Source organism: Adhaeribacter aerolatus, assembly GCF_007991635.1.
GTDB classification, from domain to species: domain Bacteria; phylum Bacteroidota; class Bacteroidia; order Cytophagales; family Hymenobacteraceae; genus Adhaeribacter; species Adhaeribacter aerolatus.
In genome coordinates, this window is the sequence record NZ_BJYS01000005.1 from 115343 (window position 1) to 173013 (window position 57671).

The 57671-nt window shown below is 43.8% G+C and carries 45 protein-coding genes and 2 tRNA genes (1 of these 47 cut by a window edge); 19 read left to right on the forward strand and 28 right to left on the reverse strand.

Going from position 1 to position 57671, the window contains the following annotated elements:
* Window positions 1–136 precede the first annotated feature (136 nt).
* The 8 genes from AAE02nite_RS05260 to AAE02nite_RS05295 all read left to right on the forward strand — a co-directional run bounded on the left by AAE02nite_RS05260 (window position 137) and on the right by AAE02nite_RS05295 (window position 14263).
* Window positions 137–811: an RNA polymerase sigma-70 factor gene (locus AAE02nite_RS05260; protein WP_146895630.1), complete on the forward strand. Its 675-nt coding sequence runs from the start codon at window positions 137–139 to the stop codon at window positions 809–811.
* Window positions 812–1453: 642 nt separating this feature from the next.
* Window positions 1454–4822: a SusC/RagA family TonB-linked outer membrane protein gene (locus AAE02nite_RS05265; protein ID WP_170252518.1), complete on the forward strand. Its 3369-nt coding sequence runs from the start codon at window positions 1454–1456 to the stop codon at window positions 4820–4822.
* A gap of 12 nt (window positions 4823–4834) precedes the next feature.
* A complete protein-coding gene (locus AAE02nite_RS05270) occupies window positions 4835–6484 on the forward strand; it encodes a RagB/SusD family nutrient uptake outer membrane protein (protein WP_146895635.1) in 1650 nt (549 codons plus the stop codon).
* A gap of 191 nt (window positions 6485–6675) precedes the next feature.
* Window positions 6676–7989: a neutral/alkaline non-lysosomal ceramidase N-terminal domain-containing protein gene (locus AAE02nite_RS05275; protein ID WP_246150809.1), complete on the forward strand. Its 1314-nt coding sequence runs from the start codon at window positions 6676–6678 to the stop codon at window positions 7987–7989.
* Between the two features lie 47 nt (window positions 7990–8036).
* Entirely contained in the window at window positions 8037–11078 is a 3042-nt protein-coding gene (locus tag AAE02nite_RS05280; protein WP_170252519.1) for a PVC-type heme-binding CxxCH protein, read from the forward strand.
* A gap of 49 nt (window positions 11079–11127) precedes the next feature.
* Window positions 11128–11823 (forward strand): carbohydrate-binding protein, encoded by a 696-nt coding sequence (locus tag AAE02nite_RS05285; RefSeq protein ID WP_146895642.1) that lies wholly within the window; start codon window positions 11128–11130, stop codon window positions 11821–11823.
* A 124-nt stretch (window positions 11824–11947) separates the two neighbouring features.
* The gene (locus AAE02nite_RS05290) at window positions 11948–13276 is read left to right on the forward strand and encodes a neutral/alkaline non-lysosomal ceramidase N-terminal domain-containing protein (protein WP_246150810.1); all 1329 of its coding nucleotides are present in this window, start codon (window positions 11948–11950) and stop codon (window positions 13274–13276) included.
* Window positions 13277–13390: 114 nt separating this feature from the next.
* Entirely contained in the window at window positions 13391–14263 is an 873-nt protein-coding gene (locus tag AAE02nite_RS05295) for a polysaccharide deacetylase family protein (protein WP_146895646.1), read from the forward strand.
* Between the two features lie 152 nt (window positions 14264–14415).
* Here the strand turns inward: AAE02nite_RS05295 and AAE02nite_RS05300 are convergent, their stop codons facing one another.
* From AAE02nite_RS05300 to AAE02nite_RS05315, 4 genes are all read right to left on the reverse strand, one after another.
* Window positions 14416–14940: a GAF domain-containing protein gene (locus AAE02nite_RS05300; protein ID WP_146895648.1), complete on the reverse strand. Its 525-nt coding sequence runs from the start codon at window positions 14938–14940 to the stop codon at window positions 14416–14418.
* 51 nt (window positions 14941–14991) lie between these two features.
* Window positions 14992–15375 (reverse strand): response regulator, encoded by a 384-nt coding sequence (locus AAE02nite_RS05305; protein ID WP_146895650.1) that lies wholly within the window; start codon window positions 15373–15375, stop codon window positions 14992–14994.
* A complete protein-coding gene (locus tag AAE02nite_RS05310; RefSeq protein ID WP_146895653.1) occupies window positions 15356–17920 on the reverse strand; it encodes a PAS domain-containing sensor histidine kinase in 2565 nt (854 codons plus the stop codon). The genes AAE02nite_RS05305 and AAE02nite_RS05310 overlap by 20 nt, the downstream gene beginning before the upstream one ends.
* Before the next feature lie 912 nt (window positions 17921–18832).
* Entirely contained in the window at window positions 18833–19459 is a 627-nt protein-coding gene (locus tag AAE02nite_RS05315; RefSeq protein ID WP_146895655.1) for a PepSY-like domain-containing protein, read from the reverse strand.
* A gap of 425 nt (window positions 19460–19884) precedes the next feature.
* Here AAE02nite_RS05315 and AAE02nite_RS05320 point away from each other — a divergent pair, with 425 nt between their 5' ends.
* Window positions 19885–20484, forward strand: a complete 600-nt coding sequence (locus AAE02nite_RS05320; RefSeq protein ID WP_146895657.1) for an RNA polymerase sigma factor — start codon at window positions 19885–19887, stop codon at window positions 20482–20484.
* Window positions 20465–21856, forward strand: a complete 1392-nt coding sequence (locus AAE02nite_RS05325; RefSeq protein ID WP_146895659.1) for a hypothetical protein — start codon at window positions 20465–20467, stop codon at window positions 21854–21856. The genes AAE02nite_RS05320 and AAE02nite_RS05325 overlap by 20 nt, the downstream gene beginning before the upstream one ends.
* Before the next feature lie 54 nt (window positions 21857–21910).
* Here the strand turns inward: AAE02nite_RS05325 and coaE are convergent, their stop codons facing one another.
* The 7 genes from coaE to nusB all read right to left on the reverse strand — a co-directional run bounded on the left by coaE (window position 21911) and on the right by nusB (window position 27274).
* The gene (coaE, locus tag AAE02nite_RS05330) at window positions 21911–22528 is read right to left on the reverse strand and encodes a dephospho-CoA kinase (protein WP_146895662.1); all 618 of its coding nucleotides are present in this window, start codon (window positions 22526–22528) and stop codon (window positions 21911–21913) included.
* A gap of 1 nt (window position 22529) precedes the next feature.
* Complete coding sequence (locus AAE02nite_RS05335) at window positions 22530–23483, reverse strand: YbbR-like domain-containing protein (protein WP_146895664.1); 954 nt, start codon at window positions 23481–23483, stop codon at window positions 22530–22532.
* A gap of 47 nt (window positions 23484–23530) precedes the next feature.
* Entirely contained in the window at window positions 23531–23854 is a 324-nt protein-coding gene (yajC, locus tag AAE02nite_RS05340; protein ID WP_146895666.1) for a preprotein translocase subunit YajC, read from the reverse strand.
* Window positions 23855–23866: 12 nt separating this feature from the next.
* Complete coding sequence (locus AAE02nite_RS05345; protein ID WP_146895668.1) at window positions 23867–24397, reverse strand: DUF1573 domain-containing protein; 531 nt, start codon at window positions 24395–24397, stop codon at window positions 23867–23869.
* Between the two features lie 102 nt (window positions 24398–24499).
* A complete protein-coding gene (locus AAE02nite_RS05350) occupies window positions 24500–25534 on the reverse strand; it encodes an isocitrate/isopropylmalate dehydrogenase family protein (RefSeq protein WP_146895670.1) in 1035 nt (344 codons plus the stop codon).
* A gap of 141 nt (window positions 25535–25675) precedes the next feature.
* Window positions 25676–25984: a YtxH domain-containing protein gene (locus AAE02nite_RS05355; RefSeq protein ID WP_146895672.1), complete on the reverse strand. Its 309-nt coding sequence runs from the start codon at window positions 25982–25984 to the stop codon at window positions 25676–25678.
* A gap of 114 nt (window positions 25985–26098) precedes the next feature.
* Window positions 26099–27274 carry a transcription antitermination factor NusB gene (gene nusB / locus AAE02nite_RS05360; protein WP_146895674.1) on the reverse strand — a complete coding sequence of 392 codons (1176 nt, stop codon included), beginning with the start codon at window positions 27272–27274 and terminating at the stop codon, window positions 26099–26101.
* A gap of 280 nt (window positions 27275–27554) precedes the next feature.
* On the opposite strand from nusB, the gene AAE02nite_RS05365 reads away from it, so the two are divergent.
* From AAE02nite_RS05365 to AAE02nite_RS05385, 6 genes are all read left to right on the forward strand, one after another.
* Window positions 27555–29339, forward strand: a complete 1785-nt coding sequence (locus AAE02nite_RS05365; protein WP_146895677.1) for an ABC transporter ATP-binding protein — start codon at window positions 27555–27557, stop codon at window positions 29337–29339.
* 96 nt (window positions 29340–29435) lie between these two features.
* Window positions 29436–29509, forward strand: a tRNA-Pro gene (locus AAE02nite_RS05370).
* 426 nt (window positions 29510–29935) lie between these two features.
* Window positions 29936–30193 (forward strand): hypothetical protein, encoded by a 258-nt coding sequence (locus AAE02nite_RS05375; protein ID WP_146895679.1) that lies wholly within the window; start codon window positions 29936–29938, stop codon window positions 30191–30193.
* 795 nt (window positions 30194–30988) lie between these two features.
* Complete coding sequence (locus tag AAE02nite_RS05380) at window positions 30989–31180, forward strand: hypothetical protein (RefSeq protein ID WP_146895681.1); 192 nt, start codon at window positions 30989–30991, stop codon at window positions 31178–31180.
* 736 nt (window positions 31181–31916) lie between these two features.
* Entirely contained in the window at window positions 31917–32087 is a 171-nt protein-coding gene (locus AAE02nite_RS26205) for a hypothetical protein (RefSeq protein WP_170252520.1), read from the forward strand.
* A 267-nt stretch (window positions 32088–32354) separates the two neighbouring features.
* Entirely contained in the window at window positions 32355–32756 is a 402-nt protein-coding gene (locus tag AAE02nite_RS05385; protein ID WP_146895683.1) for a hypothetical protein, read from the forward strand.
* Between the two features lie 315 nt (window positions 32757–33071).
* Here AAE02nite_RS05385 and AAE02nite_RS26210 read toward each other — a convergent pair whose 3' ends face one another.
* From AAE02nite_RS26210 to AAE02nite_RS05410, 6 genes are all read right to left on the reverse strand, one after another.
* On the reverse strand, window positions 33072–33227 hold the full coding sequence (locus tag AAE02nite_RS26210) for a hypothetical protein (RefSeq protein WP_170252521.1): 156 nt from the start codon (window positions 33225–33227) through the stop codon (window positions 33072–33074).
* 179 nt (window positions 33228–33406) lie between these two features.
* Window positions 33407–34042, reverse strand: a complete 636-nt coding sequence (locus tag AAE02nite_RS05390; RefSeq protein ID WP_146895685.1) for a response regulator transcription factor — start codon at window positions 34040–34042, stop codon at window positions 33407–33409.
* 238 nt (window positions 34043–34280) lie between these two features.
* Window positions 34281–34799 (reverse strand): GyrI-like domain-containing protein, encoded by a 519-nt coding sequence (locus tag AAE02nite_RS05395; protein WP_146895687.1) that lies wholly within the window; start codon window positions 34797–34799, stop codon window positions 34281–34283.
* A 65-nt stretch (window positions 34800–34864) separates the two neighbouring features.
* Entirely contained in the window at window positions 34865–36634 is a 1770-nt protein-coding gene (locus AAE02nite_RS05400) for an ABC transporter ATP-binding protein (protein ID WP_146895689.1), read from the reverse strand.
* Between the two features lie 115 nt (window positions 36635–36749).
* Entirely contained in the window at window positions 36750–37541 is a 792-nt protein-coding gene (gene truA, locus AAE02nite_RS05405; protein WP_146895691.1) for a tRNA pseudouridine(38-40) synthase TruA, read from the reverse strand.
* 139 nt (window positions 37542–37680) lie between these two features.
* Window positions 37681–38883, reverse strand: a complete 1203-nt coding sequence (locus AAE02nite_RS05410; protein ID WP_146895693.1) for an acetyl-CoA C-acyltransferase — start codon at window positions 38881–38883, stop codon at window positions 37681–37683.
* Window positions 38884–38946: 63 nt separating this feature from the next.
* Here AAE02nite_RS05410 and AAE02nite_RS05415 point away from each other — a divergent pair, with 63 nt between their 5' ends.
* Window positions 38947–39444 carry a DUF4293 domain-containing protein gene (locus AAE02nite_RS05415; protein ID WP_146895695.1) on the forward strand — a complete coding sequence of 166 codons (498 nt, stop codon included), beginning with the start codon at window positions 38947–38949 and terminating at the stop codon, window positions 39442–39444.
* 111 nt (window positions 39445–39555) lie between these two features.
* Here AAE02nite_RS05415 and AAE02nite_RS05420 read toward each other — a convergent pair whose 3' ends face one another.
* The 4 genes from AAE02nite_RS05420 to AAE02nite_RS05435 all read right to left on the reverse strand — a co-directional run bounded on the left by AAE02nite_RS05420 (window position 39556) and on the right by AAE02nite_RS05435 (window position 44541).
* Window positions 39556–40290, reverse strand: coding sequence for a proline and serine-rich protein 1 family protein (locus tag AAE02nite_RS05420; protein ID WP_146895697.1), 735 nt, complete (start codon window positions 40288–40290; stop codon window positions 39556–39558).
* Window positions 40291–40716: 426 nt separating this feature from the next.
* Window positions 40717–41880 carry an AIR synthase related protein gene (locus AAE02nite_RS05425; protein WP_146895699.1) on the reverse strand — a complete coding sequence of 388 codons (1164 nt, stop codon included), beginning with the start codon at window positions 41878–41880 and terminating at the stop codon, window positions 40717–40719.
* Window positions 41881–42047: 167 nt separating this feature from the next.
* Entirely contained in the window at window positions 42048–43973 is a 1926-nt protein-coding gene (locus AAE02nite_RS05430) for a CHU_0125 family OmpA-like outer membrane integrity protein (protein WP_146895701.1), read from the reverse strand.
* A gap of 85 nt (window positions 43974–44058) precedes the next feature.
* A complete protein-coding gene (locus AAE02nite_RS05435) occupies window positions 44059–44541 on the reverse strand; it encodes a hypothetical protein (RefSeq protein WP_146895703.1) in 483 nt (160 codons plus the stop codon).
* A gap of 680 nt (window positions 44542–45221) precedes the next feature.
* On the opposite strand from AAE02nite_RS05435, the gene AAE02nite_RS05440 reads away from it, so the two are divergent.
* Entirely contained in the window at window positions 45222–45584 is a 363-nt protein-coding gene (locus tag AAE02nite_RS05440; RefSeq protein WP_146895705.1) for a hypothetical protein, read from the forward strand.
* Window positions 45585–45736: 152 nt separating this feature from the next.
* Here AAE02nite_RS05440 and AAE02nite_RS05445 read toward each other — a convergent pair whose 3' ends face one another.
* From AAE02nite_RS05445 to AAE02nite_RS05475, 7 genes are all read right to left on the reverse strand, one after another.
* A complete protein-coding gene (locus AAE02nite_RS05445) occupies window positions 45737–47143 on the reverse strand; it encodes an alkaline phosphatase PhoX (RefSeq protein ID WP_146895707.1) in 1407 nt (468 codons plus the stop codon).
* A 268-nt stretch (window positions 47144–47411) separates the two neighbouring features.
* A complete protein-coding gene (locus tag AAE02nite_RS05450; protein ID WP_146895709.1) occupies window positions 47412–48488 on the reverse strand; it encodes a phytase in 1077 nt (358 codons plus the stop codon).
* A gap of 111 nt (window positions 48489–48599) precedes the next feature.
* The gene (locus AAE02nite_RS05455; protein ID WP_146895712.1) at window positions 48600–50249 is read right to left on the reverse strand and encodes a RagB/SusD family nutrient uptake outer membrane protein; all 1650 of its coding nucleotides are present in this window, start codon (window positions 50247–50249) and stop codon (window positions 48600–48602) included.
* A gap of 44 nt (window positions 50250–50293) precedes the next feature.
* A complete protein-coding gene (locus tag AAE02nite_RS05460) occupies window positions 50294–53584 on the reverse strand; it encodes a SusC/RagA family TonB-linked outer membrane protein (protein ID WP_146895714.1) in 3291 nt (1096 codons plus the stop codon).
* 224 nt (window positions 53585–53808) lie between these two features.
* Window positions 53809–54816 carry a FecR family protein gene (locus tag AAE02nite_RS05465; RefSeq protein WP_146895716.1) on the reverse strand — a complete coding sequence of 336 codons (1008 nt, stop codon included), beginning with the start codon at window positions 54814–54816 and terminating at the stop codon, window positions 53809–53811.
* Between the two features lie 444 nt (window positions 54817–55260).
* Complete coding sequence (locus AAE02nite_RS05470) at window positions 55261–55905, reverse strand: RNA polymerase sigma-70 factor (protein ID WP_146895718.1); 645 nt, start codon at window positions 55903–55905, stop codon at window positions 55261–55263.
* A gap of 770 nt (window positions 55906–56675) precedes the next feature.
* A tRNA-Phe gene (locus AAE02nite_RS05475) sits at window positions 56676–56751 on the reverse strand.
* A gap of 143 nt (window positions 56752–56894) precedes the next feature.
* Between AAE02nite_RS05475 and AAE02nite_RS05480 the strand changes: the two genes are divergently transcribed.
* A protein-coding gene (locus tag AAE02nite_RS05480; RefSeq protein ID WP_146895720.1) for a 4Fe-4S dicluster domain-containing protein crosses the window boundary here: on the forward strand, window positions 56895–57671 show its 5' portion. The gene runs 582 nt beyond the window's last position; the window shows 777 of its 1359 coding nt (coding positions 1–777); the start codon lies at window positions 56895–56897; its stop codon lies beyond the right edge, outside the window.

Here is a 57671-nt window from a genome sequence, read left to right on the forward strand (position 1 = left end):
TCTAAATCACTTGTTTCTAATATATTCTTTCATTAAATTTAGTAAATAATAAAAAGCTTTTTCTTTCCTGACAGTTCGATCTCTACGCTGTGAATCAGTAAATTATATAATGTATATAATAGTTTAAAATAACCTAATGGAACGCAAGCCCAGACTGTTCTCTGCTAATTCGGTTAACCAGGAAAGCCCGGCGATTCATTCTGAAGACAGTAAACCAAAAGCAAGCGGTGGGGAGGCTACTGTTCTTGATAAGGAATTATTTATCCGGCATGCTTTTGCCAATGATCCGCAGTTAGGAGTTGAATTACTATATCGCCACTATTATCGGCCCCTTTGCAGTCATGCGGTTCGACTGCTTTATTCCCAAGCCATTGCGGAAGATTTAGTCTCAGAAATTTTTTATCAACTATATGCCAGTGGTTCTTACCAAAATATTAAAACTTCTTACCGGGCTTATTTATATAAGGTAGTTAGAAACCGGGCATTAAATTATATACGCGATGAAGGCAAATGCTCCCACGATATAGATCAATGTGGTAAACTCCCAGACACTTACCATCAAAGACCTGATGCTATAGCCGAATACGGTGAACTTTACAATTGTCTTGAAGAAGGTATCAATTCACTCCCTTCCCAGTGCCGCCGAATCTTTTTAATGAACCGCATTGAAAACAAAAAATATTCCGAGATAGCGGAAGAACTTCAACTTTCGCCCCGGACAATAGAAGTGCAAATTAGAAAGGCTAGCCATTTTTTGCGCAGCATATTATCTAAATATAAGCTCTTGATAATGCTCCTTTTACCTTTTTAAGCTTTTAAAAGCAAGCGTTTACCTCAACATTTCTTTTAAAAAAATTACCAGCTACAATTTATTTTAGCTACTACTCAGCAGATTATTCTTTCATTTCATTATCAAACTCTTTCCTTTAAAATATTATTAAGGTTTATTCTACAATCCTTCACAGGTTTTATTCAGGCAGCAATTAGTTGCCATTTAGCCAATGGCTTACTAAATAATTTGAAAATAATTCAGAGAAAAAAAACCTAAAAAAGTTAAGGAAAAATAAAATCAGAGTAAGGGTTTCTGATGACGTTATGTGTCTTCATATTATAAGCCTCAATAATTAACCGGGCTCCATTTAAAATATTTCATTCCAATTTATATACCTAAAATTTTAAATTATGGAATACGAACCACCTATAGTTAAAGGTCTTTAATTAACATGGCAGCTTTTCCTAACAGGTAACTGCTGTTTAACAACCTTCCATAAAATTCCAATCAGATTTATCACTTTTAAAAGCCATCTGTATATGGCCTGGGATCGCTCTGCCTGAATTTATTGCCTGTTATCGCCGCCTTCTTGCATCTTTAAAGGCCTCTTATTTGATTATTATAATCTATTAATTCCACCGTCAAATGAAAAAAATAGTTTACAAATTTAGCTCATGCGGAATGCTGATAGCATTACTATCGACCTGGCAACTCCAAGCCCAGGTGGTAGCCTATAAGCCCCAGCCCCAATATAACCAGGAGAAGCCATCTTCCTACCAAAGTGTTAGTGTTAAAGATGTTTTAACCAGACTTAGAAACTACTATAAGGTAGATATTTTATTTTCTGACAAATTGGTGAAAGATTATAAAGTGCCTGATGATGCGGTGAATTTAAAAAACTCCCTGGAAGCAAATCTAAAATCGGTAGTGCAACCAGTTGGGCTTGATTATAAAAAAGCAAAGGATGGTTCTTATATAATCTTGCGGAATGCATCGAAAGACAAAACTACTAGTAATACGGAGGCTTTTACCCCGGTGTTAAATACAGTTGTAAAAGAAGCTAAAACCTTGGTGGTTAAAAATATTACCGGGAAAGTAACTTCAGAAGCGGGTGAACCCTTAATTGGGGTGACAGTAGTGTTAAAAGGTACCACTTCCGGCACCAGCACGGATGCAGTCGGAAATTATGCCCTGGAAGTACCGGATAATGGCGGCACCTTGGTTTTCTCCTATATTGGTTATTTAGCCAAGGAAGTAGTAATAGGTAATGCTACCACGCTTAACGTGACGATGGCCGCAGATGCCAAAGCGCTGGAAGAAGTAGTAGTGGTGGGTTATGGTACTCAAAAGAAAACCTCGGTAACAGCAGCCGTTTCTACTTTAAAAGGGAAAGAAATAGCTTCTACGCCTGTTTCTAATTTAAGCAATAGTTTAGGCGGTAGGGTTGCGGGCGTAATTGTTAGGCAAAACAATGGTGAACCAGGCAATGATGTATCTAATATTTATGTAAGAGGAATTTCCTCAACGGGTGGAAATCAACCTTTATTAATAGTAGATGGAATTCCACGGGATTTTAAACAGCTTGACCCCAATACCATTGAAACGTTTACTGTTTTGAAAGATGCGGCGGCGGTAGCGCCTTATGGCGTTGCCGGAGCTAATGGCGTAATTCTAGTAACAACTAAGAGTGGTAAAACAGGAGACCCTTCCGTTACCTATAACGGCTATGTGGGCTTCCAAAATCCAACGGTATTCCCGCAGTATGTCAGTGGCTATCAATTTGGCTTATTACAAAATGCTGCCGCCAAGAATGCTAATCTACCCCTACCATATTCCGATGAGGCCCTCCAAAAGTTAAGAGACGGTTCCGATCCGGACGCTTATCCGGACCCGAATGTAGAACGGGATTTAATTACGAAGAATGCCATCCTGACCAATCATAATGTTGAGGTTTCCGGCGGAACTGAAAAAGTAAAATACTATGGCAGTTTAGGATATCAGTATCAGGAAGGCATGTGGCCGTCTACCAATGACAAAAGATACAATCTGGCGCTTAACATGAGTGCGCAGGTAACCAAAACCACCAATTTTTCCTTGGGAGTAAATGGAAGATCTCAATATTCATCTTATCCATCCATAACCACCGGACGTCTTTTTGAATTAATTGGATACACCCATACCCAGAACGGCCCGCTATATTTTAGTAATGGTATACCCGGCTCCTATATAACGGCCAGCCTCGATAATGATGGATACAATAAGATAAATACAACTGCTTTGTATACCCAGTTATCCATTGATCAGGAGTTACCTTTTATCAAAGGGTTAAAGGCGAAGTTCACAGTTGCTTATGATCCAACCATCATCATGAATAAACTCTGGCGGGTTCCTACGCACAAAGGCACTATCAATACCAAAGTAACCCCTTATGTAATTACCGATGGAATATTTGAACAAACGAAATCCTCTTTAAATGAAAGTTTCAGCCAGGCCTACCAGCTTACTTATCAAGGGTCGTTGAGTTATGTTAAAGAGTTTGGCAAAAACCATTTGGGTGCTTTAGCGCTCTTCGAGGCAAAAGACAATAATTTCATGAGTCTGGCAGCTTCCAGAAGAAATTACAACCTGAATATTGATGAAATTAGCCTGGGAAGCTCCAGCAATGCGGATATGACTACCAGTGGCACATCTAACGATGCCAGACAAGTTGGCTTGGTATATCGGGTAACCTACGACTTTGCGGACAAATATTTATTGGAGGCTAGCGGCAGATACGATGGCAGCTATTATTTTGCTCCTGGTCATCGGTTTGGTTTTTTTCCGGCTTTCTCCATGGGCTGGCGTTTGTCTGAGGAAAATTTCATGAAAGGAATAGGATGGCTTGATAATCTGAAGATCAGAGGGTCTTACGGGGAAGTCGGTGCCCTGGCCGGAGCACCCTTCCAATATTTAAGCACCTTTAATGCCTTCGGGCCAGCTTATGTGCTGGGCGGACAGGCGGTACAGGCAGTAAGTGAACGCAACGAAAACAATCCCAATATTACCTGGGAAAGAGCTAAGAAAAGTGACTTAGGCTTCGAGGCAACTTTTTTGAAAGGATTGTTCAACATCGAAGCCGATTATTTCTACGAAAAGCGTTCCAACATGCTAATGAATCCAGATGTAATTACGCCGCTGGAGTACGGCATAGGATTGAGCCAGGTAAATGCAGGTATTATGGAGAATAAGGGAATTGATATTGCGCTTGGTTCCTCTTATAATATCAATAATGATTTACAGGTATCTCTTAGTGGGAATATTACTTACGCCAAAAATACCTTGCTAAAGGTTTTTGAAACTTCAACCACCTTTAATAATCCAAACAGAAGAGTAACCGGAAAACCGCTGGGAACACAATTCGGCTTCCAGGACCTGGGTTTTTTCCAAATAGCCGATTTTAACGCTGATGGTAAATTAAAAGAAGGAATAGCTGTCCAGCCGTGGGGCAAGGTACAACCAGGCGATATTAGGTATGCGGATTTAAACGGCGATGGCAAGATTAACGATGACGATCAAACTACCATTGGCCACCCGGTAATACCTCAGATCATCTACGGTCTATCTCCTTCTGTTCGTTTTAAAGGATTAATATTGGAGCTGTTCTTTCAGGGGGCAGCGCAAGCCGACCTTTATTTAGACAGGCAAAATGCATGGGCTTTTCATAATGGCATGTCCGCACTCGTAGAAAATATGAACTACTGGACACCTGAAAATCCGAATGCCAAAAATCCGCGGATTACTTCCGGGCCAACCACGAACAATACCCAAAGATCCTCTTTTTGGATGAAAGATGGCGGTTATTTAAGATTGAAAACGGCTACGCTCGGCTATACCATTCCTACTTTCCTTTCGAATAAGGTTAAGATGCAAAATGCCAGAGTCTTTATTTCCGGGCAAAATGTTATTACCTGGTCTAAGTTAAACAATTTTGATCCGGAAAGTACTGCTCCTTATTCGAACCTTTATCCGCAGCAGCGGGTCATTTCAACAGGCGTTAATATCACTTTTTAAGAAATTTACAATATGAAAGCCACTATAAACCTAAATAATAATCTGGTTAAAAAGATTCTGTTGCTACTGTTGGTTACCGGGTTAATTTCTTGTGAGAAATTTTTAGAAGTAGAACCCAAAGACCAGGTTACCGCTGACGCGATATATGAAAGTACCGGAACCGCCGATCTGTTTTTAAACAATATTTATGCGGGAATACCGGGCCCATTCAACACTTTCGACCCTACCGAAAACTTTACCGATAATGCCATGAATGGCGTGAATGGGCAAGTGAGCCGGGTGCTCTATGCCAACTCGGTATATACCGCCAGCAATGCGCCCAGTTTGTGGAATCTATATAATAATATTAGAGCCGCAAATTTATTTATTCAAAAAGTAACCGCTTCTTCGCTCGACGAATCCTGGAAAAAACAAAGATTGGGCGAAGCCCGGTTTTTAAGAGCCTATTATTATCAATTACTCTGGACTCGTTATGGCGGTGTTCCGATTATTACAGATGTTTTAAGCCAGGACCAGGGAGAGGAGATGTTTCGGCCCCGAAATACGGATGCAGAAACCTTCAAATTTATTACGGATGAATGTGCGGCTATAGCGGCCGATTTACCCATTAAGGCAGAAGCCGGAAGAGCTACCCGGGGAGCTGCCCTCACTTTAAAAGGCTGGTGTGAATTGTTTAATGCCAGTCCATTAAAAAATCCTGCAAATGACAAAAGCAAATGGGCCTTAGCTGCTGCCACCAATAAGCAAGTGATGGACTTAAAGGCCTACGACTTATTCCCGGATTATGGCACTCAGTTTTTGGAGGATAACAATGATAATATAGAAACCATATTTGCTAAAAAATATTTAGGTGGCACCAGTCTGGGTAGTAGCAGGGAAGGCTTACAGGGTACCTGGATTGTTGGCGGGGTGCAACGTGCGTATGGTGGCGTGGATCCTACGCAGGAGCTGGTGGATGAATATGCCATGTCTAACGGGCTCCCCATTACCGATCCCGCCTCCGGTTATGATCCGCAAAATCCTTATGTAAATAGGGAAAAGCGGTTTTATCAATCCATTGTATATGATGGAGCTACGTGGGCAGGCGCTGAAATAGTCATCAGGCATGGCGTAGGCAGCAGAAATGAAACAGATTTAAGTAACCTGAACGAAGCTACCAATACCGGCTATTATTTGCTTAAGGGTTTAAATCCAAAATTTGCTATTAATGGCAATCACCTGCAGAGTAGCGCTAATTTTATCATTTTCCGGTACGCGGAAGTATTGCTTAGCTATGCCGAAGCCCAGAATGAGGCAGTTGGTCCGGATCCTTCTGTTTACGCGGCAGTTAACGAAGTAAGGGAACGGTCTGAATTGCCTCCTCTAAAGGAAGGGTTAAGCCAGGAGCAAATGCGGGTAGCGATACACCGGGAACGCCGGGTGGAACTTGCTTTTGAAGAAAAACGCTTGTCAGATTTAATGCGGTTAAAGCTGGCGGAAAAAAATCTGAACGGCACTTTACATGCCATGCTGATTGAGATGCAGAATGGTAAATTGGTATATAAAGTGATACCAGCGGCAGAGGGAGCCAGAACATTTTATGCCAACAAGAATTATCTTTTCCCAATTCCCCAGGCAGCCCTAGACCGGAATAAAAATCTAACCCAGAACCCGAATTATTAACCGACCTAATGTCTATAGTAACCGGTGATACTTTACTATTTTTTTATATTATTAAAAGTATCATCGGAAAAGAATGTAGATAGCTGGATGTACCGGAACAGAAGAGGTGTTACTGCCAAAATAGAAAAATTATGAACCTTCAAAAGAAGAAAAAAGGAAACTGCAGGTATAATATTTTATATAAACCAAGTGTGTTTCTTTTTATTACGTTCCTTATATCTTTTGCCCTGCCCAAAGATTTAGCAGGGCAAGGCTTTCGGGCGGCAGTAGTTAAGGTGGATATAACCCCGGAAAACCCGCAAATGTTGCTGGGCTACCAGGCCCGCCAGTCCAATGGGGTGAACGATAAAATTTACCACCGGATTGTGGCAATGGATGATGGTAAAACCCAGTTCTTTATTATATCCACGGATATATGCCTGGTCTCACCTTCCCAGTATGATAAGCTGGCCGCCAGGTTAAAAAGCCAATATAAAATCGACCCTATGAACCTGTGGTGGACAGCCACTCATACCCATTCCGCCCCTGAGGTGGGGCCGGCCGGGTTACCCGCTGTTTTTCTGGGAGATCGTTATAGACATGACTTTGATGCAAAGTATACCGATCTGGTTGAACAAAAATTAATCGATGGGATTGTGACCGCCCGGAAAAATCTGGCTCCAGCCCGCCTGGGAGTAGGTTGGGGCCATGCAAATGCCAACATTAATCGGCGTGCGCGGGACGAGAACGGCAAAACTACGCTCGGCATGAACCCGGACGGCCCGGTGGACCGCCGGATTGGGATGCTTCGTTTAGAGAAAGAAAACGGCAGCCTGCTGGCTTTGATTGCCAACTATGCCATCCATGGTACGGTAATGAGTGGCGAAAATTTGAAGATTAGTGGCGATGCGCCCGGCGTTGTTTCGGAATACGTCGAACAAAAAACCGGAGTTCCGCTGCTTTTTATTAACGGGGCGGCCGGAGATATTGCCCCGATTTATAGTGTGTATCCAAGTCCCAGGGCCGGACATTTGGACCATTTCAAGGTTTTATTAGGCGATAAAATTCTGGACGCTAATAAAAGCATAACAGCCACTACCAATGAAGTTACCCTCAAAACGGGCGGCACGATTGTAGAAACACCCCGAAAAGACGGATTAAAATGGCCGGAAGATTTAGGTAACTACACCCGCACAACTAAAACTGGTGTGAACCTGGTACGGCTCCCGATCCGCTTTTTAAAGATTAATCAGGATGTTGCCATCTGGAGTGCGCCGCTGGAATTATTCTGCGAAATCTCCAATGAAATACGCGACCATTCTCCTTTTCCTTATACCTTCTATTTTGGGTATACCAATGGCTGGTTGGGTTATCTGCTGACAGAAGAAGAATTAAAATATGGTGGCTATGAACCTACGGTTTCGCCTTATGCCCCTGGCGCGGCCAAAACCCTTACGGAGGCAGTTGTTAATTATATTCAGGGAGAAATGCGCAGTAATTACAATAATGCTAGGAAAGTTGAATAGCCATATTTTCGACTACCTCCTTATATCCGATGTTAAAAAAAATGAAAATGAAATACTATTATTTACGTCAATTTCACTGGTTTCATTTGTTGGTGTTTTCTTTATTAGCCATCACATTCAGTTGCCAAAAAAATGCCGGAACCCATTCCAGCGAATCGGCAGAAAATGCCCTCTCTACTTTTGAAATAGAACCTGGATTTAAGATTGAGCTAGTAGCGGCTGAGCCCTTAGTGGCAGACCCGGTAGCCATGGAGATAGATGAAAACGGCAACATGTACGTGGTGGAAATGCACGGCTATCCGCTTGATAAAAGTGGTACTGGTAAAGTAAAGCTTCTGCGGGATACCAACGGCGATGGGCGAATGGACCAAAGCACTACTTTCGCGGAAGGCCTGATGCTGCCAACCGGCATCATGCGGTGGAAAAAAGGAATATTAGTAACCGACCCGCCGAATGTACTTTATCTGGAAGATAACAATGGTGATGGACAAGCTGATGTTAAAAATATTGTGCTTACCGGCTTTGCCGTCTCGAACCCCCAACATAACCTCAATAATCCGCTGCTGGGGCTTGATAATTGGATTTATATTGGCCATGAATCGGCGGTGACCACTAAAATGTATCAAAAAGAGTTCGGTGACCCCGGAAAGGATATTATTTATCCCGATTTACCGGATGGTCCACGACTCCCCAATAATGCCAGTGGACGCAGTGTCCGCTTTCAACCCGACCACCAAACACTCGAAATTGTATCGAGTAAGACCCAGTTTGGACATACCTTCGATGCCTGGGGTAATTACTTCCTGGTTTCCAATGCTAATCATATTTTTCAGGAGGTAATAGCGGCACCTTATTTAAACCGTAACCCGGATTTGCTGGTAGCTAATGCCACCCAATCGCTGTCGGACCACGAGAATGCGGCGGAGGTATTCCCAATTACGACTAATCCGGAAAGCCAACTGTTAACAGATCCAGGTGTCATAACTTCTGCCTGTGGCATCACTGCTTATTCCGGGGGCGCCTTTCCCCAAGAGTTTAACAGCGGGGTTACTTTTGTGGCCGAGCCGGTGAGTAATCTGATTCATGTGGACCGGCTACAGGACAAAGGCGCCAGCTTTACGGCCAGCCGACTACGACCAAATAAAGAATTTTTAGCTTCTACCGATGCGTGGTTCCGCCCGGTCAACATGTATATTGGCCCGGATGGGGCCTTGTATGTAGTCGATTATTACCGCCAGATTATTGAGCACCCGGAGTGGATGGCAGAAGACGTAGTAAAGTCCGGGGCTCTCTACAACGGCACCGATAAGGGACGCATCTACCGCATAAGTGCTACAAATGCCGCACCAGCTACCTGGATGAAGGGGTTGACATTAGGAAAAGCAACGGATAAGCAACTGATTGAAAAGTTAGCCGATAATAATAGCTGGTGGCGGCGCAACGCCCAAAGATTATTGATTGACCGGCAGGCTACCGCTGCCGTACCAGCCTTGGTCCAAATGGCGCAAAATCAAACATCATCCCTCGGGCGCCTGCATGCGCTCTGGACCCTGGAAGGCCTGAATAAATTAAACCCCTCCTTGATCGCCCAGGTTTTACGTGACCCGGAGGCGGGTATTCGGACCAACGCTATTAAACTGGCCGAACGACATTTAAAAACTTCTCCTGAGTTGGCTGAAACTTTACTCTCCTTGGCACAGGATTCTGACCCTAAGGTAAGATATCAATTACTTTGCACCTTGGGTTTTATCGATACACCTCAAGCCGCGCAGGTTCGGCAGCAACTCTTGTTTAAAGATGTAACCGATGAGTGGGTGCAGGTGGCAGCCCTATCTGCACCTTCCGCTCAGAAAGGCACCTTATTAACGGCAGTACTGGCCCAGTATAAGTCAGACGTGCCGGCCTATGCTTCCCTGGTGAAGCGTTTAAGCGCCATGATCGGCAACAGTTCGGATGAGCAGGTTATTCACCAACTGCTGCAAAAAGCGGTAAAGCCGGTTCCGGGAAAGACGGGGGCCTGGCAAGCACCGGTACTGGAAGGCTTAGCCCAGGGCCTAAAAAATAAAAAATTAGTACCGGGAGAACTGGCGGCTACGCAAAGTTTATTGGTCCGCACTTGTTTTACGCATCCGGAGGTTCCGGTACGCGAAAGTGCGCTGCATATTTTGCAGGTAATTGGCTTACCGGAGGATGCAAAAACCCAGGCCGCTATGAAGCAGGCTCGCCAAATGGCCGGCAATACCAGTTTACAAGAATCCCAAAGAGCCGCAGCCATTGATTTCCTCGGCCTGCAGAATCCAAAACCTTATGCGGAATTCCTACAGAGTTTAATGACACCACGGGAGCCCTTACCAGTTCAGTTGGCAGCATTAAGAACACTTAGTGCCATACCCGACCAAACAGTGAGTATCTATATATTGGAGCAATGGTCCGCTCTTACCCCGGAAATCAGGGATGCGGCTATCAGCACCTTTATGTCGCGTCCGGAACGGATTGCCTTACTGCTCGATGCCCTGGAAAAAGGAAATATTCAGCCGGCTAGTATAAGCTGGCCGCGACAGGTACGGCTCATGGCTCAGAGCGATGATAAACTCCGGAACCGGGCCCGGGCCTTACTGGCCAACAAAGAGCAGAAGCCGAATGAGGTTATCCAGGAGTATCAAACCGTTCTTGATATGAAAGGGAATAAGGTAAATGGGAAAACGGTGTACCAAAAGAATTGCGCAGTTTGTCATCAGATAAGAGGCACCATGGGGGTAGAATTTGGCCCTGACCTGGGAACAGTTCATAACTGGCTTCCCGAAGGTATTATGACCAATGTTTTGGATCCGAACCAATCGATTTCGGATGGATATGATTTATGGGATGTGACGCTTAACAATGGAGAGTCAGTGCAGGGAATAATAGCAACCGAAACTCCAACGGCGCTGACCCTGCGGAATGCCAACGGTCAAGTCACTACCATTGCCCGTCAGGATATTAAATCTTTGAAAGCTTTGGGATTATCCGCAATGCCTTCCGGTCTGGAAAAGCAGATGGATAAGCAGCAAATGGCGGATCTCCTGGCTTTCCTGCGGCAGGGAGAGTAGGCTATAATATCAAATTCTAGTACCAAAGCACCTTAGTTATAATAATAGTATGACCATAATCTTCAGTAAAGACAGTCAGAAGGATAAGAAATGGGCTGCCAGCTTCTTTTTATACAAAAGGCAGCTAGCTTTTTTTGTACTTACCTTTTTATTAAGCCAGCTTTTTCCCTCCCGGGTTTTTAGTTACCCCCAAGATAAACAAACTTCAACATTAGCTACCGAGCAGTCAACTACCTGGGAAGCGGTTATTGGCAATGTGTTAATATACCGGCCTGGGTATGGAATAAAGAAAATAGAACTTAAAACAACAGATTCGCCGGAACCTGAATTAGTGGTGCCAGAAAAGGATGGGACGCTCCGCCTACTGGCGGAGAAGGGTCGGGGCCTTGGACCAAAAATTAAATACATGCCGGAATGGAAAGCATACGGCTGGTTCACCGCCGATGATCAGGTAGAATGGGAAGTGCAGGTAAAGAAAGGTAGCTACGACGTGTACTTGGAGTGGTCGGTGTCCGATCAGGAGGCCGGTAAGCCCTTTGTTTTTAAGGTCGGCGATCAGACTTTAACCGGAACAGTAGAACCTTCCGGTTCCTGGGAGGATTTTAAAACGGTAAAAATTGGCCATCTGAAACTGCGCTCCGGACGACAGAAAATGGTTTTTAAACCAAATTCTAAGTTCGATACAGGAGCTATTCTGGATTTAAGGGAAATAAAGCTGGTGCCGGCTAAGCCTACTAATCCTTAATCTATCCTACTGCAATTTAAATTATTGAATGCTCACCACTCACCCTAAAGCCTTGAACCTGATGTTTAATCCCAAACCAACCACACTCCGCCGCTTTTGGCAAATAATGCCAGTACCTTCATTAATGTTATGGCTTTTATTTGTGCTTTGCTCTTTAAGTTCAAATAGTGTGAGTGGGGCTGAATTCCGGGCGGCAGTGGTGAAGATCGATATTACGCCGGATGATTTCCAAAATTTACTGGGTTACGGCGCCCGAAAATCAACGGGTGTGCACGATCGGATTTTTCACAAGATTGTGGCCCTGGATGATGGCTCTACCCAATTTTTTTTAATCTCTTCCGACATTTGTCTTTTCTCACCATCCGAGTATGACCGCGTGGTGGCCCAACTTAAAAAGCAGATGGGCATTAAACCGGTAAATGTTTGGTGGACGGTAACCCATACCCACTCGGCACCGGAAATTGGCCCTCCCGGTATGTATGGTATTTACTTAGGCGATCGCGTGCAGCATGTAGTGGATGCGAAATATACGGCCATGGCAGAACAGAAATTAATTGATGGCGTCAGGGAAGCCCGTCAGAAACTAGCGCCCGCCCGCCTTGGGGTAGGTTGGGGATTCTCTCAAGCCAATATCAACCGCCGGGCCATTGACGTGGAAGGAAAAGCCTCTTTGGGCTTAAACCCGGATGGTCCTGTTGATCGCCGCATTGGGCTTTTGCGCCTGGAAAAAGCGGATGGCAGCCCGCTGGCCCTGATTGCCAACTATCCCATTCATGGGACGGTGTTAGGGGGCACTAGCTTAGTAATCAGCGGCGATGCGCCCGGCATTGTATCGGAGTATGTGGAACAAAAGGTTGGCGCACCTGTGCTCTTTATTAATGGGGCGGCGGGTAATCTGGCTCCCATTTACAGCGTGTACCCTAGTCCGCAAGCGGGCCATTTATCCCAATTCAAAGTATTACTGGGAAACCGTATTCTGGAGGCTAATCAAAAGATTACCAACATGAATGACGAAGTTAAACTTCGGGCGGGAGCCTTAACCGTAGAAACGCCCAGAAAACCGGGCCTTGGTTGGCCCTCGGACTTAGGTAGCTATACCAACACCAACAAAGAAGGGACCAACATGGTGCTGCTTCCTATCCGTTTTCTGAAGATTAATGAAGAAGTGGCAATATGGAGTGCGCCGCTGGAATTATTCTGCGAGGTATCGAATGAGGTGCGTGATCGTTCTTCTTTCCCTTATACCTTCTATTTTGGCTACAGTAATGGCTGGCTAGGGTACCTGCCTACGGAGGCAGAGTGGGAATATGGTGGGTACGAGGTAGAAAGGGTTTCTCCTTTTACCCCTCAGGCTGCCAAGCAACTGACAGAATCAGTGGTCAATTACATGCAAGGCGAAATGCGCGACCAGAAATCAAACCGCTTTCGAATTCTGAAAAGAAAGAAAAATTAAATTAGCTCCTTATACGCTACACAAAATATTGGTCATTAAAGCTTTTTGGGAAATAAGTAGCCCAGGAGGTTAATGTTTTAATACTAAGCTCAATATCTTAACGCTGATTTAATTATGATGGAAACGAAACAATCAATATTTCTCTATTTACCTTCTTTTATAAAGATTCATTCTATTCCCCTCCGAATCTTTCTACTTACCCTGTTCATACAGGCGGGATCGTTTACTTTCGCTCAGACTAATGCGCCTACTTTTTCCTGGCCAAAAGGAAAGCAAGTGGCAGTTAGCCTCAGTTTTGATGATGCCCGCCCGAGCCAGGTAGATAAAGGTACCGCAGTATTGGATGAATATAATGTAAAGGCTACCTTTTATCTGGTACCTTCTACGGTGGAACAGCGCCTACCCGGATGGAAGAAGGCTGTTGCCAGCGGTCATGAAATGGGAAATCATTCTCTTAACCATCCTTGTACAGGTAACTTTCCTTGGTCAAGACAAAAAGCCCTGGAGGATTATACGTTAGAAAAGATGGATTCGGAGTTAACAGAAGCCAATAAACGACTTCAACAATTGCTGGGTGTAAAACCGGAAGTCTTTGCTTATCCTTGTGGTCAAACCTTTGTAGGGCGGGGCGTGAATACCAAAAGCTATATTCCGGTAGTGGCCAAATTGTTCTCTTCTGGTCGCGGCTGGCTGGATGAGGGGCCAAACGATCCGACCTTTTGTGATATGGCTCAATTAACCGGCATCGAAATGGATGGCAAAGACTTTGAGCAGATATTGCCATTGCTGGAAGAGGCAAAAAAAACCGGTAAATGGGTGGTGCTGGCCGGCCATGAAATGGGAGAATCCGGCTCACAAACCACACGCCTGTCCATGCTCCGTAAACTAATGGTTTATGCTCAGAATCCAGCAAATGGTATATGGCTTGCCCCTGTTGGAACCGTTGGCAAATATGTGCAGCAACAAAAAAGTAAAGCTTCCAATTAGGATGTTCGCAACCCAAATGGGTTAATTAATCAGGTTAGATAAGGGCTACTTTACCACCATTGTAGGAGCAAATATTTTTTTGCGACCGGATAGTTACAATAGTTAAGGTGCGGTTGAAAAAGCCTGTTTGCTGGTGTTACACGAGGTACGGTTCAACAACTGGCCAGAAGGGCCTGTCTTTCCTCCAGTTCATCTATAATACAGGCAGCTAAACCGGCCAGTAATTGTTCTTCATCCTTCGAAAATTCCCGCGGCTTCTTATCCGCAATGGCAATTACTCCAATGTTAAATCCATCGGTTGTTTTGAGCGGAGCACCGGCATAAAATTCTAACCCAAACTCGCCATGTACCAGCGGGTTAGTTAAAAAACGGGGTTCCCGTTTGGCGTTCTCGAATACAGTTACTTCATCTTTTAGAATAGCCAGCGAGCATAAACCTACTTCGCGCTTAACTTCACTTACCTCGTTAAAACCAACGCTTGCTTTTATCAGGATGTTTTGTTCATCCACAAAATTTACGAATGCCATGGGTACTTCAAATATACGGGCGGCCATGATGGCCACATGTTGGAAAGTTCCGGATTGTTCGTAAGCATCAAGAACGTAGTAGCTTTTCAGCTTTGCGAGCCTTTCTTCCTCGTTGTCCGGAATATGCGGTCTACCCAAATAATTTTTCATTTTTTATTTTATTCTATTTTTATACGGTATAATTACTTTCATTCAACCATTTTACATCTGCGGAGAAATAACCATCTGGATATCCTCCTGTTTAATAGGTTTATGAATAAAGCCGGATACCAAAGGATAATCTTTTATTTTAAGGATATCGGAATAATCGAGAGAAGAAGTTAAAATAAAGATCCGGCAATTTTGAGTTATTTTTTGGGCTATAGGAGCCAAGGCCTCTAAAAATTCCCATCCATCCATAATAGGCATATTTAAATCTAAAAATATAGCATCCGGCAAATCGGGCACCGCACTGGCCTGTAAGGTTTGCAAAGCCTCTTCGGCGCAAAGAAAAGTAGTAATATCCGGCGCGGCATTTTCTAACAACAACAGGTGTCTGGCAAAGAAAATACTTACCTCGTCATCATCAATGATGAATATTTTCATGCTGTAAATTAGGTAAATAAATTAAAAATCTGGTACCTAATCCTACCTGGCTGTTTACTTCTATATAACCACCCATTGCTTCTAAATGGGTTTTTACCAGGTACAAGCCTATGCCCCTCCCATTGTTGGTCGCATGGAAACGCTTGTACAACTTAAAAATATTATTTTTTGCCTTTTCTAAATCGAAGCCCGATCCATTATCGGAGAAGGAAAGGAGTACACCTTTTTCCAGGTTACCGTAAGACTTAATTTTTACTTTAAGCGGACGGGCTTCGGAGCGGTACTTAATGGCGTTGGATAGTAAATTGTAAAAAATACTGTATAAATAGGCTTTGTTGGCCCATACGCCAAGGTCTTCTGCCAGGTTGATGTGCACTTCGCCGTTACTTTGTTGAAGCGGTTCCTGTAAAGAAGCTAAGGCCTGTTGAATAACTAATTTAATATTTGCCTTTTCCAGCGTTACGTTACCTTGGCTATCCCGGATACTTAAAATTGCATTTACGTCTTTTAATACAATATCTAATTGCTGAATGCTTTTCTGCAGATTAGCTACAGAAAGGTCGTAAACCTCGGAGGTTTTATCGGTTAGGGTTAAGAGTTGCGCCATTCCCAAGGCATTGGCCACCGGCGCTCTTAAGTTGTGCGAAACAATGTAAGTAAACTGCTGGAGGTCCCGGTTTTGCCGGTAAAGGTCCTGGGCTAACGTGGACAGTTCTAACTCCGAATTTTTTAAAGCCGTGATATCCGTTTCAACTTCAATAAAGCGCACTATGTCGCCATTTTCATCAAAAATGGCGGTTATTTCCAACGATATCCACACTTCTTCCCCATTCTTTTTTAGGTTGAGTATTTCATAAGAAATGGGTTCTCCCCTTAACAGTTTTTCCTCTAATGATTTATAAACAGTTGGATCGGTTTTAAAACTGTGCAGTAATACAGAAGGCCTCTTACCTATGGCTTCCTCCAAGGTATACCCGTAGAGCCGGGTAAAACCATTATTAACCCATTCAATGTGCCAATTTTTATCGGCTATTAATACCCCATTACTCGTTTTACTGGCCACCAGCGAGAGCTTTTCCAATTCCTGCTGATTTTTAATCCGCTGAGTAATATCGGTTTGGATGGTAATATATTTTTCTAATATCCCTTGGTCGTTAAAAATCGGGTTTACCTGAACTGAAAGCCAGATATCTGCTCCATCTTTGCGGGTGTTTCGGATTTCAAATGCAATGGGTTCTCCTTTTAACATTTTATGCTTTACAGCCTCAAATGCTTTTACTTCTGTACGCGGATTATGCAGAAATTCGGAGGGTATCCGGCCTTTAACCTCCTCCTTGCTATAGCCCGTTAGCCTGGTAAAACCCTCATTTACCCATTCAATCTCACGCTTACTATTGGTGATAATAACGCCATTGTTAGTATGACTGGCCACCAAAGAGAGTTTTTCAAGCTCCTCCCTGGCCCTCACCCGCTCCGTAATATCCTGAAAGTAAACAAATAAGCCTTCGGCCGAAGGATAGGCTCTTACCTCTACCCAGGCGTCGCCCCCTGCATAATAAGTCTCAAAATGTACCGGTTTGCCCGTTTCAAAAGCATCATGGTACTGCTTATAAAAAACGCCGTTCACTTCAGCAGGAAAAGCCTGCCAAATGTTTTTCCCAATAAGGTTGTCTTTATCCGGCAAATACAATTCGCTGGCTTTCTGGTTGATGAAGAGGAAATTCCAGTTCCGGCTTAACAGGTAGAAACCATCCGTAATGCTATCAAAGATGGTTTCCAGGGTATTACTCTGGTCTTCAATGGTTTCCAGAGCTGTTTTCAAAGGTGTGCTATCCTTCCCAATGGTCTGCACCCCAATTACTTGCCCATCTGCCATAAGCGGATATCTGGTTATCTCAAACACCTTCCGTTCTCCCCCTTTGGCAGGCAGTTGCAAATCAAATTGGGAAGTATTTCCCTGCAGCGCCGCTCTAAAATTCTGCTCACTTAAAGAAGCCATATCCGGCGACAGAAATGAGGTAAAGGGACGATTTACCACTTCTGTACTGGTCAGTCCCAACAAATTACAAAGGCTCTGGTTTGCCTCCGTAATCAACCCTTGCGGGCTTTCATGAAAAATTAAATCCGGATTAAGGTCGAACAGCAATTTAAATTGCTGTTCGCTTTTTGTTAACTTTAATATATTTTGCTCGGTATCAGTTATTTCCCGGCCGGTTGCATAATAAAGATTATCTTCTTCCGCCCAGGCCAGCGACCATAGAAGAGGCACTACTTTGCCGTTCTGGTGAATAAAGCAGTTTTCAAAACTACCCAGATGCGTGCCTTCCTTTAAATCCTGCAATACGCGTTCCATAATTGCCCGGTATTCGGGAGAGAGAAATTCCGAATAGGCTCGGCCGCACAACGTTTCACGGCTATAACCTAAAACAGTAGCACTAGCCTCATTAACATAGATGAAGATGCCGTTTATATCAAAGGTGCAAAACAGATCTGGTGAAACCCGGATAAACCTTTCCCAAGCAGCCGTATTTAATCCTATCTCCATATTATAAATGGGCTATATTTCGTCCCCCAAGACCTTACTTCAAATAGTATAGTGCCGGGTAATTTTAAGCTTTACAAAATATTGACCAATTTATAATATTATAGCATTCCTTCTCTACTCTTATGATATATTAATAGATTTATACAAATTCCGATTTATTAAATCATATCTGGCTAATAGAATTTATATGAGGAACTAAGGAGGTATTTGACCTACTGTTATCCTATAATCAGCAAGCCTGCTGTCTCGCTGGAATTATACGGGTACAGAAAGTAAAATCCGTTTTATTTCGCCATAAGTAAAGCTTTTAGTGGTTTTAATTAGCGAAGTACCTTGGCAAAACCTACCGACACAACTAAAATCTGGTGGCGACTGCTATAAAACAAGTTAAATCAGGATGGAATGGAAAGGCTTAAATGTACCGGAGGCTTTTCTTAAAAAGGCAAAAATTAGTCTGAACAAATAATACCCTTTCAAAAAAATATTGTTAAGAGCCGTCTGGCTGCTACAGGCCTTAAACTGGCAGAGAGGTATATTTTAGAGTAATATTTATCGGCACAAAAAGCTATGGCGGAATAGGGAAGCGTTGATACTTAAAACTGCTTAGGATAAGCGGTAAGCAGAGTGAAATATAAGGACTGGACTGGTATGGCATCGTATGGCGTGGCTTTCCTGCTCACCGGCCAAGCTTTCAGAGGAGTTCTGGTATTACATTAATGCCTCGCAAACAGGGCGATACAGCATTTTTTAAGGAGTACAGCTATAGCACCTTAAACCAGGTATAACACCAGTCTTATTTCTCCACTGCCAAACCCAAAATGCGGAAGCAAATAAATATAACGAGGGTACCAAGAGCACCCTTGTTATATTTATCTAACCATAATCACTTCATGAAGCGGCTGCTTTTAACACTTATTTATGCTTTTTGCCATGCCGGCCACCGCCTTTACCTTTTACCGTTACCTCACCGGTGAAGGTTCCATCAGCGGCAAAGGCAACACCAACTACACTGGCATCTGATTTTTTCACCACCACCACATAGTTGCCGCTGTCATTCTTCATGGCTTTGGCAATGGTAGCACCGCTGTAATTGCCCGCTACATAATTTGTTATTGTTACCGGCAAATCGGTTACGGCTACCGGTGTTCCATGGTTTTTGGGGTGTGCTTTTTCGCTTACAAAGCTGCCGCTGGCATCAAATACTAAACCCACGTTAGTACCGTCGGCTTTTTTCAGGTGCACTAAGTAACCGCCGGCCTCTATTTTAGCAGCCCGCTCGATGGTAGCATTCGCGTAATTAGTAGTAATGTAAGTCGTAACGGCACTTGGTAAATCGGTAACGGCTACCTGGTTCAGGTTACAACCATTCTTGGTTTTAGTGGGGGTAGAAGTGGTCGTACCGCTGCCATCATCGGCCGTTGCCAGTAAGGCCAGTTCTACCAGGGCGGCATCATCAGTAGGTTCTACTTCATTTTTTTCGCAGCTGTAGAAAGCCATCGATGCACTTAAAAGGATCGCTAAAAAATATCTTTTCTTCATGGTTGTTTTTTGTTTTAAATAAATTTTAAGACTCTAAGATTGAAAACAGGCAGTAAGCTGGCCAGCAGTACTGGTAAAAGTTAATTCATATGGTGTAAGTAAGGTGGTTTAAATATTTAAGTTGTTTTGGTATGGGCTTTAACTAACATTACGCTGCCCCGGAAAGCCGCCGTTGCCTGGCAATAATATTTATTTTTACAGGCTGCGAAATGGTAGGACGGCAGCGTATTATAAGATGTGGGGCTTTTATATTAAAACCTTTTATTATAGGGGAAGGCAGCAGCAAGCGTTTTTCTTTTTTATGGTGGAATAAAAACACCTGCTAACATGTTAATAGCAAGGCACTCAAGCGCAAAATATACCTGGGTTTTGTCCCGGAAATTTTAACCTGATAATAGTGAACATATACCTTAGCCTGTTCCTGCGTGTTTTTTAGAAAAAACAGTAAGACCTTTAACTTGCCCGAAGTACTCGCCGGCTGCCTGAAAGGGAAGCAAAGTGCGCAACGGCAACTTTTTGAGCAATACTACAGCTTTGCCAAAAGTATTTGCCTGCGCTATGCTGCCAATACCGAAGAAGCCGAAGAAATGCTGAACGATGGCTTTTTAAAAGTTTTAGCCAAATTGCCTTACTACGACCCCAGCCAGCCTTTCGAAGCCTGGTTCAGAACGGTTGTAGTCCGGACCAGCATTGATTATTACCGCCGCAATCATTTAAGAATATCGATTATTGATATTCAGGATGCGCCCGAAATTCAGTTTGATGATGAACTTATCCAGAAATTATCGGCCGATGAAATTATGGCCTTGGTACAGAAATTACCCCCGGCTTACCGAACAGCCTTCTCCCTTTATGTAGTAGATGGCTATTCCCATGCCGAAATAGCGGAGATGCTTGGTATTAACGAAGGTACCTCCCGCTCTAATCTGGCTAAGGCCCGTTTAAAATTACAGGAATGGATTAGGCATAATTTGTCCGAAGCTACTCCTATAAAACCAGATGACTATGTCCAGCGAACAGTTTGATAAACATATAAGAAAAAAACTGGAGTCGGTGCGGCCACCCTATCAGGAACAGGCCTGGCAGAACTTCAAAAACTTATTGCCCCAACCCTGGTACGTAACGTTTTTTAAAACTTACCAAGGATGGGTTTATGGTAGCTTAAGCACCCTGGCCGTGCTAACTACCTCTTATTTATATTATCAGCAAAAAGAAGAAAACAAAAACTTGCATGAAACAATAGCTACCCTTCAGTCTCAGGATTTACAAACCCCAGATAATACCGCTGTTTTCCAGGATAGTGTTTTAACGAAGCCTGCCCGTACAGATTCGGTAAAGATAGCACCACCAATACTCACTATCGCCAAAAATACTCCTGAAGTTGCAGTGGAAGACGCTTTGCCCCTGCCCGACCGGAAAATAGCTTTAGCCGAGCAACCTTTATCCCAAACGACAGAAACGGAGCGTATTCAGAAAAGCGAGAAGGCTATAGACACCCCATCCCGCCAACCAGAAGTCTTACCTATTTTAATACAGGAGAAGGAAAGAAATATTACTCAAACCAACGTACCGGGCAATAGGAATACGGCTCTTCCGGGCTTTTCTGACACCGAGAAAACGCCTGTAAATAGTTCAGACACCAGCATTGCAAGCCCCCCCAATAGTTTAAGTAATAGCGTAAAAATACCCGCTCATACGCTAGCCTCTCCCGCTGCGAAAGCAATAATAGCGCAACAGCCGGATTCTGCCGGGGGCACCACCAGTCAAGCAACTAAACAGCAAAAACCGGGGGGCAATCTATTAGCAGCCATGCAGATACGTTTGGGCTTAACTACCGATTTTAACGGGTTAAAAACCTTTGCCGCCGGTCCCGCGCTGGAACTATTCTGGAACGACCGTTTCAGCCTGAACGCAGCCCTTACCGTAGGTTCCCATTCACAGCTAAAACATGCAGGCCCGCCGGATTTTAACCGCGTTACCGGCAAAAGATTTGAAGATGTATACCGGCGGCATATTCCGCGCTACGACCGTATACGGGAAATTGAAGTAACAACTTCTTTAATCAGGCTACCGATTACCCTGAACTACTATTTACCAACCAACAGTAATTTCTCTGTTATGCTTTCTGGAGGCACCAGCCTGAATTTATCGGCTAACCAATTGGTGGCGTTCCGCAGTACTTTCCAGGGAGAGGAGCGCTATAACCGGTTTGAAGCACGGCCTAAAACCAGCGCTTTCAATAGCCTGCGCTACGGGGTAGGCGTGCAATATAAGTATGGCCGCCTGGTTGGGCAGGTAACGCCTTATCTTAAATCTTATTTTCGGCAGCCAGAATATTTCAATCCGGAACACAAGTTTGGTATAAACCTGGGCGTGAAATACGACTTGAGAAAATAATGAGAGGAAACAGGCAAACTTTAACAAGTTAATTAAATAGCCATTATTTGCTGCTTAGCGAGAAACAGAAGCGCTCTGCCGGTTTAAATCCAGGAGCTTTTGATGCAAGGCCAGCACCTGCGGAATAACAGGTTGCTGATCGTCGTTGTAAATAATGTAGTCGGCGCGTTGCTGTCGTTCTTCTTCCGGAAGTTGCTTATCTATAATTGCCTGTACCTCGGCCGGCTGGCGGTGCGCATCGCGCTGTAGCACCCGCGTTATGCGTATTTCCAGGGGAGCGCTTACGGTAATTACTTTCGTTACCTGCTTGTAGGCGTTGCTTTCGTACATCAGGGCGGCCTCTTTTAAAATATAGGGGTAGTTTTGGTGGGCTGCAACCCAATTGGTGAAATCGTCTTTTACCCGGGGGTGCACCAGGCTGTTTAATAAGGCGAGTTTAGCGGGTTGGTTAAATACCAGGCTGGCCAGGTAAGGCCGGTCCAGATCGCCGCCGGGGGTATAAGCTTTTTCGCCGAAAGTCTTTACCAGTTCCTGCCGCAGCCATTGGTCGTGGTGCATCACCCATTTCGCCCGGAAGTCAGAATCGTAGATGGGTACGCCCAGCAGCGCAAAAATCCGGCACACAATGGTTTTACCCGAACCGATACCGCCGGTTATTCCTATTTTCAGCATCTTACAGAGCCGGTAAAGCCGGTAATATTTTAACCCGGTTCGGTTTTAATATGAGTTGATGCACCTGTACTGGTTTCCGGGCAACTTCCACCGCTACCGTCGAATCGACCGGGTTCAGGTTGGCGTAGTTCAGGGTAAGACCAAATTGCTCCGGTGTAATGGCGGCGGCATTACTTTGCCGGTAACCGTACCGGATGCTAACCAACGGCGGCTGCAATTGCAACGGCGCACCTTCAGGGGCATTTAACACCACGGGAACAACCATCTTTTCTTCCCAAATAAGCGGGCTTACGGCAAAGGACACTTCTACTTCGGGCACATTAGCCTTTACCAAATCGCTATTACCAAATTCCACAGGAACAAACCGCTTGAAACTCCGGTCTATATTGGTAATAGGTAATTTAACCTGGAAAGGCGATGGCAATTTGCTCACCATAGAAGCCGGGCCGTCGAAAACAATTGAATCAGGAGTGATGGCAATCGGCGATGCTATTACGGTATTAGCGGCTGTTTTGATGGCCGCAGAATCTACAGCTAAAGGAATTTTACGGCGCAAACGCCTATCGAAGCGAAAATGGATGGTATCGGTCAGAACAAAATTTAACTGGAGGCCATCCAGTACGCCCGAAATACTGGGACGCAAAGCCGAGCCGGTTAAATAGGACTGCCGGGGCAAAGAATAAACCATTATTTCGGCTGGCCGAACATTCAGCATCAGGCTTTTCCGGAGCATTTTCCAGCCTTTACCGGTTACGTTTATATCTACCTCTTCAGGCAGAGGTTTTAACGGAATAAGCTTCTTTTCGTCGTAAACAAACTGGATGGGATACGACGTCCGGATATTAGTATAGGTTTTATTTAGGGCGTTGAGAAACCAGAAGGTAGCGGCTGCCATAAAACACAGCAGCACTACTTTCCAGTATTGCTTATCGTTTGAATAAAATGGTTTTAGCAACCATAATATAAAAAATTTTGCTTTCTCGGCCGGCAAATCAATGGTTATTATTTAGAAGTTATCTCGGGCGCAACTGCAGCCGTTTTTTCCGATGCAATCGCTGATTTCTCAAATGTCAGGCGCAAACCCCGATCTACCTCCAATACCACGGTGGTATCTTCTACGGCTACCACTTTCCCGTGCAAGCCGCCAACCGTAACAACATTGGCTCCTTTGGATAAAGATTCCCGGAATTTTTTCTGCTCCCGGATCTTTTTTTGCTGGGGGCGCACCATAAAAAAATAAAACACCAGCACCATAGCTCCTATAAAAAGTAAAGAGGATATGTTGCTGCCGGCGGCCGGAGCCTGTAATAAAATCTGATGAAGCATTTGGTTTATAAATTAAGAACGGAAAGGCCCATTAGCGCCCGGACTTGGTTTAACATTAACTTTAATATTAACCTGGTTAATTTCGGGTTGGGTGTTAGCTTTTACACTAATTACTTTCAGCACCTGCTGCCCGCCTTTACCGGCACTGTTAAATTCAACTTCTAATTTCCCCTCCGCACCCGGAGCAACCGGCTCTTTTGGCACTTCGGGCACCGTGCAACCGCAGGTTGAGGTAGCACTTTCGATTACCAGCGGCGACTTACCGGTGTTGGTAAAAACAAAGGTATGCCTTACCACTTCACCGTCTTTAATGCTGCCAAAATCGTATTCTGTTTCTTTAAACGTCATTACCGGGGCATCGGCGTTAGCGGTAATTTCCTGCGGATTAGCCGTATTAGGGTTATGAACAGTATTGTGGGCTACCTCCGAAGTAGCATTAGCCGATGCAGTTTGCTCTGTGCCGGCATCAGTACTGGCTTTCTGGTCGCAGCTCGTAGCAAAAAATAATGCGGCTGCGGCAGCTATTATTATATTCTTTTTCATCTTTATAAAAATAATGTTTTAAAATCTATTATTTAGCTAATAATCCCAAAACGGGTAGGATTGCTTAAAATTATTCAGATTTCCGGTAAACTAAAAATATGTTTATGCTTCCACGGCAATTCCGCCGGGCGCGTAAGCCGCTAAATTATCAATCACGTGCTGGGCAAACTCCATGGTGCTGGCTTTCCCGCCCAAATCGCCGGTGCATTGCTCTTTGTTCAGCAAGGTTTTTTCCAGGGCGGCTTCTATTCTAAAGGCCTGGCCATGCTCATCTATGTGGTGCAGCAGCATTAAGGCCGACCGTAAAATAGCCGTAGGGTTAGCAATACCTTTACCGGCAATATCCGGAGCCGAGCCGTGTACCGCCTCAAAAATAGCCATGTCCCTGCCAATATTGGCCCCGGCCACTACACCCAAACCACCTACCAAGCCCGAGCATAAATCTGACAGAATATCGCCGAACAGGTTAGTGGTTACCAGCACATCAAATTGCTCGGGACGGTCTACCAGTTGCATACACATGTTATCGATGATTTTATCTTCGAGCTTAATGTGTGGGAACCGGGCGGCCGACTTAGCAGCGGCATCGAGCAATATTTTGCCGGCGGTTTTTAAAATATTGGCTTTATGAATAATAGTTACTTTTTTGCGGTTGTGCTTGTGGGCATACTCAAAGGCAGCATCACAAATTTTCTGGCAGCCAACGTGCGTAATGCGGGCTACTGAATCCGAGATACCTAAACGCTCGTCGTACATCTCTAAACCGGAATACAGACCCTCGGTATTTTCCCGGAACAGTACCAGGTCTACGTTGCCGTAGCGGGTTTTAATACCTTCGGTAGATTTAGCCGGCCGGATATTCTGGTATAAATCAAACTTCTGGCGCAACTGCACATTTATACTCTTAAACCCTTTGCCTACCGGTGTGGTAATTGGCGCTTTTAAAGCTACCCGGTTCTTATTCAGCGAGTCTATCAGTGAGGCGGGTATTAATTCGTTACCGGCTTCCAGACTGGCTAAACCGGCGTTGTGCACATCCCATACTACCGGCACCTGCGCCGCCTCAAAAACTGCTTTCACAGCTTCTGTAATTTCCGGCCCTATCCCATCACCTGGAATCAGCGTTACGTGTTTCATATTTTATTTTTAGTTGTTGGTTGCTAGTTGTCGGTTATCAGCGTTTATGCTACAAAAATCATAAATTGCTTCTTTTTCTGGTATACTAATTCAATAGAAGCAGCCAGTAACACCCGGCAACCAACAACTGACAACTAATATTTACACTTCTCTTTGTCTGTTAATCTGGTGGATGAGCGAATCTACATCGCCCAGCAATTTCTCGGCCTTATCTTTGGCGTCTTTGATAACGCGCTGACCTTCTGATTTGGCCGTAGAGGGCACATCTTCTTTGCCGTCGCGCAGGCTATCGGTTAAGTCGTTTAACATATCGCGGTAGCGGTAAAGCTGGTAGGTAAGGCGATCACGGGTTTCGCGGCCCTTATCGGGTGCATATAAAACACCAAAAGCGGCCCCGGTGGCTGCGCCGGATATAAAAGCCAACAAAGTATTAAGAATTTTCTTACTCATGCTAGTAGTTATATTATATTAAGGTAATGCAAGCCGGTTGCTTTCCAAACCCGGTTAATCGATTTATGTGAACGGCTTCTGCGCCATTCCTGGCTTATTAACTAATTTAGGAGGTTATTTATTATCTATTAACCCCCTACCCGATTTACGGATAGTCCCGTTTTCGGTTAATTCCTGGGCCAGCTTATCTAATACGCCGTTAATAAACTGCTTGCTTTTGGGCGTACTGTAAAGCTTCGATATTTCTATATACTCATTTATGGTTACTTTTACGGGAATGCTCCGGAAAATATGCATTTCGCAAAGCGCCATCTTCAGAATAATTTTATCGATTAAGGCTATCCGCTCCACATCCCAGTTCTGAATGTGGCTCATAATCAGTTCTTCGTAGCGGGTATCGTCTTCCAGGGTTTTGTGATACAGTTCTTCAAAAAAAGCCCGGTCGTCTTCCCAGTTCGACGAAAGATCCAGCAGCATCAGGTTTTCGTCGCTTTCTTCGTCGAGGAGCTTTATGGTTTTATTTACCAGATTCTTTACAATTACCCGGTTTTCTTCCCAGTTCATATCCCGCTCTTCAAACAAAGATTGTAAGTTTTTATCTTTAAAAATAATGTTTTTAAAAATATGTTTAACGAGCTGGTGGTCCTCTTCGTAGGTATGTGCGCCACCCGAAATATAGGTTAAAAAGGCCTCATCTTTGCGCAATACGGTTTTATACAGCTGCCGGATAACATCTAAATCCGCATCGGCCCACTTAATATTCCGCCGCACAATATAATCCTGGTACGATTTATTCGCCAGTAGTTTTTGCAGTACTTTGTTGCGTAAAAATGGCTCGGCGCTTTTCTCGGTGGTTTCGGTATAGCGTTTGGCCGTGCGCTGCTGCTCTTCCCCAATTAGCCTTACAAAAACATCCATTATCTGCAGGGTATTCAGGTAATGGTCGTAGATTTTCTCTACGGCCTGCAGCATTTGGGTGCCAAAATATTTAAAATCTTTTTTTAGCTGGTTCTGATAAAAAACAATGGCCTGGTTAACGGCCGTTTTTATTTCGGGGTCTGTTTCGTCGTGGTCGAGGCGGCGGGTTCCGTACCACTCTTTAAATGAGATGGCGGCTATTTCTTTCTGGCCCTGCAATTTATTGCGGTCCTGCGGCTCCATCGAATTTAAATCAGGCGCAAAGCGCTCTTCTATGCGGTCGAGGGCCATCAGGTAGTCCGAACCTTCGGCCTGCTGGTAGGCGTAAATGGCTTGCATGGCCTTTATTCGTAATGTTCTGCGGTTAAGCATAAGCGATATGTGTAAGAACGTGTAATACTTTTAAGCGTACAGCAATTGGGGAATAAGGGTCAGCCAGTTTTAGTCTACCTGCCATCCACGCAACCTGCCGTAATTTATTTATCTAAAAACTGTTACTAACCCAAACACCTTGTTTTCGGCGGCGGCTGTTATCTTTGCGAGAATGTTTAAACGCAAGGCCACTAAATTGGGGTGCAAAATTACTGCTTTATTTTGAATAGCCCAATGCCGATTATTTACGTTTAACCGTTTTCTACTAAAACCCGCATTTGTGAAGTCTTTAAGCTATTTAAATAAATATTTATATAAGTACCGGTACCGGTTTTTGCTGGGCGTTTTGTTTGTAGTACTATCTAATATTTTCGCCATTATTCCGGCCCAGATAGTGCGGCACGCTTTCGATTTGGTAAAAGAAGGCATAACCCTGCACAACCTGTACTCCGGCCTAGACAAGCAACAGGATATTTACGATGTATTTGCACGCAACGTAAGCCTCTACGCCGGTATTATTTTGGTAATGGCGCTCCTGAAAGGGGTTTTTACGTTTTACATGCGCCAGACCATTATTGTGATGTCCCGGTTAATAGAGAACGACCTTAAAAACGAGATTTACCACCATTACCAAACCCTGCCGCTGAGCTTTTACCGGAAAAACCGCACCGGCGATTTAATGGCCCGCATTTCGGAAGATGTGAGCCGGGTACGTATGTATTTAGGGCCGGCTATTATGTACGGCATTAACTTAATATCCTTGTTTTTGCTGGTGGTACCGTATATGTTTTCGGTTAATCCGCGCCTGACCCTTTATACCTTGTTGCCACTGCCTATTTTATCGGTGAGTATTTATTACGTTAACAGCATTATCGAGCGCAAGTCCGACGAAATTCAGAAAAGCCTTTCGGGCATTACTACGTTTGTGCAGGAAGCTTTTTCGGGCATCCGGGTTATTAAATCGTTTGTGCGCGAAGACGATTCGCACCAGAACTTTACCTTAGCCAGCAACCACTACAAAGATAAATCGCTGGAGCTAAACTTTGTAAATGCGCTTTTCTTTCCTCTTATTTTATTTCTGATTGGCATGAGCACCATTATTACGGTGTACATTGGCGGCAAAGAAGTAATAAACGGCAGCATTACCGCCGGCAATATTGCCGAGTTTTTGATTTACGTAAACATGCTTACCTGGCCGGTAACCGCCCTCGGCTGGACCACCAGTCTGGTACAACGGGCGGCCGCCTCCCAGGAACGCATTAACGAGTTTTTACACACCAAAACCGACATTGTTTCGCGGGCAAATATTAAAAAGGAACTCACCGGCGATGTAATTTTCCAGGATGTTAATTTTATTTACCCCGATACCAAAATTCACGCGCTGAAGAATCTGAGTTTTAAGATTAAGCATGGCGAGGCTTTGGCAGTAATTGGCAACACCGGTTCGGGCAAAAGCACCATTGCCAACCTGCTTTGCCGCCTTTACGATGCCTCCAGCGGCGCTATCACCATCGACGGCACAGATATTCGCGATTTCGATATACCCACCTTGCGCAGCCAGATTGGTTATGTACCGCAGGATGTGTTTTTGTTTTCTGATACCATCCGGAACAATATTGGCTTTGGCATGGATGAACTCAGCGAAGAAAAAATGGTGCAGGCTGCCAAAGACGCTGACGTATACGAAAATATTATGCGTTTCCCAGAGAAGTTTGAGACGAAATTGGGCGAACGGGGCATTACCCTATCCGGCGGGCAAAAGCAACGGGTTTCTATTGCCCGCGCCTTGGTTAAGGAACCGCGCATTTTAATTCTCGACGATTCGCTCTCGGCGGTAGATACCAAAACCGAAAATGCCATTCTGAATAATCTGCAGCGCATTATGGATAACCGGACCACCATTATTATTTCGCACCGGGTATCATCGGCCAAACTTGCCGATCATATTCTGGTGCTCGACGATGGTGAAGTGGTGCAGCATGGTACCCACGCCGATTTGCTGGCCCAGGAAGGCCTGTACAAAGCCCTCTACGAAAAACAATTACAAACAGAAGATATTGAGTAGCCAGTACCGGCCAGGCAGCAGAATTGAATATTAATAAAGAGATTTTGACAATGGGCTTTTTGGATTATTAAATTTTAATTAGTTTTGTAGCACGCTCGGGATGTAGCGTAGCCCGGTATCGCGCCAGCATGGGGTGCTGGAGGTCGTCGGTTCAAATCCGGCCATCCCGACAGAAAAAAGGCCTTTGAACACTGTTTAGAGGCCTTTTTGCTTTATATAAGCATACTTTTTTGCTTTAGCGGATTATTTTTCCCGTTTGTTCTTCCGGCTGCAAAACCCTGATCCACAAACAGTTGCTTTTCTATACTCTGCAACCCAGACTTATACCACCTAAAATCCTTCTCACTCCTTTTGGGATATTCACCTCTTTTATTTTATTTATAAAAATTTGCAGTACCAAAATAAACCCAACGAAACGCTAAAGTTCGGGCAGGTTTAACCAAAAAGTACTCACAGGCTGAGCCTGCGAAGTTACCAGCAAACAAAAGAATGCGTTTTACTAAACTTAATTCTGCGGTGCAATAGAGGCCCTGTAATGCAAAATAAATCCGGTGGGCAGCAAGCATCTCAATATTTAAGGTTACATTCAGAAAAATATGGTAAAAGACAATAAGCATGGCGTGCAAGCTAGTGTAAAGCCAGAAGAAGAAGACCTGGAACTTCATAACTTTAAACTACTGCCTTACTACGAACAATTAGACTGCCTGCTGGAGAACGGCACTTACCTGGGTACGCGCTATTTTGAAGCCTATAAAATAAATACATACCACTTGCCTGCTTTTTTTGCTGAGGTTTGGTACGATAATAAATCGAATGAAGTAGCAGGTATCAGAGCTTTTACGAGCAGAGAATAGCTAATTGTGGTCGATCGTTGTTAACCGCAACAAGCGCCTACCAGTAGATTTTAACGGCATTCTGCCCTTATACCCTTACGTACCTACCTTAATCAACCGGCACACGCGCTATTTCGGGCAGCCGCTGAATATAGCTCCGAAAATATCCCTCCCCCAATTACCTGCAAGCCTTTATGGCGCGGGCGTAAAAGCGCTTAAATATTTCTTTTTGTTTATAAAGCTGCATTTAAATCTGCCCTTTACCCGAAGATGGGCTTTAAATAAATATTCTGTTATTCCATGGCCTCATTCCTGCTACAGCTAAATCCTTAACGTTTTGCCGGCTTGTTTTTCGCTGCTTTCTACCTGAGCGATTCCACTTTTTGAACTCTGTTTTAAGATTTTCCACTTTGTAGAAGCCTTTTTCCAGAATTTGGAAGTACCGGTTTTAACCCAATATTTTATATATAATTTTTTATATATTAATAGCACTATATTACATATTTTATATAAACTTATAATATATAATGCTTTTGGTATATATATTGCCTTACTCCTGGCAAATGCATTCGTTATGAAAATGGTAGCAGCTCTGGGATATTACATTGTATTTATATTATTGTTGGTTACCATAAGCTTGTGGGAATTGCACGAACTATGGATTAAAAGGAACAAAGCTGACAAGCGTAAAGTCCAGCAAAAAAGACGATTTCTCTGGCAGAAATATAGACAAAAAAGTGCCTCTGTAAATAATTACCCGGTCCCGAATCATAACCAGTATTAGTAAAGTTTTTTCAGCCTTATTTTTAAAACCTTATGAAACCGAACACCATCAAAAACAACCGCGATTACGATGCCATTGCCAAACGCCTAGAAGAATTGGTAGATGCCGAACCCCGGACGCTCGGCGCATTAGAATTAAAAGAGCATATTTATGCTATAATTGCCTACGAACAAAAGCAAGTAAAGAGAGGAGGCACACCAAAATCTCGGAACACAGGCTTGTAACAACCCAATCGGCAAAGCACTAATATCCAAACCGGCTAATGCTTGCTTACAGGTAAACATACTTTTGTAGAAGAGATAAATCATTTTAACATGAATATTAGTTAACGGGCTAGCGTGGCGAACGATTAAGAATGTTTATTGCAATTTAATTGCCTACCTGCTTGCCGGATAATTACCGGCATGGACTTAAAAATTAATTGTTTTACAGTTTAATTGTAAGATGCCTCTAGTACAAACAAACCAGCGCAAGCCGCCGAAACTTAATTTTACAAGACTTATAGCAAGTGCATGGGAATTCCTGTGCCTCTGCGGCTTCTTTAAATTAACAAGTTACTGGCGAAAATACCCCGCAAAGGTAACCAGCGCCTAGGATTCTATGATGCAGTTTATTTTGTTTTATCTAAATGAATAATTAGCGAAGTAGCAATTCTCCGTTTTTAATAATAACAGGACAAAACCAGCAAAGTAAAATTACGCGACCATAGGTTAATTTGAATAAAATGCTGCATTATAAAACATTAATAAAAGCAGTACCCTTAACTTAAAGTAACTTATAATAAAAATTTTCAATAGTGCAATACATTCCTTGAAATAATACCAGTTCAAAATAAACTTGGTGCCGTATAAATTTTCGGTCGGTAACCTACTACTCTAATCGGTTATGTGCGGCTATGTTCAATTGTCAGGCTTTACAAAATCAGGTTTGGCTATTCTTTTACCTTAAAAGTATATTCTCATGAAAAAAGGAATAAGATTACCTTCAGAATTAAGTTACAGCAACCGGTTAAAAAACGACTTAACACCCCGCATTATATATAATAAAGAAGTAAAAGCCAGCGATACTAACCGGTTTTATGCCTATATTATTATCCCGGACTTCGGCCTTTATTCTTTCTCCGAAAATTAATTTTAGCTGCTGCCGGTTCTCCGTTTAACAGTTTATAATTATTTAATCTTTGTGTAGCCTGGTTATTGCCGGGCTTTTCTGTTTATACCCGTACAGCAAATAACCCGAATTTAATTCGACCGGTTAAACTACTTGGCTACCTGCGCACGTATAATAAGGGCAAGGTTATAGCCGGATTAGTTTTTGTAATAGTTAAGAGAATATAATATGGTGATTTCCTGCTTAAAAAATAACTCCGGTATAATTAAACAGTTTTAGAAAAAACAGATGGCGGCAAATTTAGAACAGATAGGAACCCGGCTTCGCTTTTTTATGAAAATTAAAGGCATGGATATTTTTGCCTTGGGCGAATTTACCAACACCTCTGCCATTTTAATTTCGAATATTATTGCCGGCAAGAATTATTGCATGGATGATTTATTGTCGGTACTTAACAATATACCCGAACTAAACCCGCATTGGGTTATTTATGGTGAAGGCAATATTTTTAAATCGGAAACGACACCAGCCGACACCGATACTGCTACCATGCAAAAAAACCGGCTTAAGCACCTGCAGGAAATGCAGCAATTGCTGGAAACGCTGGATGCCATTGAAAAATCAAAGGAAAACAAGTCGCAGATTGATAACCTGAAAGCCCGAATTACCGAGTTGACGCGTAAACTTTAGCCATATAACTGACCATAAATGCTTACGTCAGGTGGCCCACTCATATCAACTTGCCTGAACCAGTATTATAAACCTGCCTTATAAAACCAAAAGCCGGTCCGTTTAATCTAAGTTAAACGGGCCGGCTTTGTTTTATAATAAATCAGCCAGGCGGGCAAAATCCTTGGGCGGCCTCTTTATTACGGGCTCTTCAGGAGAGAGAGCCATTTTAGTTGATTAAATCTTTTATTCTAACCACATAAAATTTAAATGGCTAAAAAGGTGTTTTTTAAGATTCCTGTTAGTGTAAGTGTAATAAATAAGCTAAATTTTTAATTAAGAAACCTGGTACTGTACTGACCCGCTACTGGATGAAGAATTTTTTGACTTAGATCCAGTGTAACCTCCCTGACTGGCAGGCACTTTTACTTCTTCTTTTCTCTGCTTCTTTTCTGCTACAATATAGCTTAAGAAATTACCTTTTGTTTTCATACGCGTTTAAAGTTTATGTGTGTTAGATACAATTTATTTAGTTCGGCTTTAATTATTTTATTAATTTTTATAAATATTACGAAATAAAGTTACAAGCTTTTGTGCATAATGTCAACTACATATTTGGGTAGGTTAAATTAAATTTTTTCTAATTTATTTTCTATAAAATTTCGATAGGTTTAAAGCCCTATTTCACCGGTAATTACCTTACTTATCACCTGCGATTTACTGTGCACGTTTAATTTCTTGTAAATATTGCGTAAATGATACCGCACCGTATCTAAGGCTACATCCAGGTTAAAAGCGATCAGTTTATAACTCATTCCTTCTACCAGGCACTGTACAATTTCCTTTTCACGTTCTGTCAGCACATCTTCCAGGTCTTCCTGCGACCGGAAATAATCCAACATCTTCCGCACCATTACCGGCATAATGTAAGCCCCTCCCTGGCAAATACCCAGAATAGCTTCCTTTAATTCTTCCGGAGAAGTATGCCGGGGCAAATACCCAACTACGCCGGCCCGCAACAAGGTGATAACTTTCTTTGTTTCAACGCTATCGGCCAAAACCAATATCTCCGTTGCCGGCTGGGTTTCTTTAATCTTTCTTAACTGTGCCGGCGAAAGCTTACTTAAATTCTTGTCACTCACGCTAATAATTATTACCTGCACGGTACTGTTATTAGCTATCAGATTTAATACTTCTGTTACCGAAGCGCCCACGCAAGCGCATTTTAATTCTCGCTGCGCATCAATAAAATTTTTATAGGCCAGTTTATGCTGGTCATCTTCATCAATAATAGCAACCTTAACCATTCGTCAACTGCTTATGTATCTATCCGGAAACCGATTGGTTGCTCTCAGCCAACTCTTCTTTTCTTATTTTGATATAATTTATTATAATTATTATAAAAACAAGGCTATCCCTGCTTCTGTTTCGGCCGGGATATAATATTTAGTTCAAATTTACTTTTAAAAAAAATATTAGAAAATACCCAATTTTGGGTATTTAATAGGAAGATAATACTTAATAATATGTTTTAAGGAAGTACTTCTAGGGGATAATTTCGGCCTGAACAATGGCCGTACGATCGGTGGGAAATATTTCGAGGTAAGTTTGTTTTGTTTTTAGCTTCTCCATTTTCAGATAATCAAAAAGGGCTGGATAGAGTTTCTTCGGCGATAGCATATAATGGGCATTAACCGAAGCCTGTACTACTTTGCCTCCAGCCACTTTCTGCAACTTATACCCGGCCGGTAATTGGGCAGTACTATCTTCTATCATAATGCCAATGAATGCTTTCAGGCTGTCGGATTGCTTTTCGGGGTTGTTGTAGTAAATATTAGCCAATACTCCCGGCACTTCTTTTTTCTCTAAAACTTCGGCTGCTTGCCGGAAAAGCTGGCCCAGTTGTTCTCCTTCTACGGGGCCGGCATAATAATTACCCGCCAGGTACCGGGTTTTAACATTAGTAACTTTTATTTCGGGTGTGCTAAAACCACCTAAGTAAGCATAAACAGAAAAACCGAAACCCAGCACTATTAATGCTATTAATAAAAATTTTTTATTCACGTTTTAAAATATTGGTTGTAAGCTTTTAATTAATTTCAAGTTAAGGCCCGCCTAATCTTACGGTATTAACTCAGCACATCTTTGTATTGCATTTGGTATAATTGCGCATAATAACCCTGCTGCTGTAGCAATTCTTCGTGGTTACCAACTTCTTTTATCTCGCCTTTGTCCAGCACAATAATTTTGTCGGCCTTTTGGATGGTTGATAACCGGTGCGCAATAACGATAGAAGTGCGGCCCTGCATTAATTGGTCGATGGCGTAGCGAATCAGTTCTTCCGTTTCAGAATCGACAGATGAAGTAGCTTCGTCGAGAATAATAATACGAGGATTGTACACCATGGCCCGGACAAACGAAATTAATTGCCGCTGCCCCACCGATAAAGTAGCGCCCCGTTCCATTACTTTGTAATCCAAACCTTCGGGCAGGCGTTCTATAAATTTACGGGCACCTACCATTTCGGCGGCTTCCCAAATCTGCTCGCGCGTAATATGGGGGTTACCCAAACTAATATTATCGGCAATAGAACCCGAAAACAAAAATACATCTTGCAACACTACGCCAATGTGGCGCCGCAGTACATCCAGATCGTACTCTTTCAGATCTACGCCATCAACGTTAATTGTGCCTTTGTTAATTTCGTAAAACCGGCTTAATAAATTAATGATAGAGGTTTTGCCCGCACCCGTGGCGCCCACAAAAGCTACGGTTTGCCCGGCATTTACCTCAAAAGAAATATCGCGCAGCACGTACTCCTCGTTGTTATAGGCAAACCAGACATTTTTAAACGATACATCGCCCCGGATAGTAGCCGGTGCATAGGTGCCCGTATCGGAAATTAATTCTTTAGAATCGAGCAGGCGCACAATGCGTTCGGTACTTACCACGCCTAGTTGCAGCGTGTTAAACCGGTCGGCAATTTGCCGGATGGGCCGGAAAAACATGGCGATGTACATAATAAAGGCAATGAGCGTACCCAGCGTTACCTCTTCGTTAATAACACCCCGCGCACCGTACCAAACCAGCAAGCCGGTACCGGTGGCGCCAATTACTTCGGCCACCGGAAAATATATAGAATAATACATTACCGACCGGATCTGGGCGCGTGTATGTTCCTGGTTAATTTTCTGGAATTTCTTTTCTTCGCGGGCTTCGTTGTTAAATATTTGCACAATGTTCATACCGGTAATATGTTCCTGCACAAACGCATTTAAATTGGCTACCGCCGTGCGCACTTCCTGAAAAGAAACTTTTACTTTTTCTTTGAAAATATAGGTACTGATAAACAAAAAAGGGAAAGTAGCCAGACTTACCAGGGTCAGTTTCCAATCGATATAAAGCATGTAGCCCAGAATAAATACGAGCTGTAAAATATCGCCCGACATTGCGGCCAAACCTTCGGAAAAAACATCCGATAACTGCTCTACATCCGATACGTTACGGGTAACCAGCGTGCCAATAGGTGTGCGATCGTAGAATTTAAGCCGGAGTTTTAAGATGTGCCGGTACAGCAGCACCCGGATATCGCGCACAATATGCTGACCCAGCCAGCCGGCAAAATAGGTATGTAAATATTCAACTCCCGTATGTACCACCAGCAACATGCCCAACCCGATAAACATCTTAGTCAGGCCTTCTAAATCGCCTACCATAATGTGGTTATCTACGGTGTACTGCACCAGAAAGGGACGCAGCGCCGCCAGAATAGCCGATGCAACGGTAAGAAATATAATAAAATAGAATACGCGCTTATAAGGTTTAACAAAAGCATACAGGCGCTTCAGGGTTGTTAAATCGAAGGCGCTGCCTGCCTGTTTACCTGTTTTCTGTTCCAATAGTAATTTCCTTTTTTTAACCGGCCGGAAGGCTACCGGCTAAACGTTGCTGCTGAATAATTATAACGGCAAAAATACTACTTTTATTCGTAGCCCACAGCCTAAGGTGTAACTGCTAAAGCAAGGCAGAGGTTTTATCTTGCATAAATTTTTCTTTTTGTTCCGAAAAAAAGTCTTTCGGGTAGGTAACCTGGGTTAAAAATAAGCCGGCTGCCGGTGCGGCACCGCTGGCCCGGCGCCGGTCTTGGGCGGTTAATATATTTATAAAATCTGTCGGTGATATTTTCCCGGTGCCTACATCTAATAAAGTACCTACTATCAGGCGCACCATCCCCCGCAAAAACCGGTTGGCCCGGATGGTAAAGCGTAAGCCATTCTCCGTTTCTTCCCAGTAGGCAGCATGCATCTGGCAGCGGTAATGCAACGTATCGCCTTTAACTTTCGAGAAAGTAGTAAAATCCTCAAAATTTAATAATTGAGCAGCCGCTTCGTTTAGCAGCTTTATATTAACTGGGCGGTTGAGGTAATGAGCGTATCGTTGCAGAAACGGATTTTTAAGCTGGGTAATACGATACTCGTAGGTGCGGGCTACCGCATCAAAACGGGCATGCGCTTCCGGGCCCACCGGGTAAAGTTTTATAGCGCTAATATCGGCGGGTAATAAGCGGTTGAGCCGGTAATACAAGCTATCCACCTCGGGTAAAGCCTGGGCCAGTTCGAAATGTACAAATTGCTGAGCCGCGTGTACGCCGGTATCCGTCCGGCCGCTGCCTACCGTTTCGATGGTTTGCTGCAAAATAGTAGCAAGGCATTTATCTAATATTTCCTGCACCGTTCGGGCATTGGGCTGGGTTTGCCAGCCATGGTAATCGGTGCCGTCGTAGGCCAACTCTAAAAAATATCGCATTTATTTAAGGTGCTGTTTTTTTAATGTGCAGATTATTTAATGTGCTTATGTGCTAATTAGGCTTAAAGCAGGAAGCAATTATTTAGGCAAACAAAGAGTAGCGCTTGTAGCTTATAACTTAATATTTACAACTCTAAACCTAACACTTCTCGTAAATAACGGCTGCACCTTGTCCTACCCCTACGCACATAGTAGCCAGTCCGTAGCGAACATTTGGGCGTCTTTGCATTTCGTGGATGAGCGTAGCCGAAATACGGGTGCCACTAGCGCCCAACGGATGACCAAGAGCAATAGCCCCGCCATTTACATTTACTTTCTCCGGGGCCAGGTTCAGGTCGTGCATACACGCTAGCGCCTGCGCCGCAAACGCCTCGTTCAATTCAATTAAATCTAAATTATTAACGGTTAAGCCGGCTTGCTTTAAAGCTTTCCGGGTAGCCGGTACCGGGCCTATACCCATAATATCCGGCGAAACCCCGGCCACTGCCGAAGAGACAATCCGGGCCAGCGGCTTTAAATTATAGCGGGTCAGCATATTTTCGCTCACCACCAAACAAGCTGCCGCGCCATCGTTTATGCCCGACGAATTACCGGCCGTAACCGTTCCCCCTTCGGGCAGAAAAGCCGGTTTAAGGGCAGCTAACTTTTCGGAACTGGTTAAACGGGGATGTTCATCAACAGAAAACACAATAGGTTCGCCGTCTTTCTGGGGTATTGTTACGGGTACCAGTTCTGAATTAAAAGCACCTTGCTTTGCAGCCTGCTGGTATTTTTGTTGCGAATTACAAGCAAATTCATCCTGTTGTTCGCGGGTAATCTGCCATTGGCGGGCTACATTCTCGGCGGTTTCACCCATTGAATAAGGGTGGTGCAGTTGCGCTAATTTCTTATTGATAAAGCGCCAGCCCATGGTCGTATCAAAAACCTGCGGGTCGCGGGAGAAAGAGGCTTCGGCTTTGGCCATTACAAAAGGCGCGCGGGTCATGCTTTCTACGCCACCGGCAATAAATACCTCCCCATCGCCGCTCCGGATAGCCCGACTGGCATCTATAATGGCTTGCAAGCCGGAAGCGCACAACCGGTTTACAGTTACGCCCGGCACTTCTACCGGTAAACCAGCCAGCAAAGACGCCATGCGGGCAACATTGCGGTTATCTTCGCCGGCCTGGTTGGCCGCACCTAATATTACATCGTCTATTAGTTCAGGTTCAACAGCGGGATTACGGGCCAGCAATTCCTTTATCACATGCGCCGCCAGGTCGTCAGGACGTACCGTACTCAGGGCTCCGCCTAACTTTCCGATAGGTGTCCGCACTAAATCCACAATATATGCTGCCTGCATGGTTTTACTTTCGGATAGGTTTACCTAATTTTGCAATTCATTTGCAAGTTAATTAACGATAATATGATCCAAAGAATTCAAAGCGTATTTCTACTAATATTGGTTATTGCCATGATAAGCCTGCTGTTTTTGCCTTTATGGGCGAAGACTAATCCGGATAACAACCAGGAAGTTGTTTTAACGGCTTTCTCTTTAAGTTCTCAGGCGGCTACTCCCACCGATGCCGTAAGCACCATGGGCGCTATTAATGAAAACACCATGGTTATAGGCGGTTTAGCAATTATTATTGCGTTGGTAGCGCTGTACGAAATATTCCAGTACAAAAACCGCTTTACCCAAATTAAATTAGGACTGCTCAATTCCTTATTATTGGCGGCCCTGCTGGGTACTATTTTTTATTATTCGTCGTACGTAGGCGATGCTTTGGTAAAAACCACTACTCCCGGTGACTACCAGGCTGGCTTCTATCTGCCCATTCTGGGGCTAATTGTGAACTCCCTGGCTAATCGGTTTATTAAACGCGATGAGGATTTGGTCCGTTCGGTAGACCGGTTGCGGTAAGATTATTATCTTATCCCTACCCCAAAAAGAATCTAAAATACAAACAGAAGCCCCGCCTAATAAGATGGGGCTTCTGTTTGTATGCCTATATCAATCTCAATTTTTACAATATTACCTGGCTAACTCGTTCATGTATCTCTCTAATTCCCGCGCGCTGGATTCAAAGGTAAATGCATCGTATACCACGTAAAAATTGCGGCGGTCGCACACGTTGTTGTAGGCGAACTTAGCTAAATCACTTTTCCGGTTATCAAAGCTAAACTGCTTCATTACCCGCTTTAAGTCCTCGGCGTAAATAGTGCTCTGGCCGATTACCTGCTTGGCCAACGACAGCTTATCATCATCGAAAGGGCGGCTAGCCAATGTATTAAAGAAACGCTCAAATTCTGCGCCGGCCAGTAAATCAGGGCAGGCATTATCGCGGTCGCGGTCGTTATCCCGGTCGGGGTAATCCGGACGGGGCCGAGGCGGTTCAGGAACCGGATATGGCGGCGGCACAATGCCCCCGTTAATGGGGTAACGACGAACCTGATTCAGAACTACCCGCGGCCGGCGACCAACTACCTGCACAACATATTCGGTTTCATAGCCAGGCTCCAGAAAAAGGCGGGCCCGGTGTACCAATGCGCCATAGCGGTCCGGGAAACGAATTTCCGCATCGTGATAGCCGGCCGGAATATCGTTTAACCGAAAACGGTTGGTAGGACGATGATTGATTAAGCGACCGTCGATGGCTACCAGAAAGGGCTCTCCGTGTTTGGAGGCAAAAGATACACTGGCACGACTGGCAAAGGCTTGTTGGGTCCAGAGGAGCATTCCGAAGAATAAGACCACTAAAGGTTTCATAGGGGTAAGTGTTAGGTGTAAAGGTTATATCATACTTACCCAAAGCCAATTATTATGCCAGATATTCTATATTTATGCTCCTATATTGTTTAGTTCAGACGAACGACAAGTTACAGCGACAAGCAGGTAAAATCGGTGTAAGAAAGAAGAAAAGTATATTCACTGGTGTGGAAGGCACTTACTTTTTTCATTCCGGAGATTAATCCTTCCGCCCTCCGGGCACCTTCCCTAAACTAGGGAAGGAGTTTCCAAAGAACCAAGGCTAATTAAACTCGCTAACTGAATAATTATAATAAAATACACATTGCCTGCTGCAGCTCATTATTAAAGATAAGCTGTAGCTACAGGGAGCTCCCCTCCTTGGATAAGGAGGGGCAGGGGTGTTTTGATTTAAATTGCTTAACAAACCACAATTAAAATAACCCATTAATATTCAAACTGGCCGTAGGGGCTTGTAATAGTTAAGCGGTTTGTTTCGGAAGCTTCTACGCGGCCTACTATTTGGGCATTAATATTAAAGCCGGCAGCAATATTTATTAAATCCTGGGCATACTGTTCCGGCAGGTATATTTCCAGGCGGTGGCCCATGTTGAACACTTTGTACATCTCCTGCCAACTGGTCTGGCTTTCTTCCTGAATAATGCGGAACAAAGGCGGGATGGGGAAAAGATTATCTTTAATAATATGTACCTGCTCGGTAAAATGCAGTACTTTGGTTTGAGCCCCACCACTGCAATGCACCAAGCCGTGAATATTGGCCCGGTGTTGCTGCAATATTGCACGGACAACCGGAGCATACGTGCGGGTAGGCGATAATACCAGTTTACCCATGGTAACCCCTACTTCGGGTACTACATCGGTGAGTTTGTATTGGCCGGAATAAACCAAATCAGCGGGGACGCCGGGGTCAAAACTTTCGGGGTATTGCTGGGCCAGGTATTTGGCAAATACATCGTGGCGGGCCGAGGTGAGGCCGTTGCTGCCCATGCCGCCATTATACTCGGTTTCGTAAGTAGCCTGTCCATCCGAAGCAAAACCTACAATTACATCGCCGGGTTGAATGGTGTGGTTCGAAATTACTTCGTCGCGGCGCATCCGGGCGGTAACCGTGCTATCCACAATAATGGTGCGGACCAAATCGCCTACATCAGCCGTTTCACCGCCAGTGCTGTAAATGCCCATGCCGTTATCCCGTAGCAGTTGCAATATTCCCTCGGTACCGTTAATAATAGCGGCAATTACTTCGCCGGGTACCAAATTTTTATTCCGGCCAATAGTAGACGAAAGCAAAATATTATCCACCGCGCCTACACACAGCAAATCGTCTACGTTCATGATAATGGCGTCCTGGGCAATCCCTTTCCAGACCGATAAATCGCCGGTTTCTTTCCAATACAAGTAAGCCAGCGCCGATTTGGTACCGGCACCGTCGGCGTGCATAATATTGCAGTAATCGGGATCGCCGGCTAATAAATCGGGAATAATTTTGCAGAATGCCTTCGGGAATAAGCCTTTATCGATATTTTTAATAGCAGCGTGTACGTCTTCTTTCGAGGCCGATACGCCCCGCCGGAGATAGCGATTTTCCATGATTTCGTTGTTCGTTGTTCGTTATTCGTTGGTCAATTTCGTTAATTTAAAATCTGCAACGCTCACGACAGTGCAAAAATAAGAAAGCCGCTTTAATAAGCGGCTTTCCGGCAGGAGTTTCCTCAAAGATAATCTTAAAACATTTTTTCGAATAACGAACAACGAAATTATTCCGCTATCCGGGTAACTTTAAACTCGGTACGGCGGTTGCGCTGGTGTTCTTCTTCGGTTTTAGCGTTTTTCACAATTAACCGGGTTTCGCCGTAGCCTTTAGCGGTTACCCGTTTGGGATCGATGCCTTTGGAAATAATATAGGCCACCGCCGATTTAGCCCGCCGGTCCGATAAATCTAAGTTATAGGCATCTTTGCCACGTACGTCAGTATGTGAGCTTAATTCAATCGTAATTTTCGGGTTATCTACCAGCGTTTGCACCAGTTTATCCAGTTCCAGGGCCGCATCCGGACGAATATCGGCTTTGTCTAAATCGTAGTAAATATTCTCGACCACAATCGGCTTGTTCTTCACAATCTTAGACAGGGTTAATGTAGCTGATAACCGAATATCAGTTAAAGGTTTGGTAAGCGAGGCCTGCGGCGGTGTTTTCCCCACCGTTGTTATGGCCTGACGGGCGGCAAAATAGCCGGGCCGCTGGGCAATAATAGAATAGGTGCTGGCTGTATCGAGGGCAAAACTTAAAACACCGGCTTCATTGGTCAATTCATCTTCCAGCCGTTTGCCTTGGGCATCCTGCAGCGTTACCCGGATGTTATTGATGGGCTTGGTACCGGCATTGCCTTCGAGTTGCTCCAGTACTTTTACATCCAGGAAGAAAGCCACCAATTTAGGCTGGTTCTTTTTGAAGAAGTAAATATCATCGCTGCCTTTGCCCCCTTCGCGCTCCGAAGAAAATAACCCGGATTCGGCGCTTAACGGGTAAATACCGAAATCGTCACCAGTGGAGTTAATCTCCGGCCCCAGGTTTACGACTTTATTCTCTACTACCTTAAAAATATCGAGCTTACCTAAACCAGGGTGACCATCCGAAGCAAAATAGAAAGTACCATCTTCGCCTACGGCCGGAAAGCTTTCGTTACCAGGTGTATTGATAGGTGCCCCCAGGTTTTCGGGTGCCGAGAAGTTACCGGCATTATCAAGGGTAGCTTTGTAGATATCGGTACCGCCCTGGCCGCCTTTTCGGTCGGAGGCGAAATAAAGGGTTTTGCCGTCGGGCGCTAAAAATGGCGTAGAATCCCAGGCATCGGTTTTGTTCAGCCGAATGAGGCGGGGCTCCGACCAGGCACCGGATCTAAACCTGGAAATAAACAAATCTACATTCTCTCTACCTTTTTTGGTGCCTTCGTTGCCGCGGGCAAATATTACGGTTTTGCCGTCGGGCGTAAAGGTGGCTACCGCATCGTGAATGCCAGATAAGTTCAGCAGGGCTTCGTATTTGCGCACCGAACCGGCACTCAGCATATCGTTGGGGTTGCTGGGTTTAAAGGCGTATAAATCGGTGAAACCCTGGCCGTTGCCTTTAAAGGTAGCACCACCACCACGCGACGAGGCAAAAATAACTTCGCCTTCGGCCATGGCTATCCCGAAATCTGCTGCCTCCGTATTTATTTGTTCCAGCGGCGTTATTTCAAAATAGTTTTTGGCTTTCAGCACCTGCGGCAATTCGGCCAGATTAGCGACTTCACGCTTAGCCCGTTCTACAGCAACTTTGTTAGCCCCTACCTGAATATATTTGCTTAGTTCGGTGCTGGCTTCGTTGTATTTGCCATTTGCTTGCAGGGCTAAGCCATAATTCAGAAAAACATCATCTTTTTTGTAGCCATTATCCAGGGCCGCTTTGTAAAAAGGCTCCGCCAGTTGAATGCGGTTAGACAAACGATACGCTTCGGCCAGTTTATAATTTAGTTCGGCGTTGGTTTCTTTTCCTTTTAACGCTTTCTGGTAAAGTGCAATAGCAGGCTGGTATTCTTCGCGGGCAAAAAGCTTATCGGCTTTGCCAGCTTTATCAACCACGGCGCAGGCCGCCAGCGACAGGAACAGAAAACTATAAAGGAGCGTGTATATTTTTTGCTTCATTAATTTTTCGGCAGCAGTTTATAAAACAGGGTAATAAAAAGGAATAAAAGCAATATTACAACGATTATCTCCTTTATATATTATTTTAAAAATAACGCGCCAACCAGGTTTCTTTAGCCGGTTTGGGCCAGTTATTAAATATATGGCCGGCGGTAGATACAGTATTATCAAAATACAAGCTTTCCGCTGCCAACTCGCCGGTGCTAATCTTTTCTTTAATGGCTTTTAGCGGTACTACTTCTACCCCGTTATCCTTTAAAAAGGCTAATTGGGTGCGGTCGAAGAATGAAACGTTTAACTGTTCTTCGAGTTGTTTTACAAACCGCACCGAAGCATCTATGGAGCAGCCGCTCGGCGAGTTTACGTCTTCGTTATTGGCCAGCACCAAAAAACGGTTATGGAATATTTGTGCTGAAGCCTGCAGCATCTCGCCGTGGCTGGTCCACTCGGTTGAAAACCGGGAAAGTAACGGATGAACGGCTTCTACTTCGGCATTGGTAAGGGTACGGCTGGCCTGGTAAATCCAAACGCGGGCATTTTCCGGCAATTGGTTAAATGGAATATACATTATTAATCTGTATTTGTTTGTTTATGATTACTTTTAGAGTCTATGTTTAAGTAAGGGTTGATATACTTAGCCGTTAGTCCATGGTAAATTATATTGATTATCAGACTTCTTACTCAAAAAAACGATGAGCAGGTTGTCAATATTTCGTTGCACTAACATTGTTGTGTATAACAAAAGCAGTTATAAAGTTTTAAGAAAACGAATAATTTTTAAATTATTTAAATTTAGGTTTGCCGGTACATTATAAAACGCTTCGAGCCCAAACAGCAATTCAGGCTTCCGGACCGGTTAACAAAACTTTACGCGGTGTTTAATATTTAACGTGCTTCTGTTTTTCAAGCAAAGCAAAGATAGGCAATTTGGCTATGCTCTTGGTATGGCTATTTCTGCAAAGGCCTTCGTGGTTGCTTCGATAATAGTTGGTACGCAAAATTTTCAGCCGCCAATAGCACCCTAACTGCAGCATTTACCCACTTTCCGCAAGTGCGGCAACTATTTATTATCAGGAAAGCTTACCGGGAAATTGTCTTTAATTTTAGCCGCGTTTAAAAGTGGCGTAGCCGAATAAAGTAGACCTTACTGGTTACCCGCGTTCCCGTTGGTTATCTATTTGGGCTGAATATCGTAAATACTTATTCTTTGTATTTTATCGTTATAGCAGCAAACCAAGAATTTAACTAATGAATCTGGAGCTTAAAAGTTGGGAATATTATTTAGAACTCATATCCGAAAAGCTAAAAAACTGGGATTATTTTTTAAATCTTATTTACCAAAATAAGCTGATTGTGGCAGCCTCCGTTTTATTGTTGCTACTGCTTTATTGGCTGGCCAAGAGGCATTACATAAAAACCATCCGGTACTTCCGTTCCGGCGATATTATTCAGATCTGGAAATTAACCGGTAAAACCCGATCGGGCATTTTATCCAGGTTCGATAAAAACAATATTTACTTTATCCCGAATAATGGCTACCACATTGTGCAACGGAAATGGTACTGGTTCTTTTTTATGGAAAATGTTTCGTTGGAGGAAAGAGAAAGATGAATTCCGGGGTAAGTGACTTAAGTTAACAAGCCCAAATAAAAACCAAATTGAATTACGGTTATAATAGTCTGTAGAAGCACAAAACCTCCCCGGTTTGCCGAAGAGGTTTTGTGCTTTGTGCTTCTCGCGTATTATTGAATGCTCTTTGCTTTTTAAGCCGTACGGGTATGCCACGGGCCTGTGATAGCTACCGTTAGGCCGGCCGCTTGTAAATTTACAAAGTAAGTTTCGCCGGTTGGTGAAAATACGCCGCCGGCAAATTCGCTGGCAGAACCTATATTTTGCGCCAGTTTGTAAAACTCACCTTTGGGGGTTATACCTACTACAAAAGGCGCCGCATTATCTTCACATAAAATTAAATCGCCCCAGGCCGATACCGTCATGTTATCGCAGGCGTTGGCAATAGTAGAATCGTGCGATTCTACAAAAAGCTCTAATTTACCGGGTTGTTTCGCCTCATCGGGTTTGCCTTCGTACATACTTGGCGTATACCTAAATACTTGTCCGTAGGATAATTTACCGCCGTTGGTACAGGCAAAATAGACCTCATTGTTGCCAAACCACATGCCTTCGCCACGCGCAAAACGGGCAGCGCCTTTATCGTAACCCTGCAACCGCAAGTCGTTCTCCGGCGACTCCACATTCTCAATATCTATCCAGGCTACATCAAAGGCCTGACCAATAGGCATGGGCGGAGTAGTTAATTTGGCCCAGTTGCGGGTATCCATACTTTTCTGCTCGCGTATTACCAGCGCCTGCAGTTTGCCGCCTTTTAATAATTTGCCGTTCTTTTTCGGAATAAACCGGTAAATTAAGCTGTCCGAGGTATCTTCGGTCATGTAAACAATGCCGGTCCGCGGGTCTACCGAAACGGCTTCGTGGTTCATGCGGCCCATTGCTTTTATCGGCACTGCCTTGGTAAGCTGCATTTTATCGCTGGCCGGCACTTCAAAATTATAACCGTGCTCTTTTTCACAAGCGTTTTCCGCATTGGGCTTTAACACCGATTCTTCGCAGGTTATCCAGGTATTCCAGGGGGTCAGGCCGCCGGCACAATTGCGGGTAGTACCTACTAAGCTCAAAAATTCTTTTTCTACTTCGCCGGTAGCCGGGTTGTAAACAACGGTAGTAGTGCCCCCTAACTGCGGATCGCCCTTACCAAAATCATAAACTTTATCTTTGTCTATTTTCGAAAGCATTTCGTTTTGCGCCCCAAAAGCGCCACTGCCCGGGGTGGCACTCAGCTCGTGGTTGCGAACCAGAATAACGCGTCCTTTCGGACCCTTAAATGCCGCCATCCCATCCGGCGCGCCCGGCACTAATAAGCCATCGCTCATCTGGTTACCCTTTTTAGAAATAATTTTGTAGGAGAAACCTTGGGGCAAACTAAGCAAGCCCTTCGGGTCGGGCACCAGCGGGCCGTAACCTATTTTGGCGGCAGGGCTTTCGGCAGCCAATAAAGGATTGCGAACAAAATGATGTAAGCCCATAAACCCCAGCGAGGCCATACCGGTTAATTTAAGAAAGTCGCGTCTGGAGGTGTTTTGGTTTCGGCTCATAACTGTTTAATATTTAATGTTTTCTAATTTTTCTAATTTATGAGGAATAATTATTTAATAAAAATTGAATGAAGAAAAATTCTCACTCAAAACAATGCCTTATGAAAAACTTATTTACAGATTTGCCTGCCTTTATCCCCGTTTTCAGTTGGGTAGAGTAGCAATTTTTAACAAGCCATTACTTAATTTCTTATTAAGTTTGAAGCTTTATTGATTTAAAAATCAAATTATTTTATCTATAAGTTACCGGGCTGAATAAAACATTAAATTATTTCTCTATGATATCCTGCCAGGAATAATATTGAAAGGTTTTATCATCTGACATGGCCACGAACAGGCCTTTAGGAAACTTCTCATTTAATGCAACAGAGGTAACTTCACTCCCATCACTACTTATGGTAGAAACATCAATTACTTTGACCAGGCGATGATCGTGCGGATTATTTTTTGTTCCTTCCCGGGTAAATATATGGAATTTATTTGCCTGCTGATCTGACACGATAATATAGCCGGTTTTATCTTTTTTGGTATAAATACTAACTCCTTCATGGTCTTCGGTAAAACCGGAGGTCGCAAATAAAGCCAGTTCTACGTTGGCACTATCCGGGTCGGCATAATATTTTCTTACGCCAATGGTTTCGTCAGAATAATAAACATAGCCCAGTTCAGCATCTACGGCTATCGACTCTATTTCTTTGTTGCCACTATACTTCCCAAATTCCCTCACTTTCCGGCCTTTGATATTACCAGATTTATCTTCTTCCAATAAATATTGCCACAGGTAAGTACCGTTTCGGGGACCATCTTTTCTGCCAACTATGGCGTAAATATTGCCATCAGACGGCCGTTTGTACAGGGAAATGCCCATTGGAGCCCTTTGTTTCTCCCCTGCAAATACATCAATACCCCCATTATCTATCGGCTGCATTTCCGGCAGGCGATAGATTCTGATTTTATTCGTCAGCCGCTCGGTTGTTACAGCAAAATCTATGAGTTGACCGCGCAATTTAAAGCCATAAGCAATATCTACATTATTGGGTCTTTTTAGTCCGGTTACTACTTTCTCCTTTATTATCTTTCCTTCCAGATCATAAACATATAATGCCCCCTCCTGATTCTTATCTGTACCAATAATTAAACTTTTGGCCGGGTCCTGCGGATTAATCCAGATGGCCGGATCATCGGTATCGTGGGCGGCAGGCTCCGTTACTACCAAGGGCGCGATTTTAGCAGCGTTGCTTATTTTTGGGTTAACCGATAAGGACTCCTGGTTTTTCTGGGGAGTCTGGTTACAAGCGCCAAGGATGAAAAAAAGTAACAATAAAGGGAGCAGGGTAGATTTCATGAATTAATAGAAGTTTCGGGAATTAAATAAGCTAAACAGCCCTCCTGATTTTTAGAAGGCTATTTAGCTAATATCATAAATTTAAAAGTTTGCTCAACAACTATATTCAATCTAAAACCCTGGGTTTTGCGGCATCTTCTCTGTTAAGTTAGCATCAATAACCGATTGCGGGATGGGGAACAGGGTGTCTCTTTCTTTTACATTTTGCCCGCCAAAAGTATTATACTTTCGCGTCCTTTCCAGCCACTTGCCGGTTCGTAATAAGGTGTAGCGGCGGTATTCCTCGTTAAATAATTCCCGCGAACGCTCGTCTAGGATAAAATCAATATTTATATCACTTGCTTTTACATCGCTGGCATTAGACCTTCTTCTGATAATATTTATGGTTTCGGCCGCCCCAGCGGCATTGCCGAGTTTAAACTGGGCCTCTGCTTTTAACAAATAAGTATCGGCCAGCCTTACCGCAATGTAATCGTCGTAATTAAAATCCGAGGCAACGTCATCCGGAATACTGCCTTCGTGTTTCCGGGAATAGGGCCAATCGTTTCGTTCCCAGGTGGCAGCGGTTAGGGGCCTGCTCCAGTTTAATTTCAGGGTATCGCCATAAGCATAACCTTTCGGTAACCGGTCGGCAGGGTGCGGGGCATTGGCCGCTGCATTATTAAGAATGAAATACTTTCTTAAGGCATGATTGCTGGCCCGGTCATCCTGGGGTTCATAAGACTCTATCCACCATTTGGTGGGTGCGGTATAGGCTTTGCCCCGGCCGCCTCTGGCGAAAGTAATCTGCAAAGGCTGCACCCCGCCAATGCTAATATCCATATACCTTTGCAGGTGCATAGCCCGGGGCCGGGGGTTGGTACCACCGCCAACTACCTGAAAACCGAATTGCCACACCCATAAGGCTTCGGTATTGCCTTGCTCCCGGTTTTTGTTACCTTCATAAAACATATCCATAAACGGAACGCCCGGTTTGCTTGCATTTACCCCGTATCGTTTGGTAATAAGTTTGTACTGTGGGGTATTAATTACTTTATCGGCATATTGCAAAGCTTTTTGCGGTTCCTCCATTACCAGGTACATCTCGGCCAGATAATGCTGAATAACGCCTTTGCTCATTCGCCCCGCAATGGGCTGCACCGGAATATATTGCTCGGCAAACAAAAGATCTTCTACAATTTGCGCCCTTACTTCTTTAACCGGGGTCCGGGCCCAATTTGTTTTAATAGAGTTGCCCGACGATTCTGTTAACGACAAAGGCACATCGCCCCAGAGATAAGTAAGGTGGCGGTATGCCCAGGCTCTTATGGCCCTGGCTTCTGCTATTACAAAATTCTTGTTAGCTGTTTCATCTCCCGCTCCTCCTTTCCAGTTTACCGTTTCTCCTTCGGCCCGATCGATGATGGTATTGGTAGCATTTACAATGCCGTAGAGCCAAGAAAACACATCCCGGAGTGTAGAATTTTCCGAATTATTAACGTCGCCCCATTTAGAAGCCAGGTTACCAAAGCCGGAAATATAATTGGGGCTCATGTTATCGGTGCCATTTACAAATACCTGGAAAGGCATACTGGCATCGCGGATTTCGTTTCGGATTTCGGAATAAGCACCATTAATGCCGGTTTGAAACCCGGCATAATCTGTATAGAGTTTATCGGAGGTAATTAAATGTGGCGGGTCTTCATTTAAAGGGTCATTTAAGTCACAACCTGAAAACAGGGTTAAGGTTAAGGATATAGCTGCTATTTTATATAATTTCATGGTAGTACTTTTTAGATGTAAAAGAATTATTCAAGAAGCCGCAATCATAGCCCTACTTGCAAGCCGAAAACATATTCACGTTGCAAAGGAATAGACCGTTGGTTGTCCAACTCCGGATCCATACCCCGCCAATCGGTTAGCATAAGTAAGTTTCGCCCGGTAGCATAAACCCGGAACCGGTTGCCGCCTACTTTCTGGATTAAATTTTTTGGCAGGTCATAAGCAAGCGTAATGTCTTTTAAGCGGACAAAGCTGGCATTTTCATAAATATTGGTAGTAACACCGGCCATCCGGTTGGCATCTACGTGGTTCATATACCACTCATTGCTCGGGTTATCCGGAGTCCACCAGTTTTTTACAATGGTGCTCTGCCGAACGCCGGAAGTTACAACCTGATCATCCATTAAGATATTCTGTTTGGTTACGCCATGTACTCCGTGGATAAAAGCCGTTAAGCTAAAGTTGCCGTAAGAAAAGGTGTTGGTTAAGCCCCAGTTTAATTTAGGATCCTGCTGACCGATTATTTGCCGGTCGTCGGGCGTAATCTTACCATCGCCGTTTAAATCTTTAATTTTTATATAGCCGGGTTTTGTCTTCCATTCTGCCGCTTTAGCGGCTTCGTCTAACTGCCACACGCCATCAAATACATAATCATAGTTAACCCGGATGGGCTGTCCGATAAACCATTTGTTGTTAATATCGTCCAGCCCGTTGCCATATAAATCCACTATCTTATTATGCACGTAGCCAATATTCCCGAAGGTGGACCAGGTAAATTTCTTGGTGGATATATTTCTGGTATTAAGAGAAAATTCTACCCCCTGGTTTTCAGTTTCTCCGATATTTTGTAAAATAGAAGTAATACCATGCACCGAAGAAATAGACCGGTGCAGCAGCAGATCATAAGTATTTGTGTGAAAGGCATTAATAACACCCGATACCCGGTTACCCCAAATGCCAAAATCTAAACCAATATTGGTGGAACGGGAGCTTTCCCAGCCAAGCGCTTCCTGCCCCAGGGTGCTCGGAAAATAGCCCGGCATGGTGGTGTTGCCCGACAGGTAGTTCTCTTCTGCTAAACGGGCCATTGATTGATAAGAACCCACTGCCTGGTTACCATTTAAACCGTAAGAGCCGCGCAGTTTCAGTTCATTAAATAATTCTTTCCAGGGGAAAAATGCTTCGTTACTGATATTCCAGCCTAAGGCTACGGAGGGAAATATTCCCCATTTAGAGTCGGCGCCAAATCCGGAGAAGCCATCGCGGCGGCCGGTTAAGGTTAAGAGATAACGACTGTTATAAGCATAGTTTAACCGCAGCATCTGCGATACCAGCCGGGAATCGGTATAATCAAAAGATGGCTTCACCAAATCGGCCTGTCCGCCGGCAAACCAACCTAATAAATCGTTCGGGAAGCCGCCCATTTCGGTGCTCTCCGAGTTATATGAATCTTTTTGAATACTATAAACCGCCGTGGCAAAGAGCGAATGTAGGCCTAACGTTTTATTATATGAGAGAATATTTTCTAGGACTGTATTATTAACATTATCCTTGCGTAAACTGGCACTGCCCTGGGCAACCAATCCATCTAAGGTATTTCGGCCGCGGTAAGTATTGGCTTCCGTTATTCTATCCATTAATCCATAATTAAACCGGAAGGTTAGCCCTGGAACAAACCGCTCGAAATCGACAATGGCGAAATTATTAGTTACTACCTGCCGTGATTTATCTTTATTGTCGAATAAGGTGGCCTGCAAGGGATTGCCGCGGGCCGGATCATCTTTAACCGGAATAATGGCCAAGGTGCCGTCCGGATTGTAAGGCACGGCCAGCGGATTGGCCAGAAAAATATCGTTCATATTGGGCGCAACGCCGCTTTGGTCAGAAAAGGTTAACTGGGTGCGGGTGCCGATAGTAAGCCAATTGGCTATTTTGGTATCAATATTAAACCGGCTGGTTCCTCGGAAATAATCATCGTTAACCACAATACCCTTAACATTCATTACCCCGCCCGAAATATAATAGGAGGTTTTGCCAAAGCCTCCGGACACTGCCAAGTTGTGTTGGTTGCTAATACCGGCTCGTATCGAATGGTCCATCCAGTTTACCCATTCACCGGCATCGTAAACGGCCTGTTCCGATGCCGTTACCCCGGCGGTTAGACGGTCTTTTTTAAACTTATAAAACCCTGGCCCGTCTAAGTATTCCGGCAGGTTGGCCAATTTCTGAATCGAAACAAACCCATCGTACGAAATTTTAGGAGAACCATCTTTACCTAGCTTGGTGGTAACCAAAATAACGCCATTCGCACCTCGCGACCCGTAAATAGCCGCCGAGGAAGCATCTTTTAGAACTTCGATGGATTCAACATCATTCGGATTAATGTCGGATAAATTTCCGCCGTACGGCACCCCATCAACCACTACTAGCGGCGAATTATTAGCCCCAATGGAGTTACGCCCCCTTACCATAATTTCCTGGTTGGGAACCGCACCGGCAGAGGTATTCTGCACCATTACGCCTGGTATAGCCCCTTGTATGGCCTGCGCAATATTTATATTAGGCACCATTTCCAGCCTTTCTTTCGGCAGAGAAGCAACCGACCCAGTTATGTCGCTTTTCTTCTGGCTCCCATACCCTACTACTACCACTTCTTCCAGAGCCTTGGCATCTGCCGCCATGGTAATATTAAGTGTGGCAGCGTTACCCACTATTACTTCTTTGGCCAGAAAACCAATGTAAGAGTAAACCAATGTTCCACCATTGTCCGGCACTTCTATCGAATAATTACCCGCTACATCGGTACTGGTGCCCGTAGTGGTACCTTTTAAAACAACGGTTACCCCAATTAGCGGCTCACCTGTTTCGGCGGTAACTTTACCGGTTATAGGTCTGGCCGCTAAATTATCAGTTACTTTTAAATCTGTTTGGTGCAACGGAACGGCCGCCTTTGGTTTATCCAGGGCTTTACCGGCCGGTACATGGCGGTTAATAAAATAAGAACCATCTTTTGCTTTTTTAAACCCAAGCCCCAAAGGTTTCAGAACTGCTTTTAAATTTGCTTCCAGGGAGCTTTTAAGATTGACAACATCAGGCGAGGTGGAATAACCGGCTACCATCTGGTCAGAAAATAAAATATCTACCTTGTAATGCACTCTTAAATCATATAATACATCTTTCACCTTTCTGGTAGCAGAGTTATTTTGGGTAGTAACCGGATTATTTTGTTTTTTCTGCCCCATGGCCAGGGTTTGAGCCTGGCACAATGGCTGGCAAGCGAGCATAATAATTATGGGTAAGCTGCAGGCATTTAATTGGCGTATTCTTTTCTTCATGGTGCGGTAATAATTAAGGATAAGGATGTTGGAATTGGAATAATAAGGGCAAAGGATTTCCAGGCTATAAAAATATAGCTGCTACGAAGGGCTTAAAAATTATAAGATTGAGGAAGAAAAGATTCAGGCAGGTTTTTAATTATTCTAACGTCAACCCTTTTCAACCTGCTTCTAACACGGTACTATTTTTTTCATTTGGCGCTTAATTATGTGGTGGATATAGGTTATTTGTTAAACAGAATAACATGATTGTTTTGCCGGTTTACATTAATTTCCAGCACTTCCGAAATTCCCTCCAGAAACTCATCGGCATTTTCGGCTTTAAAGGAGCCCGACAAGGTTTGGGCAGCTAAATTGGGGCCCGACAGTTCCACTTCCAAGCCATAATTTTCGCGCAAAATATTTTTAATTTCTTCCAGCGAGGTGTTTTCAAAAACAAACCGGTTTTGCTGCCAGGCGGCATAATTTTCCGGCTGTACCACTTTTTCTATCTGTGGTTTTGCTGTTTTTTTATCCAGTGTAGCCAAATCCCCTGGGGCCATGGTTAGCAGCTTACGGCTTTCCGAACCATAATACAACTTTACTTTTCCTTTTAATAAAACTACTTTGGTTTCCCGGGGCCGGGCAAAAACATTAAACTCCGTTCCCAGTACTTCTACTTTAAAAGCAGAATCTGTTTGCACTACAAAACGCTTGTGTTCAGGGGTATGTACTACTGAAAAATGCGCTTCGCCTTTTAAAAATACCTGTCGGCTATTCCGGCCAAACCCAAAGCGCGGTACTTGCAACGAAGAGTTAGTATTTAGTATTACTTTACTGCCATCCGGCAGATTTATAGCTTGTGTTTGTCCGTAGCCAGTGGCGTAAGTTTTTAATAAAATAACATTCCTTGAAAAATAGCCGCTTATCCCCATTATTAGAATAATAGCAGCGGCGGCAACCCATCTTTGCCAGGTTACCCTGGTAATAAATTGCGGTTCTGCCAATCCGGAAGGTTTGGAGGAAGCCGGTTCTGTATTTATAAGTTTATCATTAAAGTCGGCTATGGCTTTGTTTATATCAACCTGGTACTGCAAATTATTTTTTTCCCAATTAAACAAGCAGGCATAAAAAAATTCTTCGTTTTCCGGTTCTTCTGCCCATTTCTGAATTAGCTGCTTTTGCAAGGGCGTAACCCGGCCCGCAAAATAAGAAAACAATAATTCTTCGGTAATGGGAGTATGTAACGACATTCCTGAAAGTACCCTTGTATGGTTTGATATAGGTTAGACAAGTAACCAACAAAAAACCCTTACGCTAAGAATTATTTTTTTAAATAATTTTTCTTAAAGGTTTTATAAGCGCAAAAAAGAAAATTGTCCTCATCATTCACGCTTGGTTTAGCTTACTGGCATTAAGAATCCACTGAATCAAACAGGCTATTATATTTAGCCCGAATATTTAGTTTAACTGCCTGCATATTCGGTTCGCCTAAAACCATGAAATAGGTAATATTGGTTAAAAGCCTAAACATGAAGCAATTTAACCACCATAACCACAGTAGAAATTAATGCTAAACTACCATTGGGTGGCGCTCCCTAATTTAATATGGGCTTTAATGAAATCTGCGAAAACTAAGCTAAAAAAGCTGGTTTAAATAAGCAGGACGAGTAAAGAGAGAGGTATAATGCAGATGATTAAGCTAAACAGACAAGTAAGGTAAGCAGCAGCCACTTTTGGCGTAATATCTCTTTTAAAAAAAGGCTCGCCTTTCTGATTTGAGCTTCGACAGTTCGGGGTGAAAGCTGTAGCTCTGTCGCAATTTCAGCGTATTTCTTGTTTTCGAAGCGGTGCATTAAATAAATTTTACGGCACTGAGACGGCAAAGAATCAATGGCAGCCTCTACATCCTGGTACAATTCTTCGTACTGAACAATAGCATCCGGCTGCTGACACACCAAATCCGAAATATCCGCACAGGCTTCTAATTCAACCGAACGGTTAGCTTCCCAACGCAAATAATTATAAGCACTATTTCTAACGGCTTTATATAGGTAAGCCCGGTAAGAAGAAGTAATTTGTTTATACGTTTCTTTTTTATAAAACTGGTAAAATATTTCTGAAACGATATCTTCGGCAATTGCTTTGGCGTAAAGAAACCGCACGGCATGACTGCATAAGGATTGATAATAATGGTGGAAAAGCAATTCGCACCCTTGCCGCGGGTCTACTTCAAAAGCTTGCCTGATAAAAGCTTCATTATCAGTAACTATTGCCTCCTGTTTAACTAACAAAGCTTTCGGATCTTCCTGCTCTAAAACGGTTTCCAATTCCAGCTTCATTATTTACCTAGATTAATGGTGTAGTTATTATATTATAAAATATTTCAAATTTTATGCTGGAGCGTTACAGATTGTAGATGCAGGAAATGCTTAAATAATTAAGAGAAAATTATTAACTCCTGAATAGCTGTTTGGCTTGTCTGGATAATTTTTTCAGATCTAAGACTTATGTAAATTTTATGTTTCTAAATATAAAAAATTAATTTTAAAGTGCAAGTCACAGATAATGCTAAATAATATTTTCGCAGACTAGTCAAATAAGATAAAGAAGATAAAAAGGGGTAGAAATCAGGGAAGGGGAATAGCAATGAAGGAGTTCCAGAGGTGTACGATGCATTTTTGTTCAGTACATTGGTTAATTAACGTTACAGCTACATAACCGAAGCCATAACCTTATGCTGCCAGACGAATTGCATTGTCACGAAGCCGAACGAGAGAGGCGTAAGCGGGTTAGGCTGCAACAGTTTCCGGACGGAAGACATCGTAACCAATAATGTAGCACCAGGGTCTGTTCAACCTGTTAAAGAATATTGCTGCCTAAGGTGGTGGATGGAGCAGTTTCCTAGAAAAAGAAAGCTGCTAACCGACAACGCTCGGCTGAACCAGGCTCAAGAGCCTGAGATACGGAGAAACAATTTATCAGCTAAAAAAGACTCGTCCTATATCTTTGCCAGCAATTAACAAATCTCAGATGTCTTTTTTCGACTTTGCGAAAGTATCAACAAAAAAAACCCGTAACAAGCTTCGATTTAGCTTGCTACGGGCTATGCTGGTGGTGATGATTGGAATCGAACCAACGACACAAGGATTTTCAGTCCTTTGCTCTACCGACTGAGCTACATCACCAGCACCTTTTGATTAAAAAGTATGCAAAAGTATGTATTCTGATTTGACTACGCAATAGATTGGCAAAATAATTTTTACTAAAAGATATAGTTTACTTTTGTTATCATTACGTAACGGTATTCAAAACCCCAACCTGTTATTGCATGGTTAGTAATATAATCTTCCTGTTGGTAGCTATTGCCGGTATTGGCCTTTTTGCATGGCAAGTCCGGAAAATAAGCAAGAATATAAACCTGGGCCGCGACAAGGCTATTGCGGGTAACCCGGCGGAGCGCATTAATAAATTGTTGCTGGTGGCTTTTGGGCAGCAGAAAATGTTTAAACGGCCCTGGCCGGCCATTTTGCACGCGGTGGTATACGTGGGCTTTCTGGTAATAAATATTGAGGTGCTGGAAATATTAATAGACGGCATTTTCGGTACACACCGGGTGCTGAGTTTCCTGGGACCCGTTTACAGCGCCTTAATGGCCGTGAACGAAATATTGGCTTTCCTGGTAATAATAGCCTGCGTTATTTTCCTGGCCCGCCGCAATATTACCAAAGTGCCCCGCTTAGCCCGCGGCCCTGAGATGCGGGCCTGGCCCAAGCTGGATGCCAATATTATTCTGGTGGTAGAGATTGTGCTGATGCTGGCTTTGTTTGCCTTTAATATTGCCGATTTAAAAATGTACGCGCAGCGCGGCGAAGAACTGGCAGGCAGTTTTCCGATTAGCCAATTATTTGTAAATATTTTTGGCAGCGATACAGCTACGCTGGAAGTAATCCGGGCGACAGGCTGGTGGATACATATTCTGGGTATTCTGGCTTTCCTCAATTATTTGCCCAGCTCCAAGCACTTCCACATTATTATGGCATTCCCCAACGTATATTATTCGCGCCTGGAGCCCAAGGGCCAGTTTACTACCAACGAGAGTATTACC

What these genes read in the sequence shown, in the direction of transcription:
- AAE02nite_RS05260 (WP_146895630.1), top strand. Translation starts at nt 137, where the DNA reads ATGGAACGCAAGCCCAGACTGTTCTCTGCTAATTCGGTTAACCAGGAA.
- AAE02nite_RS05265 (WP_170252518.1), top strand. Translation starts at nt 1,454, where the DNA reads ATGCTGATAGCATTACTATCGACCTGGCAACTCCAAGCCCAGGTGGTA.
- AAE02nite_RS05270 (WP_146895635.1), top strand. Translation starts at nt 4,835, where the DNA reads ATGAAAGCCACTATAAACCTAAATAATAATCTGGTTAAAAAGATTCTG.
- AAE02nite_RS05280 (WP_170252519.1), top strand. Translation starts at nt 8,037, where the DNA reads ATGAAATACTATTATTTACGTCAATTTCACTGGTTTCATTTGTTGGTG.
- AAE02nite_RS05285 (WP_146895642.1), top strand. Translation starts at nt 11,128, where the DNA reads ATGACCATAATCTTCAGTAAAGACAGTCAGAAGGATAAGAAATGGGCT.
- AAE02nite_RS05290 (WP_246150810.1), top strand. Translation starts at nt 11,948, where the DNA reads ATGTTATGGCTTTTATTTGTGCTTTGCTCTTTAAGTTCAAATAGTGTG.
- AAE02nite_RS05295 (WP_146895646.1), top strand. Translation starts at nt 13,391, where the DNA reads ATGATGGAAACGAAACAATCAATATTTCTCTATTTACCTTCTTTTATA.
- AAE02nite_RS05300 (WP_146895648.1), bottom strand. Translation starts at nt 14,940, where the DNA reads ATGAAAAATTATTTGGGTAGACCGCATATTCCGGACAACGAGGAAGAA.
- AAE02nite_RS05305 (WP_146895650.1), bottom strand. Translation starts at nt 15,375, where the DNA reads ATGAAAATATTCATCATTGATGATGACGAGGTAAGTATTTTCTTTGCC.
- AAE02nite_RS05310 (WP_146895653.1), bottom strand. Translation starts at nt 17,920, where the DNA reads ATGGAGATAGGATTAAATACGGCTGCTTGGGAAAGGTTTATCCGGGTT.
- AAE02nite_RS05315 (WP_146895655.1), bottom strand. Translation starts at nt 19,459, where the DNA reads ATGAAGAAAAGATATTTTTTAGCGATCCTTTTAAGTGCATCGATGGCT.
- AAE02nite_RS05325 (WP_146895659.1), top strand. Translation starts at nt 20,465, where the DNA reads ATGTCCAGCGAACAGTTTGATAAACATATAAGAAAAAAACTGGAGTCG.
- coaE (WP_146895662.1), bottom strand. Translation starts at nt 22,528, where the DNA reads ATGCTGAAAATAGGAATAACCGGCGGTATCGGTTCGGGTAAAACCATT.
- yajC (WP_146895666.1), bottom strand. Translation starts at nt 23,854, where the DNA reads ATGCTTCATCAGATTTTATTACAGGCTCCGGCCGCCGGCAGCAACATA.
- AAE02nite_RS05345 (WP_146895668.1), bottom strand. Translation starts at nt 24,397, where the DNA reads ATGAAAAAGAATATAATAATAGCTGCCGCAGCCGCATTATTTTTTGCT.
- AAE02nite_RS05350 (WP_146895670.1), bottom strand. Translation starts at nt 25,534, where the DNA reads ATGAAACACGTAACGCTGATTCCAGGTGATGGGATAGGGCCGGAAATT.
- AAE02nite_RS05355 (WP_146895672.1), bottom strand. Translation starts at nt 25,984, where the DNA reads ATGAGTAAGAAAATTCTTAATACTTTGTTGGCTTTTATATCCGGCGCA.
- nusB (WP_146895674.1), bottom strand. Translation starts at nt 27,274, where the DNA reads ATGCTTAACCGCAGAACATTACGAATAAAGGCCATGCAAGCCATTTAC.
- AAE02nite_RS05375 (WP_146895679.1), top strand. Translation starts at nt 29,936, where the DNA reads ATGGTAAAAGACAATAAGCATGGCGTGCAAGCTAGTGTAAAGCCAGAA.
- AAE02nite_RS05380 (WP_146895681.1), top strand. Translation starts at nt 30,989, where the DNA reads ATGAAACCGAACACCATCAAAAACAACCGCGATTACGATGCCATTGCC.
- AAE02nite_RS26205 (WP_170252520.1), top strand. Translation starts at nt 31,917, where the DNA reads ATGAAAAAAGGAATAAGATTACCTTCAGAATTAAGTTACAGCAACCGG.
- AAE02nite_RS05385 (WP_146895683.1), top strand. Translation starts at nt 32,355, where the DNA reads ATGGCGGCAAATTTAGAACAGATAGGAACCCGGCTTCGCTTTTTTATG.
- AAE02nite_RS26210 (WP_170252521.1), bottom strand. Translation starts at nt 33,227, where the DNA reads ATGAAAACAAAAGGTAATTTCTTAAGCTATATTGTAGCAGAAAAGAAG.
- AAE02nite_RS05390 (WP_146895685.1), bottom strand. Translation starts at nt 34,042, where the DNA reads ATGGTTAAGGTTGCTATTATTGATGAAGATGACCAGCATAAACTGGCC.
- truA (WP_146895691.1), bottom strand. Translation starts at nt 37,541, where the DNA reads ATGCGATATTTTTTAGAGTTGGCCTACGACGGCACCGATTACCATGGC.
- AAE02nite_RS05410 (WP_146895693.1), bottom strand. Translation starts at nt 38,883, where the DNA reads ATGCAGGCAGCATATATTGTGGATTTAGTGCGGACACCTATCGGAAAG.
- AAE02nite_RS05415 (WP_146895695.1), top strand. Translation starts at nt 38,947, where the DNA reads ATGATCCAAAGAATTCAAAGCGTATTTCTACTAATATTGGTTATTGCC.
- AAE02nite_RS05420 (WP_146895697.1), bottom strand. Translation starts at nt 40,290, where the DNA reads ATGAAACCTTTAGTGGTCTTATTCTTCGGAATGCTCCTCTGGACCCAA.
- AAE02nite_RS05425 (WP_146895699.1), bottom strand. Translation starts at nt 41,880, where the DNA reads ATGGAAAATCGCTATCTCCGGCGGGGCGTATCGGCCTCGAAAGAAGAC.
- AAE02nite_RS05430 (WP_146895701.1), bottom strand. Translation starts at nt 43,973, where the DNA reads ATGAAGCAAAAAATATACACGCTCCTTTATAGTTTTCTGTTCCTGTCG.
- AAE02nite_RS05435 (WP_146895703.1), bottom strand. Translation starts at nt 44,541, where the DNA reads ATGTATATTCCATTTAACCAATTGCCGGAAAATGCCCGCGTTTGGATT.
- AAE02nite_RS05440 (WP_146895705.1), top strand. Translation starts at nt 45,222, where the DNA reads ATGAATCTGGAGCTTAAAAGTTGGGAATATTATTTAGAACTCATATCC.
- AAE02nite_RS05445 (WP_146895707.1), bottom strand. Translation starts at nt 47,143, where the DNA reads ATGAGCCGAAACCAAAACACCTCCAGACGCGACTTTCTTAAATTAACC.
- AAE02nite_RS05450 (WP_146895709.1), bottom strand. Translation starts at nt 48,488, where the DNA reads ATGAAATCTACCCTGCTCCCTTTATTGTTACTTTTTTTCATCCTTGGC.
- AAE02nite_RS05455 (WP_146895712.1), bottom strand. Translation starts at nt 50,249, where the DNA reads ATGAAATTATATAAAATAGCAGCTATATCCTTAACCTTAACCCTGTTT.
- AAE02nite_RS05460 (WP_146895714.1), bottom strand. Translation starts at nt 53,584, where the DNA reads ATGAAGAAAAGAATACGCCAATTAAATGCCTGCAGCTTACCCATAATT.
- AAE02nite_RS05465 (WP_146895716.1), bottom strand. Translation starts at nt 54,816, where the DNA reads ATGTCGTTACATACTCCCATTACCGAAGAATTATTGTTTTCTTATTTT.
- AAE02nite_RS05470 (WP_146895718.1), bottom strand. Translation starts at nt 55,905, where the DNA reads ATGAAGCTGGAATTGGAAACCGTTTTAGAGCAGGAAGATCCGAAAGCT.